Source organism: Fimbriimonadaceae bacterium (assembly GCA_023957775.1).
Lineage (GTDB): Bacteria > Armatimonadota > Fimbriimonadia > Fimbriimonadales > Fimbriimonadaceae > JAMLGR01.
On the sequence record JAMLGR010000003.1, the window covers coordinates 1 to 54,281 of the forward strand.

Annotated in this window: 60 protein-coding genes and 1 tRNA gene (1 of these 61 running past the window's edge); 37 read left to right on the forward strand and 24 right to left on the reverse strand. The window is 65.5% G+C overall.

Annotation, left to right across the window (positions count from 1 at the left end; genetic code table 11):
* A partial coding sequence (locus tag M9921_02980) for a hypothetical protein (protein ID MCO5295798.1) occupies nucleotides 1-922 on the forward strand: 922 nt, incomplete at its 5' end.
* Between the two features lie 80 nt (nucleotides 923-1,002).
* Here M9921_02980 and M9921_02985 read toward each other — a convergent pair.
* Complete coding sequence (locus M9921_02985; protein ID MCO5295799.1) at nucleotides 1,003-1,371, reverse strand: PilZ domain-containing protein; 369 nt, start codon at nucleotides 1,369-1,371, stop codon at nucleotides 1,003-1,005.
* Nucleotides 1,372-1,529: 158 nt separating this feature from the next.
* Nucleotides 1,530-3,008 (reverse strand): stalk domain-containing protein, encoded by a 1,479-nt coding sequence (locus tag M9921_02990; protein MCO5295800.1) that lies wholly within the window; start codon nucleotides 3,006-3,008, stop codon nucleotides 1,530-1,532.
* A gap of 180 nt (nucleotides 3,009-3,188) precedes the next feature.
* Here M9921_02990 and M9921_02995 point away from each other — a divergent pair, with 180 nt between their 5' ends.
* Nucleotides 3,189-4,481 carry a PhoPQ-activated pathogenicity-related family protein gene (locus tag M9921_02995; protein ID MCO5295801.1) on the forward strand — a complete coding sequence of 431 codons (1,293 nt, stop codon included), beginning with the start codon at nucleotides 3,189-3,191 and terminating at the stop codon, nucleotides 4,479-4,481.
* A 398-nt stretch (nucleotides 4,482-4,879) separates the two neighbouring features.
* Here M9921_02995 and queF read toward each other — a convergent pair whose 3' ends face one another.
* Both queF and lpdA read right to left on the reverse strand, forming a co-directional pair.
* Nucleotides 4,880-5,224 carry a preQ(1) synthase gene (queF, locus tag M9921_03000; protein ID MCO5295802.1) on the reverse strand — a complete coding sequence of 115 codons (345 nt, stop codon included), beginning with the start codon at nucleotides 5,222-5,224 and terminating at the stop codon, nucleotides 4,880-4,882.
* 3 nt (nucleotides 5,225-5,227) lie between these two features.
* A complete protein-coding gene (gene lpdA / locus M9921_03005; protein ID MCO5295803.1) occupies nucleotides 5,228-6,769 on the reverse strand; it encodes a dihydrolipoyl dehydrogenase in 1,542 nt (513 codons plus the stop codon).
* A 65-nt stretch (nucleotides 6,770-6,834) separates the two neighbouring features.
* On the opposite strand from lpdA, the gene M9921_03010 reads away from it, so the two are divergent.
* Entirely contained in the window at nucleotides 6,835-7,335 is a 501-nt protein-coding gene (locus tag M9921_03010; GenBank protein MCO5295804.1) for an HIT domain-containing protein, read from the forward strand.
* Nucleotides 7,335-7,976, forward strand: coding sequence for a uracil-DNA glycosylase (locus M9921_03015; protein MCO5295805.1), 642 nt, complete (start codon nucleotides 7,335-7,337; stop codon nucleotides 7,974-7,976). The genes M9921_03010 and M9921_03015 overlap by 1 nt, the downstream gene beginning before the upstream one ends.
* A 186-nt stretch (nucleotides 7,977-8,162) precedes the next feature.
* Here the strand turns inward: M9921_03015 and ndk are convergent, their stop codons facing one another.
* Nucleotides 8,163-8,573, reverse strand: coding sequence for a nucleoside-diphosphate kinase (ndk, locus tag M9921_03020; GenBank protein ID MCO5295806.1), 411 nt, complete (start codon nucleotides 8,571-8,573; stop codon nucleotides 8,163-8,165).
* Nucleotides 8,574-8,651: 78 nt separating this feature from the next.
* Nucleotides 8,652-9,608, reverse strand: a complete 957-nt coding sequence (locus M9921_03025; GenBank protein ID MCO5295807.1) for a sigma-70 family RNA polymerase sigma factor — start codon at nucleotides 9,606-9,608, stop codon at nucleotides 8,652-8,654.
* Nucleotides 9,609-9,866: 258 nt separating this feature from the next.
* Here M9921_03025 and M9921_03030 point away from each other — a divergent pair, with 258 nt between their 5' ends.
* Nucleotides 9,867-10,865, forward strand: a complete 999-nt coding sequence (locus M9921_03030) for a stage II sporulation protein M (protein ID MCO5295808.1) — start codon at nucleotides 9,867-9,869, stop codon at nucleotides 10,863-10,865.
* On the opposite strand, the gene M9921_03035 is transcribed toward M9921_03030, so the two are convergent.
* Nucleotides 10,837-12,225, reverse strand: a complete 1,389-nt coding sequence (locus M9921_03035; protein ID MCO5295809.1) for a CPBP family intramembrane metalloprotease — start codon at nucleotides 12,223-12,225, stop codon at nucleotides 10,837-10,839. The two genes, M9921_03030 and M9921_03035, sit on opposite strands and share 29 nt — an antisense overlap.
* Nucleotides 12,226-12,605: 380 nt before the next feature.
* A tRNA-His gene (locus M9921_03040) sits at nucleotides 12,606-12,681 on the reverse strand.
* A gap of 212 nt (nucleotides 12,682-12,893) precedes the next feature.
* Here M9921_03040 and folK point away from each other — a divergent pair.
* The 5 genes from folK to M9921_03065 all read left to right on the forward strand — a co-directional run bounded on the left by folK (nucleotide 12,894) and on the right by M9921_03065 (nucleotide 18,304).
* A complete protein-coding gene (folK, locus tag M9921_03045; GenBank protein ID MCO5295810.1) occupies nucleotides 12,894-13,406 on the forward strand; it encodes a 2-amino-4-hydroxy-6-hydroxymethyldihydropteridine diphosphokinase in 513 nt (170 codons plus the stop codon).
* Nucleotides 13,387-14,637, forward strand: coding sequence for a type II secretion system F family protein (locus tag M9921_03050; GenBank protein ID MCO5295811.1), 1,251 nt, complete (start codon nucleotides 13,387-13,389; stop codon nucleotides 14,635-14,637). The genes folK and M9921_03050 overlap by 20 nt, the downstream gene beginning before the upstream one ends.
* Before the next feature lie 69 nt (nucleotides 14,638-14,706).
* On the forward strand, nucleotides 14,707-16,005 hold the full coding sequence (locus M9921_03055) for a type II secretion system F family protein (GenBank protein MCO5295812.1): 1,299 nt from the start codon (nucleotides 14,707-14,709) through the stop codon (nucleotides 16,003-16,005).
* A gap of 150 nt (nucleotides 16,006-16,155) precedes the next feature.
* Nucleotides 16,156-17,235: a J domain-containing protein gene (locus tag M9921_03060; protein MCO5295813.1), complete on the forward strand. Its 1,080-nt coding sequence runs from the start codon at nucleotides 16,156-16,158 to the stop codon at nucleotides 17,233-17,235.
* Between the two features lie 145 nt (nucleotides 17,236-17,380).
* Nucleotides 17,381-18,304: a lactate/malate dehydrogenase family protein gene (locus tag M9921_03065; protein ID MCO5295814.1), complete on the forward strand. Its 924-nt coding sequence runs from the start codon at nucleotides 17,381-17,383 to the stop codon at nucleotides 18,302-18,304.
* 185 nt (nucleotides 18,305-18,489) lie between these two features.
* Here M9921_03065 and M9921_03070 read toward each other — a convergent pair whose 3' ends face one another.
* The 4 genes from M9921_03070 to M9921_03085 all read right to left on the reverse strand — a co-directional run bounded on the left by M9921_03070 (nucleotide 18,490) and on the right by M9921_03085 (nucleotide 21,318).
* Complete coding sequence (locus M9921_03070; GenBank protein ID MCO5295815.1) at nucleotides 18,490-18,702, reverse strand: hypothetical protein; 213 nt, start codon at nucleotides 18,700-18,702, stop codon at nucleotides 18,490-18,492.
* An 87-nt stretch (nucleotides 18,703-18,789) separates the two neighbouring features.
* Complete coding sequence (locus M9921_03075; GenBank protein MCO5295816.1) at nucleotides 18,790-19,776, reverse strand: ketoacyl-ACP synthase III; 987 nt, start codon at nucleotides 19,774-19,776, stop codon at nucleotides 18,790-18,792.
* A complete protein-coding gene (plsX, locus tag M9921_03080) occupies nucleotides 19,769-20,776 on the reverse strand; it encodes a phosphate acyltransferase PlsX (protein ID MCO5295817.1) in 1,008 nt (335 codons plus the stop codon). Before plsX ends, M9921_03075 begins: the two co-directional genes overlap by 8 nt.
* Nucleotides 20,773-21,318 carry a DUF177 domain-containing protein gene (locus M9921_03085; GenBank protein ID MCO5295818.1) on the reverse strand — a complete coding sequence of 182 codons (546 nt, stop codon included), beginning with the start codon at nucleotides 21,316-21,318 and terminating at the stop codon, nucleotides 20,773-20,775. Before M9921_03085 ends, plsX begins: the two co-directional genes overlap by 4 nt.
* Before the next feature lie 201 nt (nucleotides 21,319-21,519).
* Between M9921_03085 and M9921_03090 the strand changes: the two genes are divergently transcribed.
* Genes M9921_03090 through M9921_03105 form a run of 4 tightly spaced genes read left to right on the forward strand, consistent with a single transcriptional unit; the run spans nucleotide 21,520 to nucleotide 25,201 of the window.
* A complete protein-coding gene (locus tag M9921_03090) occupies nucleotides 21,520-22,806 on the forward strand; it encodes a hypothetical protein (protein ID MCO5295819.1) in 1,287 nt (428 codons plus the stop codon).
* The gene (locus tag M9921_03095; protein MCO5295820.1) at nucleotides 22,807-24,273 is read left to right on the forward strand and encodes a proteasome accessory factor PafA2 family protein; all 1,467 of its coding nucleotides are present in this window, start codon (nucleotides 22,807-22,809) and stop codon (nucleotides 24,271-24,273) included.
* Complete coding sequence (locus M9921_03100; GenBank protein ID MCO5295821.1) at nucleotides 24,270-24,455, forward strand: ubiquitin-like protein UBact; 186 nt, start codon at nucleotides 24,270-24,272, stop codon at nucleotides 24,453-24,455. Before M9921_03095 ends, M9921_03100 begins: the two co-directional genes overlap by 4 nt.
* Nucleotides 24,452-25,201 carry a hypothetical protein gene (locus M9921_03105; protein ID MCO5295822.1) on the forward strand — a complete coding sequence of 250 codons (750 nt, stop codon included), beginning with the start codon at nucleotides 24,452-24,454 and terminating at the stop codon, nucleotides 25,199-25,201. Before M9921_03100 ends, M9921_03105 begins: the two co-directional genes overlap by 4 nt.
* A gap of 55 nt (nucleotides 25,202-25,256) precedes the next feature.
* Here M9921_03105 and M9921_03110 read toward each other — a convergent pair whose 3' ends face one another.
* A complete protein-coding gene (locus M9921_03110; GenBank protein ID MCO5295823.1) occupies nucleotides 25,257-25,778 on the reverse strand; it encodes a hypothetical protein in 522 nt (173 codons plus the stop codon).
* A gap of 353 nt (nucleotides 25,779-26,131) precedes the next feature.
* On the opposite strand from M9921_03110, the gene M9921_03115 reads away from it, so the two are divergent.
* The 3 genes from M9921_03115 to M9921_03125 all read left to right on the forward strand — a co-directional run bounded on the left by M9921_03115 (nucleotide 26,132) and on the right by M9921_03125 (nucleotide 28,642).
* Nucleotides 26,132-27,172, forward strand: a complete 1,041-nt coding sequence (locus tag M9921_03115; protein MCO5295824.1) for a copper amine oxidase N-terminal domain-containing protein — start codon at nucleotides 26,132-26,134, stop codon at nucleotides 27,170-27,172.
* A gap of 121 nt (nucleotides 27,173-27,293) precedes the next feature.
* Nucleotides 27,294-27,785: a thioredoxin family protein gene (locus M9921_03120; GenBank protein ID MCO5295825.1), complete on the forward strand. Its 492-nt coding sequence runs from the start codon at nucleotides 27,294-27,296 to the stop codon at nucleotides 27,783-27,785.
* Nucleotides 27,786-27,829: 44 nt separating this feature from the next.
* Nucleotides 27,830-28,642 carry a putative zinc-binding metallopeptidase gene (locus M9921_03125; protein ID MCO5295826.1) on the forward strand — a complete coding sequence of 271 codons (813 nt, stop codon included), beginning with the start codon at nucleotides 27,830-27,832 and terminating at the stop codon, nucleotides 28,640-28,642.
* A gap of 4 nt (nucleotides 28,643-28,646) precedes the next feature.
* Here M9921_03125 and M9921_03130 read toward each other — a convergent pair whose 3' ends face one another.
* The 3 genes from M9921_03130 to M9921_03140 form a co-directional block, all read right to left on the reverse strand.
* The gene (locus M9921_03130) at nucleotides 28,647-30,242 is read right to left on the reverse strand and encodes an AAA family ATPase (GenBank protein MCO5295827.1); all 1,596 of its coding nucleotides are present in this window, start codon (nucleotides 30,240-30,242) and stop codon (nucleotides 28,647-28,649) included.
* Nucleotides 30,243-30,306: 64 nt separating this feature from the next.
* Entirely contained in the window at nucleotides 30,307-31,431 is a 1,125-nt protein-coding gene (locus tag M9921_03135; GenBank protein MCO5295828.1) for a trypsin-like peptidase domain-containing protein, read from the reverse strand.
* 108 nt (nucleotides 31,432-31,539) lie between these two features.
* The gene (locus tag M9921_03140; GenBank protein MCO5295829.1) at nucleotides 31,540-32,154 is read right to left on the reverse strand and encodes a PEP-CTERM sorting domain-containing protein; all 615 of its coding nucleotides are present in this window, start codon (nucleotides 32,152-32,154) and stop codon (nucleotides 31,540-31,542) included.
* A gap of 181 nt (nucleotides 32,155-32,335) precedes the next feature.
* On the opposite strand from M9921_03140, the gene rlmN reads away from it, so the two are divergent.
* From rlmN to argJ, 11 genes are all read left to right on the forward strand, one after another.
* Nucleotides 32,336-33,460 carry a 23S rRNA (adenine(2503)-C(2))-methyltransferase RlmN gene (rlmN, locus tag M9921_03145; protein MCO5295830.1) on the forward strand — a complete coding sequence of 375 codons (1,125 nt, stop codon included), beginning with the start codon at nucleotides 32,336-32,338 and terminating at the stop codon, nucleotides 33,458-33,460.
* A 353-nt stretch (nucleotides 33,461-33,813) separates the two neighbouring features.
* Complete coding sequence (locus M9921_03150; GenBank protein ID MCO5295831.1) at nucleotides 33,814-33,981, forward strand: hypothetical protein; 168 nt, start codon at nucleotides 33,814-33,816, stop codon at nucleotides 33,979-33,981.
* The gene (locus M9921_03155) at nucleotides 33,978-34,781 is read left to right on the forward strand and encodes a hypothetical protein (protein ID MCO5295832.1); all 804 of its coding nucleotides are present in this window, start codon (nucleotides 33,978-33,980) and stop codon (nucleotides 34,779-34,781) included. The genes M9921_03150 and M9921_03155 overlap by 4 nt, the downstream gene beginning before the upstream one ends.
* On the forward strand, nucleotides 34,778-35,521 hold the full coding sequence (gene lptB / locus M9921_03160; GenBank protein MCO5295833.1) for an LPS export ABC transporter ATP-binding protein: 744 nt from the start codon (nucleotides 34,778-34,780) through the stop codon (nucleotides 35,519-35,521). The genes M9921_03155 and lptB overlap by 4 nt, the downstream gene beginning before the upstream one ends.
* Complete coding sequence (locus M9921_03165; GenBank protein MCO5295834.1) at nucleotides 35,518-36,627, forward strand: LptF/LptG family permease; 1,110 nt, start codon at nucleotides 35,518-35,520, stop codon at nucleotides 36,625-36,627. Before lptB ends, M9921_03165 begins: the two co-directional genes overlap by 4 nt.
* Nucleotides 36,628-36,676: 49 nt before the next feature.
* Nucleotides 36,677-38,137: a DUF3084 domain-containing protein gene (locus tag M9921_03170; protein ID MCO5295835.1), complete on the forward strand. Its 1,461-nt coding sequence runs from the start codon at nucleotides 36,677-36,679 to the stop codon at nucleotides 38,135-38,137.
* 42 nt (nucleotides 38,138-38,179) lie between these two features.
* Nucleotides 38,180-38,593, forward strand: coding sequence for a hypothetical protein (locus M9921_03175; protein ID MCO5295836.1), 414 nt, complete (start codon nucleotides 38,180-38,182; stop codon nucleotides 38,591-38,593).
* A gap of 18 nt (nucleotides 38,594-38,611) precedes the next feature.
* Entirely contained in the window at nucleotides 38,612-39,094 is a 483-nt protein-coding gene (locus M9921_03180; GenBank protein ID MCO5295837.1) for a PH domain-containing protein, read from the forward strand.
* Between the two features lie 5 nt (nucleotides 39,095-39,099).
* Nucleotides 39,100-40,518, forward strand: coding sequence for a PH domain-containing protein (locus M9921_03185; protein ID MCO5295838.1), 1,419 nt, complete (start codon nucleotides 39,100-39,102; stop codon nucleotides 40,516-40,518).
* A gap of 32 nt (nucleotides 40,519-40,550) precedes the next feature.
* Entirely contained in the window at nucleotides 40,551-41,552 is a 1,002-nt protein-coding gene (gene argC / locus M9921_03190; GenBank protein ID MCO5295839.1) for an N-acetyl-gamma-glutamyl-phosphate reductase, read from the forward strand.
* On the forward strand, nucleotides 41,549-42,691 hold the full coding sequence (argJ, locus tag M9921_03195; GenBank protein MCO5295840.1) for a bifunctional glutamate N-acetyltransferase/amino-acid acetyltransferase ArgJ: 1,143 nt from the start codon (nucleotides 41,549-41,551) through the stop codon (nucleotides 42,689-42,691). The genes argC and argJ overlap by 4 nt, the downstream gene beginning before the upstream one ends.
* A 1-nt stretch (nucleotide 42,692) precedes the next feature.
* On the opposite strand, the gene M9921_03200 is transcribed toward argJ, so the two are convergent.
* Genes M9921_03200 through M9921_03235 form a run of 8 tightly spaced genes read right to left on the reverse strand, consistent with a single transcriptional unit; the run spans nucleotide 42,693 to nucleotide 47,858 of the window.
* Entirely contained in the window at nucleotides 42,693-43,310 is a 618-nt protein-coding gene (locus M9921_03200; GenBank protein ID MCO5295841.1) for an SRPBCC domain-containing protein, read from the reverse strand.
* A 4-nt stretch (nucleotides 43,311-43,314) separates the two neighbouring features.
* A complete protein-coding gene (locus M9921_03205; protein ID MCO5295842.1) occupies nucleotides 43,315-43,836 on the reverse strand; it encodes a DUF1579 domain-containing protein in 522 nt (173 codons plus the stop codon).
* Nucleotides 43,837-43,864: 28 nt separating this feature from the next.
* A complete protein-coding gene (locus M9921_03210; GenBank protein ID MCO5295843.1) occupies nucleotides 43,865-44,293 on the reverse strand; it encodes a DinB family protein in 429 nt (142 codons plus the stop codon).
* A 9-nt stretch (nucleotides 44,294-44,302) separates the two neighbouring features.
* Nucleotides 44,303-45,172: a bifunctional 5,10-methylenetetrahydrofolate dehydrogenase/5,10-methenyltetrahydrofolate cyclohydrolase gene (locus tag M9921_03215; protein MCO5295844.1), complete on the reverse strand. Its 870-nt coding sequence runs from the start codon at nucleotides 45,170-45,172 to the stop codon at nucleotides 44,303-44,305.
* Nucleotides 45,169-45,741 carry a transcription antitermination factor NusB gene (gene nusB, locus M9921_03220; GenBank protein ID MCO5295845.1) on the reverse strand — a complete coding sequence of 191 codons (573 nt, stop codon included), beginning with the start codon at nucleotides 45,739-45,741 and terminating at the stop codon, nucleotides 45,169-45,171. The genes M9921_03215 and nusB overlap by 4 nt, the downstream gene beginning before the upstream one ends.
* Entirely contained in the window at nucleotides 45,731-47,092 is a 1,362-nt protein-coding gene (locus M9921_03225; protein MCO5295846.1) for an acetyl-CoA carboxylase biotin carboxylase subunit, read from the reverse strand. Before M9921_03225 ends, nusB begins: the two co-directional genes overlap by 11 nt.
* Nucleotides 47,092-47,454, reverse strand: a complete 363-nt coding sequence (locus tag M9921_03230) for a type II secretion system GspH family protein (protein ID MCO5295847.1) — start codon at nucleotides 47,452-47,454, stop codon at nucleotides 47,092-47,094. Before M9921_03230 ends, M9921_03225 begins: the two co-directional genes overlap by 1 nt.
* The gene (locus M9921_03235; protein MCO5295848.1) at nucleotides 47,451-47,858 is read right to left on the reverse strand and encodes a hypothetical protein; all 408 of its coding nucleotides are present in this window, start codon (nucleotides 47,856-47,858) and stop codon (nucleotides 47,451-47,453) included. Before M9921_03235 ends, M9921_03230 begins: the two co-directional genes overlap by 4 nt.
* 312 nt (nucleotides 47,859-48,170) lie before the next feature.
* Here M9921_03235 and M9921_03240 point away from each other — a divergent pair, with 312 nt between their 5' ends.
* The 9 genes in view from M9921_03240 to queC are tightly spaced (at most 58 nt apart) and all read left to right on the forward strand, a layout consistent with a single transcriptional unit that may run on beyond the window.
* Complete coding sequence (locus tag M9921_03240; protein ID MCO5295849.1) at nucleotides 48,171-48,725, forward strand: hypothetical protein; 555 nt, start codon at nucleotides 48,171-48,173, stop codon at nucleotides 48,723-48,725.
* Entirely contained in the window at nucleotides 48,722-49,234 is a 513-nt protein-coding gene (locus M9921_03245; protein ID MCO5295850.1) for a chemotaxis protein CheD, read from the forward strand. Before M9921_03240 ends, M9921_03245 begins: the two co-directional genes overlap by 4 nt.
* On the forward strand, nucleotides 49,231-50,103 hold the full coding sequence (locus M9921_03250; protein MCO5295851.1) for an HDOD domain-containing protein: 873 nt from the start codon (nucleotides 49,231-49,233) through the stop codon (nucleotides 50,101-50,103). The genes M9921_03245 and M9921_03250 overlap by 4 nt, the downstream gene beginning before the upstream one ends.
* On the forward strand, nucleotides 50,103-51,134 hold the full coding sequence (locus tag M9921_03255; GenBank protein MCO5295852.1) for a chemotaxis response regulator protein-glutamate methylesterase: 1,032 nt from the start codon (nucleotides 50,103-50,105) through the stop codon (nucleotides 51,132-51,134). Before M9921_03250 ends, M9921_03255 begins: the two co-directional genes overlap by 1 nt.
* The gene (locus tag M9921_03260) at nucleotides 51,124-51,936 is read left to right on the forward strand and encodes a protein-glutamate O-methyltransferase CheR (GenBank protein MCO5295853.1); all 813 of its coding nucleotides are present in this window, start codon (nucleotides 51,124-51,126) and stop codon (nucleotides 51,934-51,936) included. Before M9921_03255 ends, M9921_03260 begins: the two co-directional genes overlap by 11 nt.
* Complete coding sequence (locus M9921_03265; GenBank protein MCO5295854.1) at nucleotides 51,918-52,280, forward strand: response regulator; 363 nt, start codon at nucleotides 51,918-51,920, stop codon at nucleotides 52,278-52,280. Before M9921_03260 ends, M9921_03265 begins: the two co-directional genes overlap by 19 nt.
* A 5-nt stretch (nucleotides 52,281-52,285) precedes the next feature.
* Nucleotides 52,286-52,762 (forward strand): chemotaxis protein CheX, encoded by a 477-nt coding sequence (locus M9921_03270; GenBank protein ID MCO5295855.1) that lies wholly within the window; start codon nucleotides 52,286-52,288, stop codon nucleotides 52,760-52,762.
* Between the two features lie 58 nt (nucleotides 52,763-52,820).
* The gene (locus tag M9921_03275; GenBank protein MCO5295856.1) at nucleotides 52,821-53,684 is read left to right on the forward strand and encodes a M48 family metallopeptidase; all 864 of its coding nucleotides are present in this window, start codon (nucleotides 52,821-52,823) and stop codon (nucleotides 53,682-53,684) included.
* A 6-nt stretch (nucleotides 53,685-53,690) separates the two neighbouring features.
* Nucleotides 53,691-54,281: the 5' portion of a 7-cyano-7-deazaguanine synthase QueC gene (gene queC / locus M9921_03280; protein MCO5295857.1), read on the forward strand. It continues 87 nt past the right edge of the window; 591 of the gene's 678 nt are visible here — the first part of the coding sequence; its start codon is at nucleotides 53,691-53,693; its stop codon lies off the right edge, out of view.

Below are 54,281 nucleotides of genomic sequence, written 5' to 3' on the forward strand. Positions count from 1 at the left end.
ACGCAAGTGGGAAGGGCCTGCCACGCTGTTTCCCGAGTATGCCGACGTCAGGCAGGCGGCGAAATTCGCGGCGCTGCGTGGTACGGTGGCCGCCTGCGAGGGGCGCGCTGCGGACGCGATCGCCGATGCGGATCGCCTCTTCGCGATGGCTGGACACCTCCGCGAGGAGCCGACCAACTTGGGAGCCTTGGTGGCGGAGTCGATCGAGAGGATCGCTCTGCAGCACGTCGGCGAGTGGTCCTTCATCCGCCGGGACGAACCCGCCTACGCTCAGGCATTGGACCGTTTGGTGCGAGCGTTGCCTCCTCCCGATCTGAAACGGGAGCACCGCGGGGACCTGTACGGAGTCCTGTCGTTGATCGAGCTCTGCTCCACGCCGAAAGGGCGTGCCGATCTGGGGCTCAAGGAAGAGGACCTCCCGAGCGGCCCTGAGCAGATCTTCACACGCCTCCTCAGCCCCAGCAAGTCGAGGATCAAAATCGTTCAGTCGTTCCGAAGATCGTGGGCGGTCCTCGACCAGCCATCGAAGGAGAGGGACCCAATCCTCGAGGACGCCCGCCAGGAATTCTTCCAGGCGTTGGTCGCCTTTCCGACGGCGGCGAGGATCTACCATGCGCTCGTTGCGGACACCGAGTTCACGATCGGCCGTGAGGAGGGGTGGCAGGCGCGCCGGCAGCAGTACCTGGCCCTGGCCCTTGCGCTGCGGAGCCCCGTGATTCCACCCTCGATCGACACAAGGAGGTGGCCAAGTCCGTTCGACGGCAAGCCGATGGCCTACCGCTTCGACGGGAAGCAGATTCAGATCGAAGTGAGTGGCCTTGAGGGGTCGACCGGGGTGCCTTCGATCCTCAAAGTGCCGCCTGATTGGGGTTTGGATCCCGCCGGGGAGCAAGCGGGATCACCCGCCCCGGCCGGCCGATAGCGGGGGCGGGGTGCCACGCGCGCTGGACGGACGTGTCCGGAAGGAGTGAAAGCGCGGATGAATCCGCGCAGTCCCATGGGCTAGCCCGCTAGGATTTCGCCTTGACGCTGGAACACGCCGTGGACGTACTCGGCGATCAGCACGCGCTGTTCGTGGCTGTCGGGGGCGAACTTGAATCCGCTCGTGTAGAGGTCGGAGTCCTTCACGGGTCGGCAGTACCGCACCTGGCCGCGCAAGGAGAGCGGTGTGCCGCCGTCCTGTCCGATCTCGAGCATGCAGATCTCGCTCACGGGCAACTGGTCCTTCGAACGAAGCTGGACGCCGCCGAGCCCGATGTCCACCAACATGGCGCGGTACGGTTCCTCGCGACCCTCTTGGTAGAGCAGGGCGCACTCCATGAATTCAAAGCGCGCGTAGTGTCTCAGGTCCGAATGTGCGTTGTCGTTCAAAGATCCACCCTCGTCGTCGGTGCCGCACGTGCGGCATCTCTTCTAAGATGATCGGAAGGTCGCCCGGGAATCTTAAACGACGGTCCCCAAAAACGGCATCCGCGCAAAAAAAGGCGCCCTTTCGAGAAAAGGCGCCCTTGGTGGTTCGAACCGGCGATCTACTTCTTGGGAGCGGAAGTGATCAGCACGTGTCCGGTCTTGGCGTCGAATTCGATCTCGACGTCCAGGCTGTCGCGAAGGAAGCTCAGGGGAACGATCGTGCGGCCCCGCTCGAGGAACGGCGCGATCTCCATGCTGACCGGCAGGTTGTTGATGTGCGCGACCGTGTCGCCGATGTGGACGACGATCGTGCGGCCGTTCGCTTCGGCGGTCATCACCTTGGCGATGTTCTCCCAGGCGACCTTGCCGTCCGCGGCCTCGAGGAGGTGGCGGATCGGAGCGAGGGGGATGCCGTTCTCGACGCGCGGCTGCACGTCGAACTCGACGTACTTCGAGTCCATCAGAATTGCGTAGGTGCCGATGTTGGGCACCCGATCACCCTTGGCGAGTCGAAGGAGGCCGACCCCGGCCTTGGCCGTCGTGGCGACCGACGTGCTCGGGGAACTCACATCGATCTTGGTCGCGACTTTGGATGTCACGACCGGCGGGGCCGTCCGGGCCACCTTCTCGGGGACCGTCGGCACGACCTTGGGCGCAACTTTCTCGACCGGTTTCGCTGGAGGAGCGGCCACGCGCTGGCCCGTTGGGGTGAGGCTCTTCGCCCCGGTCGCGATGGCGTTTTCGACCTGGATGGGTTTGGTGCCCGCGGCCGCTGCCGGCTTGACTTCGACGGGGTTCGCGCTCGTGAGGGGCTCGGTGGTCGGCACCTTGGGCGATCCTGGATTGCCGAGCACGGCCTTGCCCGGTTCGACGGTGGGTTTGATCGTCCCCGGATTGCCGGCGACGGGGAGGACCTTGTTTTCGGAGGTCGTGCCTTCGACCTTCTCCTCGGTCTTGCGGACCGTGCGGCCGCCGGGATTGTTCACGAAGACGCGGATCTTCTTGGTCTTGAGCGTATTGCTGGAATCGTCCACGACCCAAGCCTCGAGCTCGTGCCAGCCGTTGGCGTCCCGCTGGGTGTCCCACAAATAGCTGTAAGGCGGCACGTTCGTCATCGACTTGAACTGGTTGTCGATGAAGAAGCTCACGTACATGTTGCGGATGGACCGACCGAATCCGACCTTGATCTCGACGGGGCCTTGGACCGTGGAGCCCATCTTCGGCGCGGAGACGAAGACCGGCGACTGCGATCCGTCGTCGGCGCTGATCGTCGTCCGCTCGGTGCCCACGACCTTGCCGGCCTTGTCGAACAGCCGCACCTCGACTTGGTTGTCGCCCAGGTTCAGGGCGCTCAGGTCGAGCGTGAAGTTCGTTTCGCCGCTGCTGCTTCCAGAGTTCAGCGTCCTCGTGCCGTAGCTCACGCCATTGACGCGGAGCTCGGCAAGGGCCGCCGATGCCCCCGTGTACCGAATGGTCAACGTCGGGCTGTTGAGCGCCCGGTCGATCAGAATCGTCGCGTCGTAAATGAACGCGTTGGCCACCATGCACGCAGCAAACGCGCCTGCGACAGCAAGCAGCTTAGTCCAGCAATGTTTCATCGTCACTCCAATCCACGCCCATCCGTCGATGGGACCCTCCGTCTTGCCTATTCTCACACTTTGGCGTGTGAAAGTCAACCTCGCCCGTCGCCGCTCCCTGAAGGACGGATGGGAGGCGGGTAACGAGTGCTGGACGCGACGGAGCCCGGTTGAAGTTCGGGGGATGGTTCGACAGGTATCGTGGCCGCAAGAACGATGTTCACAGGCCTCTTGATCGCTTTCGCCCTGACGCAGGTGCCGACCGAATTGCAGAACTACCTCGCGCTTCCCGCCCCCGAGTTTCGATGGACGGTCGTGCGCCGCGACGGCGACCGGACGGATCTCTCCGTGCTGTCGCATGCGTGGCATGGCCACACGATGCGCCACGGCGTGAGCGTCCTCCGTCCTTCGAAGGACGACCACCCGGGCGTGGCGATGCTGATCGTGACCGGGGGAGACGTCAACGAGAAGGACGTTGCGGAGGCGCGGACCCTCGCCCGGGAATCGGGCATGGTCGTCGCCACGGTGTTCGATATTCCCAACCAGCCCCTGTTTGGCGAACGCGAGGACGGCCTCATCGCGACGACGTTCGTCAAGTTCCTGGAGACGGGCGATGCCACGTGGCCGCTGCTGTTCCCGATGGTCAAGGGCACCCTCCACGCGATGGATGCAGTGGAGCAGTGGAGCGAAACCGGCCGGCCGGCGCTTCGCAAGTTCGTTGTGACCGGGGCGAGCAAACGCGGTTGGACGAGCTGGCTGGTCGGCGCCAGCGGCGATCCGCGCGTGATCGGGATCGCGCCGGAGGTGTACGACAACCTCGACATCCTGCCTCAGATGAAGCACCAGGTCGAGGCGTTCGGCGGCTATTCGGAGCGGATCGGCGACTACACGAGCAAGGATCTGATCGCAACGCTGGAAACCGAGGCGGGTCAGAAGCTGGCCCGCATGGTGGATCCGTTGAGTTACGTCTCGAAGATCTCGATTCCCGTCCTTCTGGTGACGGGCACGAACGACCCCTATTGGCCGGCCGATGCGATGAGCCTCTACTGGAACAAGTTGCCGATGCCGAAGTGGGCGCGCATCTTGCCCAACAACGGCCACACGTTCCAAGACAAAGATTTGGAGCACGCCGCGCTCGCCGCGTTCGCCCGCTCCTGCGCAGGCGAGTTCGCGATGCCCTCCGTGGCCTGGGACCTGAAGATCGACGGCGAGGCTGCGGTGGCCTCGTTCGACGTGGACGGCCAGGGGATGGTGGCGTGCCGGATCTGGACGGCGGGCAGCGCGTCGCAGGACTTCCGCGCTTCGGTCTGGAAGGAGGCCGCAAAGGTCCAAGTCGACCCTCCGTCGACCGAGTCGGGCAAGAGCCGCCCCGCGATCCGCTTCGTGCTGCCCGCCGAGCCCTGGAAGGCGATCCTCGCCGAGGTTTCCTACCGGCGGGCCGGGCGGACGTTCAGCGTGTGCCTGCCGGTCCGGGTGGTCGGGCCGGGGGCTTAGTCCTTGGTCCTTCGTCCTTCGTCCTTAGGCCTTGGGCCTTGGGCCTTGGGCCTTGGGTGTTGGGCCTTGGGTGTTGGGCCTTGGTGTCGTTCCGCTTCCCGGTCATCCCGAGCGAAGTCGAGGGATCTGGAGGTCGGATCCGAGCGTGATCGGAGTGGTTGCTGCGATCCCGGGAGCCCTGCACAACCGGTTCCCTCGACAAGCTCGGGATGACGGGAGGGCCCGGGATGTCGGGAGGGCCCGGGATGTCGGGAGGGCCCGGGATGACGGGAGGGCCCGGGATGACGGGAGGGCCCGGGATGACGGGAGGGCCGGGATGACCGAGGAGGATCTCCGCGCCTCCGCGCCTCCGCGCCTCTGCGTGAGACCTTTTGGGGACCGTCTCCGCGCCTCCGCGCCTAGCGCGCGGGGGGTGCGCCGGTCTCGGCGACCACGGTGGACCCGATCCCGCCCCGCACGTTGAACTCCCCTGTGACCCGCATCCACCTGGGCGAGCACGCGGCGCCCAGCTCGTCGAGGATGCGGTTGACCACGGCTTCGTAGAAGATCCCCTCGTTCCGGAACCCGTAGTAGTACAGCTTGAGGGCCTTGAGTTCGAGGCACAGGGCGTCGGGGACGTACTCAAGGGTGATCGTGGCGAAATCCGGCTGGCCCGTTTTGGGGCAGACGCTGGTGAACTCGGGGCAGACGTGCGTGATGCGGTAGTCCCGCTGCGGCGCCGGGTTGGGGAAGGTCTCGACCATGGGCTACATCTTGTGGATCGCGTGGCCCGCCGCGTCCTCGTACGCCTCGAGCATCGCTTCGCCGAGGGTGGGGTGCGCGTGGATCGTGTCGGTCATCGCCTCGACCGTCGCCTCGAGCTTGATCGCGGCGGCGGCGGCGGCCACGAGGTCGGTCACGTGCGGGCCGATCATGTGCACCCCGAGCACCTCGCCGTACTTCTTCTCGGCGACGACCTTGATGAACCCATCCTTTTCGTCGATCGCCATGGCCTTGCCGAAGATCTGGAATCGGGATTTCCCGATGACCACATCGTAGCCCTGAGCCTCCGCCTCGCTCTGCGTGAGACCGACGGAGGCGACTTCGGGAATCGTGTAGACGCAGTTCGGGACGACCTTGTAGTCCATCTTCCGCTCCTCGCCGCGGACCGCGTTGGTCACCGCGACGATGCCCTCCATCGAGGCGACGTGGGCGAGCTGGATCCTTCCGGTGACGTCGCCGATCGCGTAGACGTTCGGGCAGTGCGTGCGCAGCGAGTCGTCCGCGACCTCCACCCCGCGCCGGTGGAGCTTGACGCCGATCTTCTCAAGGTTCATGCCGTCGGTGTTGGCCTTGCGTCCCACCCCGAGCAGCACGACTTCGACCTCGACGATCTCGGTCTTGGTGCCTTGCTTGACGTGGCACTTCCAGCCGCCCTTGGCCTTCTCGCACTTCTCAAGAGTCGCTCCGGTCTGGATTTTGATCCCCTGTCGTCCCAGAAGCTTGGCAAGCTCGGTTCCCAGGTCGGCGTCCATCGTGGGGATGAGGCTGGGCATCATCTCGACGACCGTCGTCTCGGTTCCCAGACCGTTGAAGACGTAGGCGAACTCGGTTCCGACCGCACCGCCTCCCAGGATCAGCATGCTCTTGGGCACGAAGGGGGCGGTGACCGCCTCGTCGGACGTCCAGACGTTCTCCTTCACGCCGCCTTTCAAGCCCGGGATGTCGAGGTGGATGACCGACGAGCCCATGGCGAGAATGAAGTTCTTCGCCCGGATCTTCTCCTTCTTGCCGTCCTTGGTCACCTCGACCGTGTGCGGATCCACGAACGAGGCGAAGCCCTCGACGTGGCGCACCCCGTTCTTCTTGAAGAGCAGACCGATGCCTCCGCGCTGCGCCTGGACGATCTTGTCCTTGCGCGCCATCATCTTCTTGAAATCCATGCCGGCCTCGCCGCCAACGTCGATCCCCAGGTTGCCTGCGTGCTTGACGTGCTGGAGGCGTTCGACCGAGGCGATCATCGCCTTCGACGGGATGCAGCCCCAGTTCAGGCACGTGCCGCCCAGATACTCCTTTTCGACGCAAACGACCTTCGCCCCCATCTGGGCGGCTCGGATCGCGGCGACGTAGCCGCCCGGGCCGGCTCCGATCACGATCAGGTCAGCATCGAAGTTGTCGCTAGGCATGGTCTGGGGTTGCTCCTTGGATCCGGGAATCTCGGAAATCTGCTCGATGATCGACCCGAAAGCGTTCGGAGCCGTGGAGGCGGCTCCGGGGCCGTTGACCGTGGGGCTGCCCTCGTTCGTCATCGTCGCTTGGCGCGGGACTCCGCGCGGAACCAGTGTACCTTCGGCGCCCGTGCTATAAAGGGTCCATGGCGGAGCGACTGTGGGCGCCTTGGCGCCTGACCTATATCGAGAAGGCGACCCCGAGCGGCGAGTGCATTTTCGTCGATCTTCCGACGCTGGATGCCGATCGGGAGAACCTCATCCTCCACCGCGGTCGGCACGCCTTCGTGATGCTCAACGCCTTTCCCTACACGAACGGCCACCTGATGGTCGCGCCGTTCAAGCACACGTCTTCGATGGGCGAGCTCGACGACGCCGAGCTGCTGGAAATCAACCAGCTCGTCGCCAAGTGCCTGCGGTGGATCGAAGAGGCGTACGCTCCGGACGGATTCAACATCGGCGTCAACCTCGGCTCGGCGGCGGGCGCGGGCATTCCCACCCACATCCACTGGCACATCGTGCCGCGTTGGACCGGGGACACCAACTTCATGTCGGTCGTGGGCGAGGTCCGCGTCTTGCCGCAGAGCTTGGAAGAGAGCTACGACCGGCTTCGCGCGATCGTCGAGCGCGAGGAAGCGGGGGCGTGATGCCCGGCGCGACGCTGGACGAGGTTCGCGCGGGGTGCCTCGCGTGCCGCGCGTGCGATCTCGCCGAAAGACGCCGCACCGTGGTCTTTGGCGAGGGAGACCCCGCCTCCCCGTTGGTCTTGGTGGGCGAGGGGCCTGGAGACACCGAGGACGCGACGGGGCGGCCGTTCGTGGGGCGTGCGGGACAGCTTCTCGACAGGGCTCTGGCCGATGCGGGCCTGGCGCGCGAAACCGTGTACATCACCAACACCGTGAAGTGCCGCGCGTGCGACTGGTCGACCGGTCGGCCGGTCAACCGTCCGCCGACGGAGGGGGAGACGGCGAACTGCCGTCGCTGGCTGGTGCCTCAGCTCGCGTCGATCGCCCCCGAGATGATCCTGTGCATCGGGGCTCCAAGCGCCAAGAACCTGATTCGAAAGGAGTTCAAGATCACCCGCGAGCGGGGGAAGTACTTCCCCTGCGAGTTCGCCCGAGCGGCGATGGCCACGCTGCACCCCGCCTACATCCTGCGCAATGCCGGAGCGTCCTCGGACGGGGGCTACAGCCTGCTCGTGCAGGACATCGCCCGGGCATGGGAGGCCGCGAATCGGCTCCGGGAGAAGGCAACGGCAAGAGCCGCAGAGCAACTGCGGCTTCTGTGACGTCCGTGGGCCAAGCGGCACGCCCATCGAGCGGGTGTGGCACCCTTGGACCCTTGCTCTTCGCCGGTCACCCTTGACAGCACGCCCGTCGCGCGGGCGTGGCACCTCGCTCCGGCCGCCCTCTCGGGCCAGCGGATCCGCAAGCCCGTCGAGCGGGCGTGGCAGTGCTCTTTCGACCGCCCTGGATCAGACGACCCCTTCGGGAAACCAGAGAGCAAGCTCGCGGGCGGCGGCCTCCGGGTCGCTGCTGGAGTGGGTGAGATTGTCGTCGATCGAAAGGGCGAGGTCCCCTCGGATCGTTCCGGGTGTGGCCTCGATCGGGTTCGTGGCTCCCATCATCGCCCGGATCGCCTTGACGGCGTTGGTGCCGCGCACGGCCATGGCCACGACCGGTCCGCTCGTGAGGTAGTCGCACACGTCCTTGAAAAACGGGCGCTCGCGGTGCTCGGCGTAGTGCTGCTCCACCACGGGGCGCTCGGCGCGGATCAGCTTGAGGCCGACGAGGGTCAGGTCGCGCGCTTCGATGCGCCGGGTGATTTCACCGATGAGGTTGCGGGAAACCCCGCCGGGCTTGATCAGAACGAGAGTCGTTTCCATGCGTGTTCGTAGGTTCTCCAGAGGGTGGGAATAGCACTCAGGATACCCCCGGGGAACCACCGAACGACGACTCGGCCGCTACTGGCTGAGCATCTCGCGCAACCGACGCCGCTGCGCGAGGGCGCGCAACTTCTTGATGGCCTGGACCTCGATCTGTCGGATGCGTTCGCGCGACAGTTTCATCTCCTTGGCGAGCTCCTCCTGGACCAGGGGCTCGGAGTTTCCGTCCAGTCGAAACCGGAGCCGCATCACGCGCTGCTCGCGTTCGTTCAGCTCGAGAAGAATCCGCTGCAGTTCGAGCATCACCTCTTTGGTGAGCACCATCGATTCGGGGTCGCCGCCATTCTCGTCCTTCAAGAGGCCGCCAAGGGTCATCCCGCCGCTGTCGCCGACCGTCATGTCCAGGCTGAGCAGCTCCTGCGAGGATTGGATGAGCGACATCAATTTCTTGGAGCTGATGCCCATCGCCCGCGCGAGCTGTTCGGACGACGGCTCGTGGCCGAGGTCTCCCGCAAGCCGGATGCGCTCCTTCTCGATCTTCCGCAAGGATTGCGAGACGTGGGCGGGCAGGCGAATGGCTTTCGACTTGTTGTCGATGGCGCGCCCGATCGCCTGGCGGATCCAGTGCGTGGCGTAAGTGGAAAAACGGAATCCCTTCTCCGGATCGAACCGCTCGGCGGCCTGCATCAACCCGATCGCGCCTTCTTGAATGAGGTCTTCGAGGGCGATGGCTCGGTTGCGGTAGGCCTTGGCGATATTGATCACCAGCCGCATGTTGGACTCGATCAGCCGCTTGCGGGCGGAGGCCCCTCGCTCGGCGACGCGCGCAAGGACCTCTGGGGTGACCTGCGCGGGGCAACCGAATTCGCGCAGGTCGGGATGTTTGAGCAGGCGCAACAACTCGTCGTGGCGTCCTTTGGCGACCATCTCGCCTGCCTGGACCAGACGCGTGAAGCTGCCCTCCTCCTCGGGGGTGAGGAGCGGGGCTTGGGTCAAGCGGCCCAAGTAGCTTGGAATCCCGTCTTCGTAGTCCATCAATCAGTCCGTCGCACGCTTTCGAGGACCTCGCGAAACCCAACGGTGCCGAGGACCCATGCGCAAGATAACGGAGCAAGCATCATGCCAAATCCCAACCGACTTCCCGGTGGTTTCTCCCACTTCTAGCTGACGCTCAAAGGAAAGCGATTGTTTCCCACCCGGGCCGGCGAGCCGACAGTTCAATCAAATGTACGGGCAGTTTACCTGCCTATATCCCGGTGCCGGAGCCCGTTCTCCTGGGTATCGTCGGCATGGATGAACGAGGCGCAGTTCTTGGCGAGCCGCGAGGCGGGTTGGTCCATGCTCCAGCGGCTTTGCGACCGCGCGGACGTGAGTCCGGCCAACCTCACGACCGGGGAGCTCCGGGAGCTTGTCCGGCTGTACCGGCAGGTTTCGCGCGATCTCGCGCTCGCTCGGACCCACTCGGTGAACGTCGACCTGATCGCCCATTTGAACAGCCTTTGCGCACGGGCGTACAGTCAGCTCTACCGCACCCCGCGCAAGCCGTTCGGGGCCGCGCTTGGCGCGGCGCTGGCCTCCGCTGCGCAAACCGTTCGCCGGCGCGCGTGGTTCGTCGCGGCAAGCGCCACGATCTTCGTTGCCGGGGTTCTATTTGCAGCGTGGGCGCTCCGCTCGGTACCCGAGGCGCGCGTCCACCTGATCCCGCCGATGATGGAGCCGGTCTTCGCCCAGTGGAAGAGCGGGCAGTTCGAGGAGCGATCGGCCTCGGAGGCCATTGCGATGTCCGGCTTCTACAGCTCCAACAACCCCTTCGTCGCCATTCTCTCGGGTGCGATCGCGGCGGCGACGTTTGGCGTCGGGACCGCGGAGCGGCTGTTCTCGAACGGCTTGATCCTGGGCTCGTTGGCGAGCGAAATGGCGGGCGTCGGGAAACTCGGCCACCTGCTGGTCTCCATCGCCCCGCACGGCGTGACGGAGATCAGCGGACTCGTCCTTTCGGGCGCCGGGGGGCTTGCGCTCGGCTGGGCGCTGATCGCCCCAGGGAGGCGCAGCCGCGGCGATGCGCTTCGCGAAGCGGGCCACGACGCGATCGTGCTGTTGGCAACCTCCGTGGTTCTGATGTTCATCGCGGCGCCGATTGAAGGGTTCTTCAGTTTCAACCCGTCGGTGCCCGGGTGGGCCAAGGTCGCGCTCGCGCTGGCCAGCGCGGCGGGATGGGCGGTCTTCTGGACGGGCTATGGCCGAGAGATCGAGGAGGCGCCGCTCAGCCAGAGACCGCCAGGGCGAGCATGAGCGTCAGTCCGTTGTGCACCGCGTGCATGACGATGGCGGGGACGAGCGACTTGGTCTGATAGGTCAGCAGGGCGGCCATCGCGCCGACGCCTGCGAGCGCGGGCCACGCGGGAATTCCGGTCGGGTGAATCGAGGCGAAGACCAGGCTGGTCAGGAGGATTCCCGAGGGGACGTGCTTGAACGCCGCGCTGATCGCGGGCAGCAGCGTGCCTCGAAAGACGCTCTCCTCCACGATCGGGGCGACCACGGAAGCCGCGAACAAGGTCGCCAGGATCGTCGCGAGGGAAGGGTTGTTCATCAGCTCGACCGAGGTCGGGTGCTCGGGCGGAGGAAGAAACCGGAACATCGTCACGCCGAGGATTCCGAGGATCAGCACGACGGGAAGGTTGGCCAAGGCGCCGGCCACGCCCCACATCACGTTCTTCCCCAATTCGGTCCCTCGAACGCCAATCCGCCTGAACGTGATTCGGCTCCCGTCGACGGGAACGAGGGTGAGGAGGACGACCATCACAAGCAGGGCCAGCGCGTAGGTGACGCCGGCGGCCCATTTCGGAAGCCCCGTGGCCTCGCCTCCCAGCAGGTACGAGAGGGCGACCATGCCCAACAGCACCTGCGCCGCGCGCATGGCGTGACGATCCGAGTCGCGCGGCGTGAGCTGCCCGACGGGATGGCCGAGCGGCTTGAGGCGCCCGTTCGCACGTGCCACGAAGTAGGCGGGCCAAAGAAGGAGCCCGAAGAGCATGCCGAATGCCCCTACGGCTCCGGCTGTGAGGAGAAGGGCGGCCTTCCCGGCGGAGAGGAGTTCGCCGCGGGGGTCCTTGACCCCGGCCCGTTCGCGCGCATGGGCGCGGGCGAGTTTGAGGAGGAAATTCGACCCGGACAGCGCTTTCTCGACCGCCGCGAGTTGCTCGGAATCGAGTTTTTTGGAGCCGTAGATCGTGGCAAAGGCTTTGTTTTCGGGCGTGGGGACCGCCTTGATGGCTTGGAGGTCCCCGGGGACGATCTCCTTGCCGGTTTCGGTTCGCATCGCGACGTAGAGCTTGGCGGCCTCGGCGTTCTTGGTCCGCAGCGGGGCGAGGTCCGAGATGGCGTTCTCGAGCGCCTCGTCTCCCGGGTTCTTCTCGAGCTGCTTGTTCGGAACGGCGAGCACCTCGCCGACTTTGCGAAGCGCCTCGCGCTGGCGCACGCCCATTTCGAGGACGGTCTCGTACGGTTTGAGATCGTGGTCGTCGGGGGTCGATCGGCTGAGGTACTGCTCCAGTTGAGCAAGAACGAGGAAGGAGACGACGGCGATCAGCAGCGCCCACCCGAGCCGGTTGCGCTTTTCAGGTTCGGGGAGATCGAAGGTGGGAAGAGTCACGGGTCCGGAGAGCGGTCGTCGGGTTGGTGGAGATGGCTCGCTGCGGCTTCGCGAACACGGCCTACGGACGACTCGGGTTCGCGCAACGAGTCCCAGTTTGTCATAACGCGAGGGCCGACGGCGCGCGGGGCGACGTCGCCCGGCGATGAAAACGGAACCCTTTGTGCGCGGATCGGCTTCTAGGAGATGTGGATTGGCCGTGGATCGTGGGTTTTCTCGTCGCGTACTTGGGCTGGCAGTTTTGGCTGGGACCCAAGCTGGGCGTGCCCACCTGAATGTCCAGCGCCCCGACGTGATCGTCGGGTTCCAGCTCGAAGTCTTCGAGCGATGAACACTCCCCCAAGGCCTAAGGCCCAAGGCCCAAGGCCCAAGGACCAACTTGGGGCGGATGATGGGGATCGAACCCACGACCTCCTCAGCCACAGTGAGGCGTTCTAGCCACTGAACTACACCCGCCGCGAGGCTCTGATTGTGGCGTTTGCCGGGCGGGGAAGTCAAGTTGCGGGGAACCGGGAGACGGGAATCGGGAGACGGGAATCGGGAACCGGGAGACGGGAATCGGGAATCGGGAATCGGGAGACGGGAATCGGGAATCGGGAATCGGGAATCGGGAGTCGGGAGTCGGGAATCGGGAGGCGGGAGCGCGCGCAACCGGGTAAACCGCTGCCGTGGTTCGCGTGTGCATCGCACTGGGATCGAACGTTGGGGATCGTGCGTTGCACCTGCAGCGTGCCGTGGCGGCGTTGGCCTTGGAGCTTCGCCTGTTGCGCGGCAGCCCGGTTTACGAGACCGCTCCGATGTACGTCGAGGACCAGCCCGTCTTCTTCAATGCCGCTTTGCTCGCCGAGACCGCACTGGGTCCTCTGGCGCTCCTCCGTCTTCTGAAGCGGACCGAGGCCGAAGTGGGGCGGACCCCTCGGGAGCGGAACGGGCCGCGGGAGATCGACCTCGACCTCATCGCCTACGGCGCGCTCGCGTACCGGTTCGTCGACCGTGGTCGAACCGTGCTGGAGATCCCGCATCCCCGCCTCGCTGAGCGGCTCTTCGTGTTGCAGCCGATGCTGGATCTCGACCCCGCGTGGCATCTCCCGGGCCTCGGATCGGTGCGATCCGCCATCGACGCCGCCGAAACCGACCCGCAATCCGTCCGAAAGCTGGACCATGTCGTTCTTTCGCTATAGCGCGCGCGATGCGCAGGGCAAGATCCTCGAAGGCACGATCGAGGCTCCCGACGTACGCGAGGCGTCGAGGCTGCTGGTCGATCGCGGTTACCGCGTGGACCACATCCAGCCCTCGGGTGCGGCCACGCGCGTGCCGGTCGATGCGGTGCCGGACGGACCGACGATCCGCACGAAGCGCGCGACGGACAAGGACCGGTTTCTCCTGTTTTCGCAACTGGCGTCGCTGCTGCGCAGCGGCGTCAATCCGCACCAGGCCTGCGAGACGCTCGCCCGCAGGACCCGCCACTCGGGGATGCAGCGCGCGTGCCAGGACGTGGCGACGTCGGCGCGCGAAGGGGCTCCGATCAGCTCGGTGCTGGAACGCTATCCCTACCTGTTCCCGCCCCACGTCGTCGGGATCGTGCGGGCGGGCGAGGCCGCGGGCTTTCTTCCGGAGGCGTGCGAGCGGATTGCGGACCAGGCCGAGTCCAGCCACAAGTTCGGCCGGGCGATGTGGATGGCCACGGCCGTGTTCCTCCACGCGCTCCTGATCATCCCCGGCGCGTGGCTTGCCACGCGCGGGGTCTCCACCGCGTGGGACAAGATCGACGCCTCGGGCGGCGCCGGGGGCGCGGCCGGCGGTCTGCGCCTGATGCTCGACTCGATGATCGAGCGCCTTCGTTGGCCGGTGGGTCCGATCACGCTCGGTGTGTACGTGCTCCTCTGGTTGGGGTGGCTGGTCTGGAAGTCGATGCCGCTGCGCCCGCTCCGCCATCGGATGGGGCTGCAGTGGGTGGCCTACGGGCCCCGCGCCCGGCAAGAAGGGCTCGCCATCTTCGCGTGGGCCCTGTCCCGGATTTCGAACGCTGGGATCGCGCCCCAGGCGGCGTGGCGGATGGCGGTCGACTGCGTCCCGAATCTCGAGCTTCAGGAGAGGATTCGCGACGCCGGCAGCCGGCTGCGGGAGAACCAGCCGATGTCCGAGGCGTTCTTCGAGAGTCGGCTCTTCCCCGAGGAGTACGCGCCCATGATGGCGACGGGGGAGCAGACGGGCGATATCCCCGGAACGTTGTCCCGCCTGGCCGAGGCGGGGCGCAGCGAGTTTGAGTCCGCGACGGGGAAGGCCAAGTGGCGGACGGGGTGTTGGAGCTCCCTCGGCTGCTTCGTCGCTTCGGCCGTGGTCTTCGCGCTCTTCATCTACATGTGGCTTTACGAGATTCCCAACAAGGTCTTGCCGGGATTCTCCGACTAGTGTTGAGCACCAACGGCGGGGTTTCGACGTCTTTGTTACCAGGCGCCGGATCGGCGCCTGGACCTTGCCATGCCGATCTTTGAATACCAGGCCCGCGACGAGCGGGGGCAGGACGTGCGGGGGACGCTGCACAGCAGCTCGCTCTCGGCCGCTGCGGAGGATTTGGCCAAGCGGGGGTTCGAGGTCGAGCACGTGGGAATCGCCCAGGGGCTCGACGATCCCGTGCCGCGCGAGTTCGCGGGCCGTTCGGAGGCGGCGAGTCCGCCCGAAACTCCCGCCCGGGAGCGGTCGCCCTCGGTTCAGCCCGAGATCGACCGCACCACCCAGCAGCGCTCCTACATGCAGACGCACGTGGTGGGGCAACTCGTGGGCCGGGTCCCGCTCGCGCAGCAGCTCTTCTTCTTCCGCCAGTTGGGCACCATGCTCAACGCCGGCGTGAGCATCATCCAGTCGCTGGACACGCTGGCCGGACAGGCGCGCGACCCCCGGCTCGCGCGCATCGTGCGGGAGCTCGCCCACCACGCGCGCGAGGGTCGGCCGCTCAGCGTGGGCATGCAGCGCTACCCCGAAGTGTTTTCGCCCCTCATGCTCAGCTTGATCCGCGCGGGCGAGGAGGGCGGCATGCTCGAGGGCTCGGTCAAGCAGATCGCGGAGTATCTCGAGCGCGAGATCGAACTGCGCAACCTCATGCGCCGCGTCACGATCTACCCGAAACTGGTCGTCGGCGCATCGATCGTCATCGTGCTGGCCACGAACTCGATCATCGCTTCGCTGGGCAAGAGCGGGGGATTGAGTTCGCCGCTCACGCAACCGGCTACCTGGTTCGTGCTCGGTCCGCTGCTCGTCGCGATCTACCTTTTCGTGCGTTTGGGGTTGCCCAACCCGCGGATCAAATACAACTACGATCAGGTGGTCCTTTCGATACCCGGACTGGGCAACACGGTCAAGCAGCTCTGCATGGCGAAGTTCGGACGGGCGTTCGGTGCGCTCTACTCCGGCGGGGTGCCCGTGCCCAAGGCCACCCAACTGGCCGCCGACGCCTGTGGCAACGAGTACCTGCGCGCGAGGATCTACCCCGCTGCCAAGCGTCTCGAAGAGGGTTCGGGGATCACCGAGACGTTCCGAGCCACCGGCGCGTTTTCACCCATCGTGTTGGACATGACGCACACGGGGGAGACCACCGGCAACCTCGATGCGATGCTGCAGAAGATGGCCGAGTTCTACGAGGACGAGGCGCAGACGCGCTCGGTGCAGTTCGCCTACGCGTTCGGCATCCTGGCATTATTGCTGGTTGCCGCCTATGTGGGTTACGTGGTGGTCACGTTTTATGTAGGCTATTTCAGCGGGATCACCAAGGCCGCCGGATGAGAGCGTCGGTCCTCGTGGCACCGCGAGCATTCAATTCCACCAGGTTGTCGGAGAAACCCGGTATTTATAACGGCGAACCCATTTCCGACCGAGGATAAGGGTGTCGCATACTGAAATGGGAGGCCCGTTGGCAAGTACCAACGGCGGATCATGGCGAAACGATCGCACTACGACGTGCTTGGGGTGTCGCGCAACTTCTCGTCGACGGAGTTGCGCTCCGCTTATCGTCGCCAGGTCTTACAGTATCACCCCGACCGGTCGAAGGCGCCCGACGCCGTAGAGCGGTTCATCGCGGTCACCGCGGCCTACGAAGTGCTGAGCGATCCGGCTCGCCGCGCCAGCTACGATCGGTTGATCGCGGTCGAGGGAGGGCAGGCGGCGGTTCGGGTGGGGCCGCAGCAGCGAGAGCGCCAACCTGCCGGCCAGCGGGCGCGCGGGGGCGCGAAGGTGCGCGAGAAGCCCGACTTCGACCATCTCACGCGGCTTTTCGCCACTGGCAGGTACGCGGACGCCGAGCGTCTGGCTCGGGGCCTCATCAAGGCGCACCCCAAGAATCCGGTGCCGTATGCGGTTTTGGGCGACGTGCTTCGCGGGCGCAACGACCTCGAGGGCGCGGCTCGCATGTACGCCTACGCGTACCAGATGGAGCCGCGGAACGCGGTCTACGCCCGTCGCCACGAGGAGCTCATGGACAAACTGGCGCGGCGCGGTTCTCCCGTGGGGTTCGGCCACCACCCGGTGGGATCGTTGCTGATCGCCCTCGTGATCACCGTGCTGTTGGCCACGTACCTCGCCGTGAGCAAGGAGCCCGCGCTGCTGCCCATGTTCAGTTGGGTTTCCACGTGGACCCTCGGACTCGTGATGTCCTTGTTCATCGCCGGTTTGGTGTGCGGCGCGGCGCTTTCGCACGCAGAACTCCTCGACCGATTCCAGGCGGCGATCTCGGCCTCTGCCGGCCGGCCGTCGCCGACCGTGGCCCTCGCGTTCGTGGCGGCGGTGAATTTCTGGGCGGCCGGCGCGATGTACGTGGCGATCGGCCAATCTCAGAACGCCTACCAGTACTCGACGTCCCGCCTCGTGGGTGGCACGGCGATGGCCACGGTCCTACTTGCGCTTGCCGCGGCCATGGGAGAACACGTCGATCCTCTCCAAACGTTGCTTTGGGGCGGGAACCTCGTGTATCTCGGCGCGGTTTCGGGCTGGATGGTGGCGGACTCGTTGCGCGGCTAGAAGGGTGCCGCCTGCCCGTCTTTCCGTGAGCACGAAAGGGCCTACATTTCGGCGCTCCCTTGTCTGGGTTTGCGCCCGGTGCCAAGTGCCATAATGAGGGCCGACCCCCGGCACGCTTGGCCGGGGCTTAAGGAGTTTCCATCGAATGAAGGTAAGCATTATCGGCGGCGGCGGCCGCGTGGGTTCGGACGCTGCGTTTGCGATGCAGCTGGGCGGGATCGTGCGCGAGATCGCGCTGATCGACATGAACCAGGACATGGCCGCGGGCGAGGCGCTCGACCTGCGCCACGGCGCCGCTCTCACCGCAAGCCAGACATTTACCAGCGGAGGGTACGAGGTCGCCGACGGCAGCGACTGCGTCGTGATCACGGCGGGCCTTCGCCGCAAGCCCGACGAGAGCCGGCTCGAACTGATCAATCGCAACGTGGGACTGTTCAAGCAGATCCTCGATTCCCTCAAGGGCGCGAAGCTCGCCTCGGGCGCCACGATCTTGGTCGTGTCGAATCCCGTGGACATCCTCACCCAGCTCGCCGTCCAGAGCGGCATCGTCCCGTCCAGCCAGGTGCTGGGGCTGGGGACCGTGCTGGACACGTGCCGGTTCCGCTCGCTGCTCGCCGACCACTTCCACGTCGGCGCTCGCGACGTGCACGCGCTGATCCTTGGCGAACATGGGGATTCGATGGTGCCCATCTGGTCGTCGGCGACCGTCAACGGCGTGTCGATCCAGAGCCTTCCGGGCTACACGGAGGAGGAGGTGAAGGGCGTGTTCGAGTTCACGAAGAAGTCCGGAGCCGAAGTGATCCGCCTCAAGGGCGGCGCGGGCCGCGCCGTGGGCGTCTCGATTGCCGAGGTGGTCCACGCGATGGCGCTGGACTCGGGCGCGATCCTGCCCGTGAGTTCGCACCAAGAGGGCAAACTCGGCATCTCCGGCGTGTGTCTCTCCCTGCCCACGCAGGTGGTCCGCAACGGGGTGGGAAGCGTCCTGGAGCCTGTGGTCAGCGACGAGGAGCGGGAGGGTCTGCACAAGTCCGCCCAGAGCCTCAAAGACGTGTTGGCGCAACTGGGGTGAGAGTCTGGGAGTGCGCGCAGTGAAGGCTCCGGGTGCCACGCCCGCTGGACGGGCGTGAGTTCAAGGTTGTAGCTGAAAGCCCCCGCACACCCGCCAAGCGGGCGTGGCACCCAGGGTTTTGCGACTGTCTCTTCATCGGCGCTTTGAGGTGCCTGAGGTTCAAAGCGCGGATGAAGTCCCCTGGGTTAGCCGGCGAGGCTTTCCGCATCGGGTGCCAGCGCCACGGTGAGCTCCCTGCCCAACAGGGGGCCGTCGAATTCGCTGAGGTGGGCGTGGCCGATCGAGGGCGTCTGGACCAACCGCGTGAGGTAGCTGGCCAGCTCGCTCGCCTCGTCGCGCGTCAACGTGATCTCCACGTCGCTCAGCGTGCTTCCTGATTCGTAGTCCCAGATCTTCATCGGCCCACTCCTTTGCGCCGGAGCTCATAAGGCTTGAACGCCCTGGAGAGCGCCAAGGTCACCCGGGTGGGTCGAAAGTCTGGGCGGCTACCAGCGGATGAGGTTGGCGCCCCACGTCAGTCCCGCGCCGAAGCCCACCGTCATCACGACGTCGCCCCGTTTGAGACGGCCGGATTGCTCGGCCTCGTAGAGCGCCAGGGGGATCGATCCGCCGCTCGTGTTTCCGTAGCGGTCCACGTTGACGAAGACCTTCTCATCGGGCAGCTCGAGCCTCTTGGCAGCCGATTCGATGATTCGGAGGTTGGCCTGGTGGGGCACGAACAGGTCGATCTCGGAGACGCTCATCTTCGCCTCGTCCAGCACGCGCGTGCACGCGTCGCCCATCGCGCCGACCGCGAACCGGTACACCTCGGCGCCCGCCATGTAGATGTACTGACGGACGTCCTTCGTGCTCGCGTGGGCCGTCGGGTGCTTGGATCCGCCGACCTGGAGATCGATGTGCCCGGCGCCGGCGCCGTCGGCATAGAGCACGGTCTTGATCAGCCCGCGGTCTGTGTTCTCCTCGGCGCGGAGAACCACGGCCCCGCTTCCGTCTCCAAAGAGGACGCACGTGGCCCGGTCCGACCAATCGACGAACTTCGAGAGGGCATCGACCCCGATGACGAGAGCCGTGTCCGCGTGCCCGGCTTCGAGCATTGAGGCCCCCACCGAGAGCGAGTAGATGAACCCTGCGCACGCGGCTCCCAAGTCGAACGCTCCGGCCCGCTTCGCCCCCAGCCGCTCCTGGATCAGACAGGCGGTCGACGGGAACAGCATGTCGCCCGTGACCGTCCCGCAAATCACGATGTCGATCTCCATCGGGTCGATGCCCGACTTGGCCACGGCCTCGCTCGCCGCGCCGTAGCCGAGGTCGCTCGTCGTTTGGTCGGGAGTGCAGACCCGTCGCTCGCGGATGCCCGTCCGCTGGCGAATCCACTCGTCGTTCGTATCGACGACCTTCGCGAGGTCGTCGTTCGTGATGATCTGATCGGGAACCTTGTGTCCGATCGCCTGGACCACCGCCCGTCTAGCCACCTGCTTGCTCCTGTCCCATCGCGTCTTGCTGGACCTTAGCACGGATGGACTCGACAAGGTCCGTGTCGATTGCCTTTTGCGCCAGCAGAAGCGCGTTGGCGATCGCCTTCGCGTTGCTGCGTCCGTGGCCGATGATGCAAAGCCCGTTAAGCCCGAGGAGGGGCGAGCCGCCGTACTCGGCGTAGTCCATCTGCTTCTTGAGGGGAAGGAGGACCTTGCGCAGCGGCAGGTAGGCGAGCCGGATCATCTTGTTCGTGGGGACCTGGTCTTTGATCACCTGCAGAATGAGCTCGGCGACGCCCTCGCTGGTCTTCAACACGATGTTCCCGACGAACGCATCGCACACGACGACGTCGCACGGTTTGCTGTACATGTCCTTGCCCTCGATGTTCCCGGCAAACCAGGGATAGCGGGCCAGAAGTTGGTGGGCCTGTTTGGCGAACGCGTTGCCCTTCCCGGGTTCCTCACCGATGTTCAGGAGATGTACTTTGGGGCGGGACCGGCCCATGATCTTTTCGGCGTAGGCGCGCCCCATCTCGGCGAACTCGACCAAGTGCTCGGGGTCCACGTCCGGACTGGCGCCCGCATCGAGAAGCAGAAACTGGCCGTGCCGGTTGGGGATCGTGCTGGCGATGGCCGGCCGGTGGATGCCGGGAAGCTGCCGCCAGCTCAGAAGCGAAGCGGCGGTGGCCGCTCCCGTGTTGCCGGCGGAAACGAACGCTTGGCCACGCCCGATCTTCACGAGTTCGACGCCCACGGCCATCGACGAGTCCTTCTTGCTGCGAAGGGCCTCGAGCGGCTTGTCGTGCATCTCGATGACTTGGGAGGCGGGGTGGATCTCGATGTTGGTGGGACAGGGCGTGGGAAGCTCTGCCTGGATGCGGGCGGGATCTCCGACGAGCACGATCGAGTGGTGGATCTTTGGCGCCGCCTGAACCGCGCCCGAGACGATTTCACGGGGCGCGTGGTCGCCTCCCATGGCGTCGAGGATGATGCTCACGGGCCGGCGTCCTCGTCGGGCTCGAGCAGCTCCGAGAGCTTGGCGAACGCTCCCGTAGCGGGGGCCGAACGATCCCTCGCCTTGGCTTCTCGGGCTTGTTCGGCCGGACACGGCTCCTCCCACCCGTGGGGGCAGAGCGGCTGGAGCGGCAGGCTCAACAGCACCCCCTGGCGAAGCAGGGCCTCCACCATCAGGGTGTTGCCCTCGAACATGGCCTCGGGCTCGTCGGACGTCACCCGCGCAAAATCCTGCGAGCTGTAGCTGCTGGGCACGCCTTCGACGGGAAACTGCTCGTCCATCTCGAAGGCGACGTCCTTCTCCAACGGCTCGCCGCAACGGGCGCACTCGACCACGGCGCGGGTTCGAAATGTTCCCTTGATCAGGAGGAGGTTGCCCGTGCTGACCGCATCGAGGGTGCCTTCGAGCGGAGAAACAAGGTCGAGTTCGCCTTCTTCCTGAAGTTCCGTGGAAATATCGACCTCAAGCCTTCTTCCAGGGTGTTGAAGCACATCGTTGAGATCGAGGAGGTCGTCCCGCTTCATGTGGTGGATGCTGATTCTACCCGTGGCCGGGTCCGCCGGCTCCACGTCCCGTTCCGTAAGATTTCGGGGAAGGGCAAACTATCCGCGACTCTGCGCCGTCGTTACAACGGCAGGGACAATACTTGCTATACTAACGCGCGGCAACGTCCGTGTGCCGATACGTGGCGAGGTGATTCTGATTTGAGGAAGTGGGCTTTACTATTGGCGTCCGTTGCGGTGGCGGTGACCGGCTGCGGAGGCAACGGTCACGATGCTGGCGGAGCTGGCGGCGGCGGCGGCGGGCCGTTGGTTTCGCGGGTCAACGACGCCAAGATGAGCAGCCCCGGCGTCATCTACACGACGTACCTTTCCGGCCAGGGCCGGGCACCCGGTTCGCAGAGCGCGCAGTTGAAGCGCCTGACGTACACGCCCCTCGATTTCGACAATCCGGTGGAGACGGTTCTCAATCCCGCGGTGTTGGTCCAGCTCGACGGCTACACGCACAACACGATCACGCTCGCCAACGCGCAGACGCTTCCCGGCAACGACTCCCGGCTCTACGACACGTTCACGCTGAGCATCCAGAAGATTCTTCAGGACACCGGCGATCCCTCCAACCCGTACGTCGAGTTCGGGAATCCCAACGATCCCAACGCCCCGATCCTGGAGGAGCCGTTCCCGCTGCATCTGCGCTCGTTCAACGGGCGACAATCGATCGTCCAGATCTTCCTCGACGACGCGATGGTGCACCACGACGGCGTGAGCCTGTCCTTCGACCAGGCGCTTTTCGAACTGGCCAACATCGACCCGACCGACGGCGTCATCAAGGGCTTCCTTTCCGACTACCTCCGGTTCGATCTCACGTCGATGCCGGCCGGCCAGCGACCGAACCTCATTTCGCCGGAAGGCATGGGCGCGACCGCGGACGCGGTGTACTTCAGCGGGGATTCGATCGCGATGAGCGCCGACGTGGGCGGAGACCGGGTGTTCGAGGTGCTCACCCCCCTCGGACATATTGCCGGACAGTGGCGGTTGCCGACCCCGTTGACTCCCGACTTTGGCACCTACACGCTGCTCGAGGTCGATCCTCGGATCCTCCCGGTTCCCAACGCGCAGCGCATCGTGTCCCTCCAGGGGATCTGGCGCAACTACTCGGACATGATTCTGGATCTCGGCACCGTCGAGATGTTCGCGCTCCCCAACAGCGACGACAGCGACGACCAGGATGCGGTGATGATCCAGCGTGACGGTTCCGGAGCCATCTCGGCCATGTACTTCGGATTCGTGAACTACGGCACGGGCCAGTTCAGCATGTTCCCCATCGACCAGGTAGACGATGGAGCGGCCGGCAACGAACTCACCGGCACCGTTTCGGGATTCCTCGATGCGGGCGGTGGCTCGGTTGCGGGCGCCAATCCAACCAAGATCCGCTCCGGCACGTTCACGTTCTCGGGCGGAGCGCCCGCCGGGTTCCCGGCTTCGGGCCGCTTCCTCGTGTTTCGCAAGTAGATGACCCCGATCCTCGCCGGCATCGAGACGGAGTACGGACTCCTGATCGAAGGCCGAACCCCCGAGGATCAGGTGGACGACGCGGCGGCACTCGTTCGGAGTTATCCGGACGAGTGCCTCGCTGTTTGGGACGCCTCCGACGAGTCGCCCAGAACCGATCTGCGAGGATTTCAAGTCGAACGGCTCGCCCACGATCCCGTGGACGCCCGGTTCGATGAGGGCCGGCCGCCCGAGCCCATCGCCGTCGTGCGCGCCGACCGCATCCTGCCCAATGGCGCGCGCTTTTACAACGACCACGGACATCCGGAGTACGCGACCCCCGAGTGCTGGAGCGACCACGAGCTCGCCCTGCACGATCGGGCGGGGGAGCGGGCCGTGCTCGCGGCGGCCCACGCCTATGCCGGGGAAACCGGGAAGGTCGTCAGGGTCTACAAGAACAACACGGACTACCACGGAGCGTCCTACGGCACGCACGAGAGCTACCTCGTGCCCCGCATGCCGTTCGAGCCGCTCTTTGCCGCGCTCACGCCCATGCTGGTCGCGCGCACGCTGCTGTGCGGCGCGGGAAAGGTGGGCTCGGAATCGGGCGCCCCGGTGGAGTTCCAGCTCAGCCAGCGGGCCGACTTCTTCACCGAAGCCGCGAGCGTCGACACGCTCTACCGCCGCCCCGTGTTCAACACGCGCGACGAGCCCCATGCCGACGCGAAGGTGTGGATGCGCGTGCACGTGATCTCCGGGGATGCGAACATGTCGATCCCGGCCACCGAGTGCAAGATCGGGTTGGCCAAGCTCGCGTTGGCGCTTCTGATCGAAGGGGCGTGCCCCACATGGAAGTTGGCGGACTCGGCCGGGGCGATGCGCAGCGTGAGCCGAGGGCTGGGATCGGGATTCGAGATTCAGCTCGATGGCGGCGGAACCTCCAACGCCGAGGAGGTGCTTCTCTCCTACCTCGATGCGGGGGACCGCGTGTTCGGCGACGAGGGTCGCGCGGCACGCGCGAGCTGGCGCCGACTGCTGGCGGACCGCGAAGGGTGCCCGGAGCGGTTCGCGGCACACGTGGACTGGGCGGCGAAGAAGCGCATGCTCGACGAATACCGCGCCTCCGAGGGCGTTGCGTGGACCGACCCGTGGGTTCGGGCGTTCGATCTGGAGTACCACAACGTGGATCCCGAGGCCAGCCTGTTCTACGGCCTCCAGGCGATAGGCAGGGTGTCGCCCGATCCGGAACCCGAAACTCTGGCCCGGTGTCTTCGCCATCCCCCCTCGGACTCGCGTGCCGCGGCGCGGGGCGCCGCGATCCACCGCTTCCGCGACGACGTGGTCACCGCGTCTTGGCGCACCTTGACCCTCCGCGTGGGAGGAGGCGTGCAAACCGTCGAACTCCACCCGGATATGCGCCCTTCGCAAGCTTTCGAGGCCGCTTCCGACGTAGAATCGTTTATGACCCTGCTTCGAGGTGGACGATGACCCGTGGCGACGACCGATTGAGAAAACCCGCTCAGCCGGGGCCGACAAGGAAAGGCTCCGACCAACCCGGACCCGCCAAGCCGGACGTGCAGCGGCCGGATGGCGGCAACGAGCTGTTGCGGCGGATGCGAAAGGTCGATCCCGATCAGGCGCGCAAGTACCGCCAAAGGTCGGGTCAGTGAAGATCGAGGGACCCAAAGGGTTTGCCGAGATGGTCGGCTTCCCGGGGCCGCTGGCGGCTCAGGGCGGCGGGGACGAGACGCACGGCACGACCGTTCTGGCGTTGCGGTACGACCAGGGAGTGCTCATGCTTGCGGACCGCCGGGCGACCGTCGGCAACCTCATCATGTTCGACCATGCCGAGAAGGTCTTTCCCCTCGACGACGACACCCTCATCGCGATCAGCGGCGCCTTTGCGCGATCCGTGGAAGTCTGCCGCTACTTGCGGCACTCGTTCAAATACTATCGGCGCATGACCCTGACCGACATGTCCCTGGAAGGGAAGATGATGGAGATCACGAAGGCCCTTGCGGCGAACATGCCGATGGCGATGCAGGGCATCGGCGTGTTCCTTCCCATCGTCGCGGCCTACGATCGCGGCCGGGACCAGTTCGGAATCTACTTCTTCGACGGGGCGGGCGCGCGGTTTGAGAACGGCCACTACGCGTGCGCGGGTTCCGGCAGCGAACGGATCCGGGGTGTGTTCGAGTATCTCGGTCGGAAGAAGGAATCGTGGGACAAGCGCTCACTCGACGACGTGCTCGAAGACGGCCTCCAAATGCTCGACATCGCGGCCGATCTCGACTCGGCCACAGGAGGCATGAGCAAGATCCCTCCCATTGCGTGCGTGCAAGAGCGGGAAGGCAATCGACCGGTTCCGCAGGCCCAACTCGAGAAGGCCGTGCGCAAGGTGCTCAAAGGCGACTAGCCCCAGGAACCAACGAGAAGGCCCCGACGGTCATCCATCGGGGCCTTTGGGAGACCTAGAAGCGGTATCCGAGATACACGCCGACGTTGCTGGGATTCCTCGTGCCGGCCTCGCCGGACAAGACCAGCGCCGCTTCGACGAAGGTGGACGCGTTCAGCATTCGGCCCGCGCCGATCCGCCCGCCGAACACGCTGTCCGAAGGCCCGCCGTCAAAGAAGATGACGCCGAGCCCCACAAAGGTGTAGTTCTGGCCGTCCTCCATGGCGAACTTCTGATTGAGCATGAGCGGGAACACGTTGTACGGCTGACCGTCGAGGCTGCGTCCCATCCAGTCGAAGGACGCGTAGGTCTCGCCGTCCTTCAGGAGGGACTTGCTGAACCGGTAGTCCAGGCCGATCGCGCCCCAGACGTCGCTCAGATCACGAAGATCCGAGTCGAACGGCACGAGGATGCCACCGCGAACATTGAACTGGTAGGGCGTCGCATCCATGGTGTGGGTGCCGCCGAATTGGGCGAACGCGCCCGTGCTGAGCGCCATGCATGCCGCGCCGGCGGCCACAGTCAGAAATCGCTTCATAGTTTCCAAACCTCCGTTTCGGGACTCGAGCCTCGATGCGCTCAATCCCTGAGCAATCTGTATTGTACTGTTTCGAAGGTGCAAGGTCAATGAAACCACCGGTGCGGCAGGCAGCCGACGAGGGAATCCAAGCGGAGAGGGATGGCTGGTGCGGATGGGCCAACCTTCGAATCACGGCCCCCGGCATCGAATATCGCAGGGTCAACGGCCGGACTTCTACGGATTTCGAACGTGGATCTCAAGATTCCAACGCCTCTCTTATGGCCTCCCCCGTATCTTGAAGCCAATGAGGAGCCCGAAGCGCCGCACGCGGAAGTTGTTGCGGCCTGGGGGCCAAGAACTGGAGGTAGATGATGAGGAAACTGAAATTCATGTCCGCGGTCGCGATGTTCGCCTTTGCGGGCAGCGTTGGAGCGCAGATGATCCGAACGACCATCGATGGCAAGGCCGTCTCGTTTCACGATGTTCAGCCGATGATGATGAACGGTCGGGTGATGGTGCCTTGGCGCGGCGTTCTGGAGAACTTGGGCGCGACCGTCAACTGGAATCCGGCGGCGAGAAGCGTCACGGCCGAAGTTCCCGGCACGACCGTGCGAATGTTCCTGGGCAGCAACGAAGCGTGGGTGAACGGGGAGGCGGTGGCTCTCGACACGCCCGCAACCATCTACCGCGGCCGCACGATGGTGCCGCTGCGCTTCATCAGCGAATCCCTCGGCAACGACGTGACTTGGGTCGCGCAAACCCGAACCGTCGAGATCAACACGGGCGCGTTGGATTCGGCCTACTACAACGAGATCGACCATGGAACCGGCTCCCACGAGGTGAACCCGAACGGCCGACTGGTCAGCCTGGATGCCCGTACGGTCATCCCGTTCAAGCTGGACACGCGCTTGGACTCCGACACGGCCTATCGCGGCAAGACGTTCACGGCGACCTTGGACGCGGCCGGCGGGGACTATCTCGGACTCCCGGACAACACGCGGATCGAGGGTCACGTTGATTCGGTCAAGAAACGCGACGGGGCGACCCCAGGCGTCCTTGGCCTCACGTTCGACACGATCCGACTTCCCAACGGAAACACCTACGCCGTCTACGGTTCGCTGACTTCGCTCGACGAGGACAGCGTGGAACATCGGGACGACGGCCGCATGGTCGCCAAGATGACGAGCAAGGACAACCTGAAATACGTGGGTTACGGAGCCGGCGGAGGCGCGCTCATCGCGATCCTCACGAAGGGCAACGTGCTGTCCAATTCGCTGATCGGAGGCGCTCTTGGATACCTTTACAACGAACTGGTGAAAGCCCCGGACAAGGCGCACGACGTGCACCTGAAGGCAGGCACCGAGTTTGGCGTGCGCCTTGATCGCGACCTGGTCGTTCGAGCAGGCGCCTAGAGCATCGTAAAGGGAGTTTTCGGCACGGATGCCGAATTGCCGGGCCGCCTTCGATCGAGGGCGGCCCTTCGTTACGGGTGCGGGCGTTGCGTTTTCGCGTCGGTTGGCCTATGATGGGGCGATGAAAGGTCTCGCTCTCGCACTCTCGCTCCTGGCGGTCGCCCTCGCGGGCAGCGTGGCCGCGCAACAGAACGCCGGCGCCGCCGCCAAGGGGCTTCCGAAGGTTTTCGACCCAGCGAGAGATCCGGCAACGGACTTGCGCGTCGCGCTTGCCGAAGCGAAACGAACCGGGCGGCGTGTCCTCGTCGACGTGGGTGGCGAGTGGTGCGGGTGGTGCCACCTGATGGACAAGTTCCTCGAGGAGCACACCGACTTGAAAGGGCTCCGAGACAAAGGGTTCGTCTGGCTCAAGGTTAACTTCAGCCAAGAGAACAAGAACGAGAAGTTCCTTTCGGCGTATCCCGCGATCAAGGGCTACCCGCATCTCTTCGTTCTCGATTCCGAAGGCAAACTGCTGCACTCGCAGGACACCGGAGAGCTGGAGGAAGGGAAGGGATACAACCTGGCGAAGTACACGGCGTTCCTCAAAGCGTGGAGCCCGAAGAAGAACTGAACACCTGCGGGTTGTGGGGCCCGAGACATGGAATACAGTGGTCGATGGCGGACACGACACGCGGACGACCGACCTTGCTTCCCATGCTGGCCCTCCTGCTTGTGGCCGGCGCCCGCGACAGCGGGGTCCAGCAACCCGGGCGCGCACACTTCCAGACCGTTCGCGGAGCTCTTAGTCGCGAGTACGGGCTGGAACTCATCTCCAAGCCCGAACTTCCCGTCTCGGTGAATGCGGGAACCATCGAAGGCAAGGCCGGGAGCGAGGAGAACAACGACACCTACGCCGATCTTCTCTGGACCGAGTGGAGCCTCTACCCGCCCACCCTCATGCGCAACGTGGGGCTGAAGCGCATCGTTCTGGCCGAGGAGTTGGCGTTCGGCGGACAACTTCGCACGGCGGTCCCAGACTTCATGCGGGGGGACCTTTACCTCGACACCGCGCGCGGTAGATACGACGACGCGTACGTGAGGCGCGTCATCCACCACGAGTTCTTCCACATGATCGACACTCGTGACGACGGCGTCTTGTATGGCGACTCGGCGTGGAGCAGGCTGAACCCCAAGGGGTTCCAATACGGCTCGGGTGGAAAGAACGCACAGGGCGATTCCCAAGCCGGAGTCGCGCGCGACGATCTTCCCGGTTTCATCGATACCTACGCGATGACGGGAGTGGAGGAGGACAAAGCCGAGGTCTTCGCGTTCCTCATGGTCGATCCTGCTGGTTTCGATGCCCGGGCCGCGCGCGACCGGGTGCTGCAAGCGAAAGGTCGGGCCATGCGCGCGCTCTTGCTTGCGTTCTGCCCCGAGATGGACGCGGCGTTTTGGCGCCGGGTCGCGCTCGCGCGTCAGGCGAAGTGAGCCGCTAGGCAAGCCGAACCGGCAGCACGCGCAGGCGCCGGTTCGGGTCTTCGCCCACGCTTTCGCTGGCGACGCGCCTCGCCTCGGTTACCTGGTGCTGCATCTTACGGATCGTCGCAGGCTGAGGACTGAGCTCGTAGGGCTTGCCACTCTGCATGACGATGTCGATCGCAGCAAGCACCTCGTCCATCGCCTGGGCCTCGCTGTCCTTCTGCTCGCCCGCCCCGCGAAGGATCTCGTCCAAGGCCGCGGCGATCTGCGAGAAGGTGTTCGACTTCACGACGACCGTGGTGACGGGTTTGCCGGCAAGGTCCCGGATCTTGCGGGGCCGGTTCTGGTAGCTCGAGCGGATGGCCATCACGGCATCGGCCTGGGTCACGTCCGTGCAGACGTAGGCCGGGGCGCGCTTTTCACGGATCGCCCGTTCGAGACGCGTTCTGGCAATCCCGTACGGGAAGATCTTGACGAGCTGGGGCGGCCGCTCTCCCGCCTCGGCGTCGCCTCGGTCGATCCGATCGACGGGCTCGGCCTCGGTCTCCGGTTTGCGGGCCAGGCTCGGGAACCTGCTGTTGAACGCCGCATCCGTCAGCTCTTTCGTCTCCTCCTTCTGAACGACTTCGACCTTGCCCTGGTCGGTCCGCACCCGGATCTCGGGCCGAGCGGCCACGCCTCGCAGAATCATATCCACGGTCTTCTGCACGTTGTGGTGTACGGCGAGCCGGTCGAAGTCCAAGAGCTCGATCACGACGTCGAACGTGGGAGGCGCTTTGCGCTCGAGCACGGTCTTTTGGGTGCCACGCCGCCGGGCCTCGTCGTCCGACAGAGTCACGGCCTGGATCCCTCCGATGAGGTCGGCCAAGGTTGGATTGAGCATCAGGTTCTCGAGCGTTTGGCCGTGGGCGGTGCCGACGAGCTGCACGCCGCGCTCGGCGATCGTGCGTGCCGCCATGGCCTCGGCCTCGGTCCCGATCTCGTCGATCACGATCACCTCGGGCATGTGGTTCTCGACCGCTTCGATCATGACCTGGTGCTGCTCCACGGGCACGCGCACCTGCATGCGGCGCGCGGTGCCGATTCCGGGGTGCGGGACGTCGCCATCGCCTGCGATCTCGTTCGACGTGTCGACGATGATCACGCGTTTCTCGACCTCGTCGGCGAGCACCCGCGCGACCTCCCGCAGCTTGGTGGTCTTGCCGACACCGGGCTTTCCAAGGAGCAGGATCGACTGCCCGGAGCGCACGATGTCGTCGATGATGTCGATCGTTCCCTCCAGGGCGCGTCCGGCGCGGCAAGTGAGCCCGATCACCTTGCCGTGACGGTTTCGGATCGCGCTGATGCGGTGGAGCGTTCGTTCGATGCCCGCGCGGTTGTCGAACCCGAATTCGCCGATCGACTTCATCACGAACTCGATGTCCTTTTCCGAGACGATCAGGTCGAGCATGCGCTCGACGTGGTCGCGGTAGCGGGCCTCGGCGGGCCGGCCGTAATCCAAAACGATCTCGATCAGGCTCTCCAAGCCCGCGCCGCGCTCAAGGCGCTCGCGGACGGCGCTCGGAAGAATCTCGAGAAGCTGCGTCAGTCCGTCGGTGAGAAGAGACATGGTTTTCAAAGGGCTGGGGGCAGGCCCCCCTTTAAGATACGACGAGTTTCGAGTGCCGCGCGCATCAAGAGTCGGTTAAGGTGACCTGGACCGTCCGTTCCTTGCCTTTCGACCAGAACTTCACCTTCACCCTGTCGCCGGGCTGCTTGTCCACGACGGCCTTGATGTAGTCGAAGGGCTCGAGAAGCTTCACTCCGTCCAGTTCGAGCAGGACGTCGAGCTCGCCGATCCCGGCACCCGCGGCGGGACCGTTGGGCATCACCGTCCGCACGATCAACCCCTCGTCCGGGGGCGTCGCACCGATGGTCTGGCGGATCGAATCCCGCACGGAAGCCCTCGCGAGCATCCCGGATCGAGAGAAGATGCGCAGTCCCAGCGTTCCGTATCGCGCGCGTCCATACTTGAGGATGTCGTCCACGATGCGCCGGACCCGGTTGATGGGGATGGCGAAGCCAAGCCCCATGTTGCCCCCCGTAGTTGTCGCAATGATCGAGTTGATCCCGACGACTTGGCCGGCGACGTTGGCCAACGCTCCTCCCGAGTTGCCCTGGTTGATGGCCGCATCCGTCTGGATGCTGTCCACGAGGACCGAACCGTTCTCCGTGGGGAGCGTGCGGTTGACGCTGCTGACCACGCCGACGCTCACCGTGTTGGAAAACCCGAGGGGATTCCCCATCGCCAACACCCACTCGCCGGGCTCCAGCTTGGAGTTGTCCCCGAGCTCGGCGGGCACCAAACCTGGCGCATCGATCTTCAGGACGGCCAGGTCGCTGATGGAGTCCGATCCCACGACCTTGGCATCGAACGTCCGGCCGTCGGCCAGGCGGACTTGAACCGAGTAGGCGTTCTCGACCACGTGGTGGTTGGTCACGATATGCCCCGCCGCGCTTACGATGACCCCGGACCCCGTGCTGGTCTGGGCGATCTCGTACGAGTCCGAGAAGAATCCACGCGACACCTGTTCCAGCTTGTCGACCGACACCACGGAGGGCGCAAGCCGCTTGACGGCGTCCCGAAAGTCGATCGGCTGCCCCGGCGCACCGAAGGTCGCGCTGCGGATAGGCACCGACATGGTCGCAGGGCCGGCGGGTGCATCGGTGCGGGTCAACAGGCGGTCCACGCGAAGTGCGAGCAATGCCGCGGCGAAACAAGCGGCCAGGACGCCCAGAATCGGTATCGCTTTCTTCATCCCTCCCTTATAGAACGTCGCGAACCCCGCCCGTTGTGGCGACACCAAAAAGAAAGAACGGACCCGCGCTGCGGATCCGTTCTTTGTTTCGAACTCGGAGCGTGGCGGTTACGCCTTCTTGGCGCGACGTCGCAAGAGCGCTCCGGCGCCCAGGGCGAGGGCCACCATCGAGGCGGGCTCCGGAACCGGCGCCGCGCCCGTGTAGACGTGGTCCGCAAGGACGTAATCGTCCGCCGCGGAGACCGCGACGATGGACGCCGAGGTCAGGACGTCGTTGCCAACCCAGCCGACGAACGTCTCGTTCGCGCCCACCGTCAGGGTGTTCGATTGGCCATTGCTCAGGTCGAGCGTGACATCGCCGGGAATGAAGTTGCCATCAAAGTCCGTATCCGACAGGTTCATGCCGAACGCCGTGACGGGGGCTCCGGTGAACGTGAAGTCGATCGGATCTTCGGGCGAGTTGGTGGAGAGCCCGCCGGGCAGCGAATAGAGTCCGTTGCTCGCGGCCGCGTCCCAGCCGTAACCGTTGCCCCCGGGGGCCGACCACGTGAGGTCTCCGCCAAGCGGGTTTCCGAAGCTCCAGCCGTCGAAGTTCTCCAGGTAGTACGTGCCGTCGATCGCGGCAAGGAACGAGGCCTCGTCGGTGAACCAGGTCGCGTGCGCGCCGGCGCTCGCGATCGTGAAGACCGCTCCAGCGGCCAGAAGTTTGATGGAATGATTCATAGTTCTCCCTCTTTTCGGTGCCTGCCATCAAAGGCAGGCGAAGTCCAGTCGATCGTTCACTGTACAGTGTGTCGCGCCGTTTGTGGGATGTACCCCCTCGAAAACCGGCAGGATTGCTGCCAGATACAGCGAAAATACCGGGGTTTGCGCGGGGGGCCATGCGCTCTGCGGTTGAACTCCCATGCCCGCACGACTCCGCATCCACGCTCCCGCAGGTACATTGAAGGGGTTGGTCGATCGTCATCCGAGTCTCGTGGGCATGTCCTCGTCGGAGCTTGCGCTGTTTCTCGGCGAACGCTCCGATGCCCGATGGCGCGGCAAGCAGATCGCCGCCTGGGTCTACGGACGCGCCACATCGAGTTTTGGCGACATGACGGACCTCCCCCATGCGTTGCGCGAGACGCTGGCCGAGCGCGCGGTGGTCAACCCCCTGACCGTGGAGCGCCACCTCCGGTCGACGGACGACGTGGACAAACTGCTCGTCCACGGTGGGGATGGCGAGGTCTTTGAGTGCGTCCTGCTCCCCTATCCGGACCGGGTTTCCTGCTGCATCTCCTCGCAAGTGGGCTGTCCGATGGGATGCACGTTTTGCGCCACGGGATTGGGCGGCTTCGACCGGAACTTGTCCGTGGGAGAGATCGTTGGCCAGTACCTGCTCCTCCAAGGGCTCTCCGAGCGCCGCGTTTCGCACGTCGTGTTCATGGGCATGGGCGAACCCCTGCTGAACCTCCAGAACGTGGTCAAAAGCCTGAAGCTTCTGCACGAGGAGGTCGGGCTCAGCTACCGCCATCTCACGGTCTCGACCGTGGGGCTGGTTCCGCAAATCTACGAGCTGGCCGACATGGGACTTCCGATCCACCTGGCGCTTTCCCTGCACTCTCCTCGCGACGAGGTGCGTTCGCGGCTCATGCCCGTCAACCACCGGTGGCCGGTCCGCGAGGTCCTTTCGGCGATGCGCGCCTACCAGCGCGCGACAGGCCGCAAGATCACGATCGAATACCTGTTGATCGACGGCCTCAACGACACGGTCGAACAAGCCGACGAGTTGGCCCAACTGCTCCAAGGGGTGCCCTCGTTCGTCAACGTGATCCCCTTCAACCATGTCGATACGATCCAAGGCTACGCGCGCCCATCCCGCGCCAACGTCAGGGCGTTCAAGGCGGCGCTCGAGAAACGCGGCGTGAGCGTCGCGGAACGGGTCGAGCGGGGCCACGACATCGCAGCGGCCTGCGGGCAGCTTGCGGGAGAGCACACCGGCAGGTTTGCAAGGAGGGCGGCATCCGCGGCTTTGCCCTTGCGCTCGTGAGCGTGGCATTGGTGGCGTGCGGGACCTCTCCGCCGCGCCCGGGGGCCAAAGGGACGCCAAAACCTCCCGTCCCCGAGCGCACGGTCCATTCCGGCCCCGGGGAGGCCACGCGCCGGTCTGAAGAGGTCGGACGCCCGAAGGAGTGGACGCTCTCGTGGGAGTCGGCGGTCTTGGACGTTGGGTCCGATGGCGCAATCGGGGGATCCATGGCAAGGGTGTCAGGCGTCCTGTTCCGTGATGACCAGCCTGCGAGCCATTTTTCCGCCGAGCGCGCGGAGGCGGACCGCGCCACGGGAATACTCAGGCTGGCGGGAGCCGTGCACGTGGTGTCCGAAGGTGAAGGGTCCGAATTGATGTGCGAGACATTGGAGTGGCGAGGCGAAGACCGCTTGATCGTGGCGCGGGGAAACGTCCGGGTCGAGAGCCCGGATTGGAAGATGGGTCCGGAGGGCGAACTCTGGGCCAACGCCGACCTGACACGAGTGGGGACGCCCGAAGAGTTCAAGGGAGGCAAGCCTTGAGGAGATTCAGAACCGGGTTCCTGTGTGCGCTGGTCCCGATCGTCGCCTTCGCGGCACAGGATGTGACGGTCAACTTCCAGGACCGCGCGCGCAACATGACCCTGAAGCGCTTTGACGGGTTCGTGATCACCACTCAGAAGGACGGATCGTTGGCGTTCAGCGGCTCGGGTTCCCCAGCGGTGGGCGAGTGGCGTTCCCAGGGCCTGACGATCGAGGCCCGCGTGTGGAAGGGACGGGCGACCAAGGGAGACGGCAAGGCCTACCTGCTGGAAACGGCAGACGTGCAGGGGGCGGTCGTCGTTCAAGCGGCTGCCGACGGCAAGCCCGTGATCTTGCGAACGCCGCGGGCCACCTTCGACGGGCCGGCGCGGCGGGTGGCGTGTCCGGGCGCGCTCACGATCGAGCAGACGACGGCAAACGGCACGATCACCGCCAAGGGCGCCTCGGGTTACGCGGAACTCTTCGAGTCGCAGCCCGCATCGGCGCCGAGCCTGCTGCGCAAGGCGGGCTTGGGGGGTCCCGTGCACCTTGAGATGCGCACCCGCAAAGTGGTGGACAAAGTCGAGCGCGTTCAGACGCTGACCGCAGACGCGGCGCAACTGGAATACGATGCGCTGGCCCGCACCGTGACCTTGAGCGGGGGAGTCTTCCTGAGCGGGGACGACGACGTGATGACCGCCGACGCCCGCGGCGCCGCGGCCGTCATCACCCTGGACGCGACCGGAAAGCCGATCCGCGTCGAGATGAAGGGCGATCCGGGCGTTTCGCACCTGACCCGCCGCGGGGGAGGGGCGCGTTGAAGATCCGCGCGGCCGGGCTCGTCAAGGCCTACCGCGGACGGCGCGTGGTCGACCACGTCACCTTCGAGATCTCCCAGGGAGAGATCGTGGGTTTGCTGGGCCCGAACGGGGCGGGGAAGACCACGACGTTCTACATGGTCACCGGCCTGGTCCGCCCCAACGAGGGAACCGTGCATCTCGATGACACGGACGTCACGCACTGGCCGATGTTCAAGCGCGCGCGGGCCGGCGTGGGCTACCTTCCGCAAGAGCCCAGCGTGTTCCGGAAGTTGAGCGTCGAAGACAATCTGCGGCTCGTGCTGGAGCTTGCGGGCCGTTCGCGCAAGGAGATCGACGCCAAGGTCGAGGAGCTTGCCGAAGAGCTGCACATCACGCGCATTCTCAGAAGCGCGGGCAACGTGCTGTCCGGAGGGGAGCGGCGGCGCGTCGAGATCGCCCGCGCCCTTGCCACCGAACCCAAGTTCATCCTCCTCGACGAGCCGTTCACGGGCATCGACCCGGTCACGATCGAGGAGATCCAAGAGATCGTGTTTCGGCTCAAAGACCAAGATATCGGCATCCTGATCACCGATCACAACGTCGCTGCGACGTTCGGGATCACCGATCGCAACTACATCCTCATCGACGGGAAGATCATCGCGCAGGGAAGCGGCCGCGAGATCTCCGCCGATCCGAAGGTGCGCAGCCACTATCTCGGGCAGCAGTTCCGTTCGGACAGCCTCCCCGAGGACCGGGCATGAGGCGGATCGACCGCCTGATCCTCGGCGAGTTGATCGGGCCCTGGCTGTTCGGCACGGCCATCTTCACCGTGCTCATCATGGCGGGCACGTACCTGTTCAAGATCACGGATTACATGGCCCAGGGCGTTCCGTTCGGGACCGTCATCGAGTTGACCCTGCTGCTGCTGCCCGGGGTCATGGCCAAGACGTTTTCGATGGCGGCGCTCCTCGCCGCGCTCTTGGCCTTCGGGCGACTCAGCAGCGACAGCGAAATCGTGGCCCTCAAGGCGGCTGGGGCAAGCTTGGGACGCATGATGATGCCGGTGGCGGCGTTTGGCCTCGTGATCTCGCTGGTGACGTTCTGGTTCAACGAGACGCTGGTTCCCGGAGCGGCCATGCGCGCGACCTCGTTGCAGACCGATGTGGCGAAGCAGCTCAAGGGGACGTCGCTGCAACCGATCGGACAACCCGTGTACGAGGGCGGAGTGCTCAAGGCGATGGTCGTAGCTCGAGACTTCAGCCTTCGCGCGAGGACGCTGAGGGGAGCCCAGATCACGACGTACGACGCGCAGGGCGATCCCACGTTCGTGCTGTTTGCAAACGAACTGGAGTATCAAGGGCCAGACAATTGGCGGTTGCGCGGTGGCGGTCGGTTGCTCTCCGCGGACGGGCGGACCTTGGTGTATATCGACGGGGACGCCTGGCCCGAACAGATCGAGAAGCTTTCGCTGACTTTCGAAGACTTGGTGGCTGGGATGATCAAGGACCTCGACTCGCTCAGCATGAAGCAGATGCGGGAGCAGATCAAACGGGCGAGGGAGAACACGCGGATCAGTCCGGGCCAGATCGCCAATCTGGAGTACGGCTACTACAACAAGATCACGCTTCCCCTGGCCGCGTTGATCTTCGGCTTGGTGGGTGCTCCGTTGGGCATCCGGAACCACCGAACGGGGGCCGCCGCCGGTTTCTGGCTGTCCGTGGTGATTATTTTCGGGTACATGTTGTTAACGAACTTCATGGCCATTTACGCCCAAGGAGGGGCGATCCCACCGTACGCGGCCAGTTTCACCCCTTTGCTCTTGGGCTTGATTTTCGCGGCGGTGACGATTCGTATGAAGAATCGGTAAGGGACGAACGTTGGATCTGACCAGTATTGGCTTTGTGGGATTGGTTATCGTGCTGGGAGGCATTATCGCCTTCTACGCGGACCGTCTTGGCCGGTACCTCGGCAAGAAGCGGCTTCGGCTCCTCGGTCTCCGCCCCCGCCATACCGCGGCAGTGTTGACGGTGGGAGCGGGCGTGCTCATTCCCCTGGTGACGGTCGCGATCGTGTTTGCGGCCAGTCAGGACGTTCGGCTGTGGCTGATCGAGGGCCGGCAGGCGATCGAACAGGTCAAGGTGTTGCGCGGCGAAGTCGGCACCCTGAAATCGCAAGGCACCGAGCTGGACCAGCAGATCCAATCCAAGACCACCCAAGTGGCGGAACTGGACGCGAAGTTGCAGCAATCCTTGGCGGACCTCAAGAAGTTTCGCGACGCCGCCGCGGTGTCGGCGGAGCGCGCGCGCCAGGCGGGGCTCAAGGTCGCGGCGCTGACCAGGCAGGCAAAAAACCTCACCGAGTCGCTGACCAAGCAGGCGGCGGCGTTGGCTGCGACGACCAAGGATCTCGGGTCGGCCGAAGCGGACCTGGTCAAAGCGCGCCAAGAGTACAAAGGCTTGAGCGACGCTTTCGCGATCCTCCAGAAGGAGCAGAACGACGCGTACGTCGAGAACCGGCGGCTGGGCATGGAGAACGATCAGCTCATTCGGGACTCGGAGAGGCTCAAGCAGGACATCTCTGGCCTTTCGGCCGACAAGGAGCGGCTCTTGGCCGAGCAGGAACGTCTCAGCAAGGACCTGGGCGACACCAAGGGAGAGCTCGAAAGGGGCAAGCTCGAACTCGACGACCTTCGCGCGCGGCTCTCGACCGCCTCGAACATGCTCGCGCAGAACCTCAATGCGAGCCGCACCATGCCGCTCACGTTCGCCATGGGCGAGGAGTTGGCCCGGCTGTCCGTCCCGAACAACCTCACCGAAGAGGCGGCCCGCGCCGCCTTGACGAGCCTGTTGCGCTCCGCGAGGATCCTCGCGGACCAGCGCGGGGCACGGGGCGACCCCTCGTGCGGCCTGTGGTACCGCGAAACGCCCGACCGCATCGTCACGATCGAGGAGCAGGAGAATGCGATCGTCAAAGGGATCACCGGTCAACGGGACGACCTGGTGCTGATCGCGTCCTCGATGCTCAACGCGTTCCAGGGGGAGTTCGTGGCGCTCGACGTCAAGGCCTACCGCAATCCCATCGTGTACCAAGAGGGACAGGTCGTCGCGGAGGGCCGGATCAACGGGCAGCAGTCGGAGGACCGGGTTCTGCAGCAGATCAACGAGTTCCTGACCGGGACCGTTCGCCCCAAGGCTTTGGAGGCCAAGATGATCCCGGTGCGCGGCGCGAGCAGCCCGCTCGGAGAAGTGTCGCAGGAGGATGTGCTCGCCTTGATGCGCCAGATCCTCCAGGTATCGCGGGAGGTCCGGGTCCAGGCGTTGGCGGCCCAGACGACGCGCGCCGCGGATTCGCTCAAACTCACCTTCCGACTCCGTTGAGCGTCGCCGGGCCTCCCTTGGGTGGGCCATCATCGAGACAACATGGATGTGAAGACCGTTTTGGCCGTGGATCCGGGGAGTTCCAAATGCGGGTTCGCCCTCGTTCGGCGGGAGGCCGAAGGGCATTTGACGTTGCTCTGGCGGGGAGTGTTCGGCAAAGACGAGATCGCCAAACGGATCGACGAGGCGAATGCGGTTCAGCACTTCAACATGGTCATCGTAGGCGCCGGGACTCGCTCGCGAGACGTCGTGAACGCGATCCGGGACGCGATGCCGAGCGTCGGCGTGCTGGTCGTGGACGAGAAGAACACGACGCTGGAGGCACGCGAGCGCTACTGGGAGCACCATCGGCGCCGCGGGTGGAGACGGTTCCTGCCGTCGACGATGCAGGTTCCGCCCGATCCGGTGGACGACTTCGTCGCGCTGATCCTGGCCGAGAGGGTGTTGCTCGCCTGAGCGCTGGAAGAGAATCCAATGAGTGAAACTCCCAGCGGACCCCGGTCGATCCATCCTGCGATTCAAGGCGTCTGGAGGTTCTCCGCGGCGACCACCAGTGTGTTCCTCGTCGCGGGCGCCGCCCTTTTCGAGGGTCTGGTCTTGATGCCGATCCATGGGTGGCCCTTTCGGGTACCCGTCGTGCTCCCGGGCGTCTTTGTGGCGCTCGGCATCCTCTCGCAGTGGATGGTTCGGAGGCAGTGGCAGCGATGGACCTACGAGGTGCGCGAACACGACTTGGTGCTCTCGTGGGGAGTGATCTGGCAAACGCGCCGCGTGGTCGCTCGCGACCGGATTCAGCACCTCGACATCAACTCGGGGCCGCTCGATCGTCGCTTTGGGCTCGTCCAAGTCGTCGTCTACGTCGCTGGGGGGTCCGTTGGCGCCATTCCAGGCTTAACCCCCCAAGAAGCGGAGTTGCTGCGATCCGTTCTCCTGGCCGGACGCGGGGACGACGTGTGACGGGCATGCGGCGGTTGCATGGGGCCACGATGCTGGTGGAGGCGATCGAGTTCCTCCGCCGCTTCCTCTTTACCGTGATCGTCGTGCTGGCCGCGGGATCCAGGCGCGAGGGCATGGGTGAGATCGTGATCGCGGGCGTGGGTGCGCTCACCGTCGCCGTGTCCGTCTTCCGGTACGCGACGACCCGCTACGGATTCGAGGGAGCGGCGTTTGTCGTCACCTCCGGGCTCGTGTGGAAGCAGAACCGAACGATCCCGCTTGCCCGCATCCAAAACGTGAACGTCCAGCGCAACGTGCTTCACAGGATCCTCGGAGTCAGCCAGGTCGACATCCAAACGGCGAGCGGCTCGGCTGCCGAAGCCAGCCTCAAGGTGCTTTCCGAGGCCGACGCCCAAGAGCTGAAGCATGCTCTGCTCGGCCAAACGCCCGGTCCGGCGTTCGAGGTTCGGGAGACTCCGCCCTCGCTCTTTCAGGTCGAACTGCGCGATCTCATGTTGGCGGGTGCGTTTCAAAATCGGTCGTTGTACTTGGTGTTCGCGGTGCTCGGGTTGATGCAGGGGCCCGAGCTGATGGGCTTCGTGCGCCGCGCCTCGGGCCCCGCAACCCACCTTGCCCGCAGCTTGGGAGTCGGCGCCTTGGTGCTCGCCGGCTTTCTGCTGCTTCTCGTCGGGTGGTTCCTCGCCATCGCGGGCACCGTGACGAAGTACTACGGCTTCCACATCGCGCGCCACGAGAAGGGGCTCAAGGTGGGTTTCGGGCTCCTCACCCAGATCGAGCACGTCATTCCGCTGCGCCGAGTGCAGTATGTGAGGGTCGTGCAGCCCTGGCTCTATCGGCTCCTCGGTCTGTGCGAAATGGATGTGGCGACCGCGGGTTCGTTCGGCAAGGAGGAGGGTGGGGGCACGACCAAGCTCGCGCCGGTCGTGCGCGAAGAGAACGCGGGGCGCCTGGGTCGGCACGTGTTCGCCGACCTTCCCTTGGGGGAGGTGGAGTGGTCGGGTGTCAGCCCGCTCACCATTCGACGCGGGTTTCTCGCCATTTTCTGGCCGTGTCTGCTTGGAACGGGGCTGTTGGCTAGGACGCTCGGCCCGTGGATGGGCGCCCTGCTCCCCGTGTTCCTCGCGCTGGGCTGGATCTATGCCAGGAAACGGCATGCCGCACTGGGCTACGCCATCCGGGAACGGTTTCTCTGCGTGCGAGGCGGCGTCCTCAAGCGCTCGATCGTGTTCATCCCTCTCGAGCGCGTCCAGTACGTCGAGGCCGGGTCGAGCCCCTTTCAACGGGCGCTGGGGTTGGCGACGTTGCGCGTGCGTACGGCTTCCTCGTTTGCGACCCCCGACGCCGTCATCCCCGATCTCCCGGCACCCGTCGCGCACCGGCTTCAGGACGAGATCGTGAAAGGGGCGCGCGTCTCAGGGCTCTAGAGCGCTTCGCGAGGGGTACCCTGTGCCCTTCGATGATACGTGTTGCGGTCGTGGGGGCAACGGGTTATGGAGGCGCCGAGGCGGTGCGGCTGTTGGCGGCGCACCCCGGTGCCGAGGTCGTCGCGGTCACCTCCGCCCGGTTGGAGGGCACACCCCTCCGGGATGCGTGCCCCTGGTTGGACACCGACCTGGTTCTCTCCCGCTTCGAAGCCGCCTCGCTGCCGGGCGATGTGGCGTTGCTTTGCCAAGAATCGGGATTTGCCATGGAGCATGCCCACCAGCTCTTGGAGCGGATGCGGGTGATCGACTTCTCGGCGGACTTCCGTTTGCGGGACCGCGCGGATTATCCGCGCTGGTACGGACGGGAGCATTCGTCCCCGGAGGTGGAAGCGGTGTACGGATTGCCTGAGCTCGAGTCTCGGGACGCGATCGCTCGTGCGGCGCTGGTCGCAAACCCGGGCTGCTATCCGACGGCGGCACTGCTGGCCCTTGTTCCGCTCGAGCGGGCGGGATTGATCGACGGAACGCCCGTCGTCGACGCCAAATCCGGCGTGTCCGGCGCAGGGCGTTCGCGCACGGAGACCGACTATCTGCTCGGCGAACTCGAGGGGGGATTCAAGGCGTACGGGGTGACGGGCCACCGCCACACCCCCGAGATCGAGCAGGGCCTGGGCCGTCCCGTGCGCTTCACGCCCCACCTCCTGCCATTCGCACGCGGGATCCACGCGACGTGCCACGTTCCGCTCCGTCAGGGAGCGGACCGTGAGGACGTCCTGACGGCTTGGGCGAAAACCTATGCCGAAGCGCCGTTCGTGCGCATTCGCGAAGAGGGATGGCCTTCGACCAAGGAGGTGCGCGGCACCAATGCGTGCGTTCTGGCCGCCGCGTTCGACGGGAGGACGGGCCACGCGGTCGTTGTCTCGGTCCTCGACAACCTGGTGAAGGGTGCCGCGGGTCAGGCCGTGCAGAATCTCAACGTGATGTTTGGGCTGGACGAGGCGACAGGGTTGACCGTTCACGGAGTGTGGCCATGACGCCCACAGGCTTTCGGTTCGCAGGGGTCCGTTGCGGATTAAAGAACAAGCGGCGCGATTTGGGACTGATCGTCAGCGATCGACCCGCGGCCGTGGCGGGGGTGTTCACGCAGAATCTCGTGCGGGCGGCCTGCATCGATTTCACCCGCGCGGTCGTGGGCACGGGCTCCCTTCGGGCGGTCGTCGTGAACAGCGGCAACGCGAACTGCGCCACGGGCGAGCAAGGGGTGCGCGACACGGCTCGCATGGCCGAATTGGCGGCCGGCGCCCTGGGACTCGGAGACGGAGATGTGGCGGTGGCCCACACCGGGGTGATCGGCCATCTGATCGACATGGCGAAGGTCCAGCGCGGCGTCGAGGACGCGGCCGATGCCTTGAGCGAGGACCCCAAGCCCTTTCTCGAGGCCATCCTTACCACCGACCTGGTCGAGAAGCAAGCCGAGCGCGAGGTGGGCGGCGCGAGGTTCCTCGGTGCGGGCAAGGGAAGCGGGATGATCGCGCCCAACATGGCCACGATGCTGGCGTTCGTGGCGACCGACGCCGTGGCCGCACCGGACGTCCTCGACCGCGCCCTGCGCGCGGCCGTGGACGCGAGTTTCCACTGCCTGACCGTCGACGGAGACACGAGCACGAACGACATGGTGTTGGTGCTTGCCAATGGGGCGAGCGGGGTGGAGCTGGACGAGGAGGCGTTGGTCGAGGCCCTCACGGACCTGTGCGTGGATCTGGCCAAACAGATCGCCCGCGACGGCGAGGGTGCGACGAAGTTGCTGGAGATTCGGGTGACCGGATCCGACGACCCGCGCCGGGCGGCGCTGGCGATCGCGAACTCGCCCCTGGTCAAGACCGCCATGTTCGGCTGCGATCCGAACTGGGGCCGGATCATGGCGGCGGCGGGGCGGTCGGGTGCGCGGTTCGATCCGGCCCAGGCCACGCTCGTGATCGCCTCCCAGGGTGAGGAACACCTCCTGTTCGAGAACGGGACCCCCTCCTCCTTCGACCCGAAGCGCGCCTCGACGGCCCTCAAGAGCGACCACGTGGTGATCGCTTTGGACCTGGGGCCAGGCGAGACCGCGACGATGTACACGTGCGACTTCGGCTACGGTTACGTCCGCATCAACGCGGAGTACCACACTTGATCTAGCCCTCGATCAGCTTCTTGAGGCGGTCGCAGGCCTCGCCCCACGCTTCCCGCACTCCATCGGCTTCGGCTTTGGTCTGAAGCCGCTGGTGGAGGATGTAGACCATCGTTTTCTTGCCGGCCTTGTCGTGAAACTGCACGTCGATCACGCTGGGCGCCGTGAAATCCGGGTGTTCGAACGAGAGGCGCAGGTCCTTGTTTTCGCGCACGCGGGTGAGGGTGGCCTTCTCGCCGTCCGGGCCGGTCAGCGACCCGCCGTCTTTGATCTCCGCGCGGGTGCCTTCACCCATCCAGGCGGCGAGCCCCTCGGGGGAGGTGAACTTGCGGTACGTGTCGGCGAGGGGCGCCCCAATGGTCTTGGTCGCGCAGATGAAGTAGCCCTCGAGGAGCCCGTCCTTCTTCCGCACGTCGCGCGCCGCCTCGTATTCGACGGAGATCGTGTTGCACCACCACGGATCCACGCCGGCCTCGTTCAGATAGACGCTGAGTGCGCGTCGCCCTTTCTTCAGACCGTCCATGGCGTCGAACTCCGCGAACCACTCGTCGAGGGTCTTGCCGGTCTCCTTCTTGGACGTTGCGTTGTCGATAGGGAAGTCTGGCTTCAGGTTGTATTTCACGATCTCACTGCTTCTTGAAGATCGCCTCTCCAGCCTTGACCCAATCGTCCCCCGCTTTGAATTCGAGGACGAACTTGAGCTCTGTGTCGGACAATTTGGTCATCGAGGCACGGCTCACCGTGGCCTCCCCGTTGGGATCGGTTTTCCACGGTTCGCTGGTGAACACCACCGTGTCGCCTTGCGCCACGCCCCATTCGATGCGCGGCGTCGGGGCCAGGTTCGTAAACGTGTAGGAGCTGTACTTGCCTTTCTCGGGGTCCCAACCCATGAAGAACTCCTCGTTCATGGTGAAGCCCTCCATCTCCCACTTGCTGGTGCCTCGGAGGAACGGGCCGCTCCACTCGGCATGGTGGGTCATTTTGCCCTCCATCTCCATGCCTTCCATCGACATCTTCATCGTGCCGGACCAGTTGCCGACCATCCACTCAAACTTCTTGAGTTCGGGTGCGGGACCCATGTCGGGTACCTGGGAGTTGGCGAGAGCGCATACGAGCAGCAGCGTTGCTGCGAGAGTCCATCGAGTCATCGTCGACCTCCTATTGGTGCTGTCGAAACTACCTGGTGCGGGCGACGAGACGCAACGACCGCTTGATCAGATTGATCTGGCCGAGGTGGTAGGCATCGTGGATCGCGATCGCAACCAGGGTTTTGGCGATCTCCGGCTCCGGCCCGGAATTGGCGAGGCCGCACGCCTCGTCAAATCCGGACAGGAACGCCGCACGCAGATCAGGGAACTCCGAGGCCTCGGGAATGCGCCAGTCGCCCTCGAGGAAACGGGGAAGTTTTTCGCGCCGGATCTTCTTGAGCCAGAGGTCCTGCCAGAAGTGCATGTGGGCGAGGTTCGTGAGAAGCGAGTAGGGCATCCCCGGCAACACGCGCGCCGCGTCCTCGGGCTTGATGCGGCTGAGCAGCTTCCCGGGGGCCGGAATGTCCACTCCGGAAGCGAGCTGGCGGAAGAGCTCCGCGGTGGGATTTGGGGCCATGCCGGGAGGTTAGCAGGTCGCCAGGGACATGCCAACGAGTTCCGCCGCCTCGATCGTGTTCGCCAAGAGGCTGGCGACGGTCATAGGCCCAACCCCGCCGGGGACGGGGGTGATCCAGGAGGCGACCTCCGACGCGCTTTCGAAGTGGACATCGCCCACGTCTCCTTGGCGCCCCTCGACCTTGTTGTAGCCCGCATCGATCACCACCGCACCGGGTTTGAGCCATTCGCCGCGGATCATCTCGGCGCGCCCTACGGCCGCGACCAGGACGTCTGCGGTCCGGCACAAGGCGGGAAGGTCCTGGGTGCGCGAGTGGGCGATCGTGACGGTCGCATGTTTCTGCAACAGCATGAGGGCTGCCGGCTTGCCGAGGATCACGCTGCGCCCGACCACCACGGCGTGCCGTCCTTCGAGCGGAATCTTGTAATGGTCGAGGATCCGCATGATGCCCATGGGGGTTGCGCAGCGAAATCCCGGCAGGTCGCACACAAGCCTTCCCGCGGATTGCGAGGTGATGCCGTCCACGTCTTTCTCGGGACCCAGAGCTTCGAGGGCCTTCGGCTCGTCCAGGTGCGGGGGCAGCGGGTGTTGGATCAGCACGCCGTGTACCGCGGGATCGGCGTTCAGGGCGGCGATGTGGGCCATCAAGGCCTCCTGCGTCGTGGAGGCGTCCGCTTCGAACACGCCGGACTCGATGCCTGCCTTCTCGCACCACTTCCGTTTCATGCGTACGTACGCGAGGCTGGCCGGGTCCTGGGCGGCCACGACCGCCTCGAGACGCGGCACCACGCCTCGGGCGCGCAGGGCTTCGGTGCGGACGCGCACCTCCTCGCGAACGATCTTCGATAACTCCAACCCATCGAGAATCTGAGCGCTCACTGGGGCGTCTCCTCCTTCCTCACCGTCCACAACCCGGCCCGCGCCAACTCCTGGGCCTCCTCTGAATCCTCGGTGACGGTCTCCACTTCCGGTTCAGGCTCGGGCGCCGCCGCTCCCACCCGTTCGTCCGGGGGCGCGCTCGCGGGGTCCCACTCGTGCTTGGGGGTCCGTTCCAGAAGGTTCCCGAGCACTCCGTTCACAAATCGGCCGCTCTCCGCCGTGCTGTACTTCTTCGCGAGGTCCACGGCCTCGTTGATCGTCACGGCGGGAGGGATCGGGGGGCAGTGGAACAACTCGTACGCGGCGAGGCGCAGGATGTTGCGATCGACCGTCGCGACGCGCGAAAGGTCCCAATCCCTCAGACTCTGCGCGAGGGCGCCGTCGAGCGCGTTCAGGTGCGCCAGCACGCCCTTGATGGCGGCCCGGGCGAACTCGGCGAGCTCCGGCTCGAGCTCGGCATGCTCCAGGGTGTCCTCGATCGCGGCATCGGTCGGGGTGTGGCCAACTTCGATTTCGTAAAGGGCCCGGAGGATCGCTTCGCGGGCCGGTCGTCGCGAGCTACCCCGCATGGACCTTCTCCGCAAGAAACTTGGGAACGAAGGACGTATTGAGATCTCCCGAGACGAAGTCGGGGTGTTCGACGAGCCGGCGGAGGAACGGGATGTTGGTTTGGATGCCCTCGACCTCGAACTCGTGCAGGGCGCCTTGGAGCTTGGCGACCGCTTCTGGGCGCGAATTGGCCACGACGATCAGTTTGGCGAGCATGGGGTCGTAAAACGGACTCACCGAAAAGCCCGCGTAGCAGTGCGTGTCCATCCGGACGCCGCGCCCGCCCGGAGCGCGCCACATCGTGATCAGGCCGGTGCTGGGCGCAAAGTCGTTGTCGGGGTCCTGGGCGGTGATTCTCGCCTCGATGGCGTGCCCCGACAGCGACACCTCCTCTTGGCGGATTGGGAGCTTCTCGCCCGACGCGACCCGGAGCATCAGTTGCACGAGGTCGATTCCGGTCACCTCCTCCGTGACGGGATGCTCGACCTGCAGCCGGGTGTTCATCTCGAGGAAGTAGAAGTTGAAGTCGGCGTCGACCAAGAACTCGACGGTGCCTGCGTTCTGATAGCCGACGGACCAGGCCACCTTGACGGCGGCCTCTCCCATGCGGCGCCGAAGGTCGGCGGGCATTTCTGCGTAGGGAGCCTCTTCGAGCAGCTTCTGGTGGCGCAGATTCTGGACGGAGCACTCGCGCTCGCCGAGGTGGATCATGTTGCCGTGCGCATCGCCCAGCACCTGGATCTCGACGTGGCGCGGGTTGAGCACGCACTTCTCGACCAGCATCTCGCCGCTCCCGAAGCTCGCTTGCGCTTCCGCTTGGGCGGTCTTCCACAGCGCGGACAGCTCGTCCGGGGAGTTCACGCGGCGGATTCCTCGGCCCCCGCCGCCCGCCACGGCTTTGAGCAGCACGGGATAGCCGATGCTGTCGGCGACCTTAAGCGCTTCGGAATCGCTCGGCACGGCGCCTGCGGACCCGGGCACGACGGGGCAGCCCGACTCGATCGCCGCCTTCTTGGCGCTGGCCTTGTCGCCCATCGCCTCGATGGCGGACACCGGCGGCCCGATGAAGGTGACGCCCAACGACTCGAGCGCCTCCGCGAAGCTCGCCCGCTCGCTGAAGTAGCCGTAGCCCGGGTGGACGGCCTCGGCCCCCGAGATCTGGGTGGCCATCAGCACGTTCCCAAGACTGAGGTAGCTGTCGCCGTTGCTCCCGGCGCCCACGCAAATCGTCTCGTCCGCGATCTTGACGTGCAGGCTCTCGCGATCGGCCTCCGAGTAGATCGCGACGCTGCGCACGCCGAGTTCGCGGCACGCGCGAATGACTCGGCAGGCGATCTCCCCACGGTTGGCGATCAGCACTTTGCGGAACATCAGAATCCTCCGTGGCCGGGGTGCGCGCAGCGAACCTTGCCGGTGGCCGGATCGTAGACGTAGGGCTCCTTTCCGACCGGGCAGCGCTCGAAGGAGCTTCCCAGCTTGAGCTGCGCAAGCGATTCGGGGTTGGGGTCTTCGCCCATGTTGGTGAAGATCGTCATGGACTGTCGGATTTGGGAGAGCTGGTTCTGGCACTCACTGTCCAACGCCTTGGCGCGGACGGCTCCCGGAACGGTTTTTCCCAGGCCGTCCGCCCGAGAAGAACCCGCGCCGGTGCCCCGCAAGAAGAACACGGCCAGCCCCAGGATGATCACCAGCGTGATCATCGTCGAGACGAGGGTGAAGCCGGCGCGTCTCACGGAGCCACCCTGACCTTGGCGATCGTCTGGCCGTATTCGACGGGCGAGTCCGGCTCGACGAGCACTTCCACGACCTCGCCGTCAAACGGACACTCCACGTCGTTGGCGAGCCCCAGGGCGGAGACGACGGCCACGACGCTCCCTTTCGACACCGTTTGACCGACGGTCAGGGCCTCCTTGGCGGAGTTCAGATAGCCCACGAGGGGGGAAACGATGGACTTGAGCTCGTCGCCATCCGAAGGTTCGCGGTGCTCGGCCGAGGCGAGGACCCGCGTCGGGGCCGGGCGTGGCGAGAGGGTGGCGGAGAAGGCGAGGTCGCCTACCTCCAGTTCGAGTTCGGCGATGCCGTTGGCCCGGGCCACTTCCAAGGCGTGCCGGATCAGTTCGAGGTCCTGATTCGCCATCGATCCAGTGTACCAGCGGGGCTCGGATTCGAACCTGGGGAGGCGGACGCAAAAAAAGAGGGAACGGCGCCAAGGGGAGGGGGAGGGGAGGATGGGCCGTTCCCGAGGGAGAGGGTTGATTGCGTTTCTTGCTTCTTATTGCTGCGTCCTAAGAAAATCCGAGGATCTTCGAGGAGTCGCCCATTGCAACGCGATTCGGCCGGGAATCGTTCCCGGTGGGCCATCAGTCCCAGTTTGAATCTGGGAACCAGGGCGCTACCAGTTTTTGGGCTCGCCAAAAAGATTCCACGGTCGGCAACCAATGATTGAACTGTGCGGCTTGGTTTGGGCTTTGCTGGGCGCGGGGATTGCCTGACGCCGGAAGAGTGTCGATCGCTGTTGGGCGATTTGGCGGCCGCCTGCGCGCGCCAGGACCCGCCGCTTGGAGCCTCGGGGCTCGCCTGCCGGGCTCCGTCTCGCGATCTGGCGTTCGGTTTCGAGGCGGAAAGGCCGTGCGCCGCCGTCTGCTTTCCCTTGGTCGGACCGTTGGAAGGCTGGGTGTCCTGGGTGACGCCTTGGTGCCCGATCGATCCGCCGACGCCGCCGAACGAGGGCTTGGTCGAGCAGGCGCGGCTCGTGGTGCGGACCTTCCTCGACGGCGTGTTCCCGAGCCCGAACGAGATCGGCTTGGACCAACCCATCGCGGCCCTGGACTCCGCGGCTTCGATCGAGGGTGCACTCGCAGCGCTCATGAAGACGACGGTGCCGCTGGTCCAACTGGTGGCGACGATCTCGACGGCCGATGGTTTGGACTCGCATCTCCACGTCCAATGCCCCCTCGAGACGTTGCGAGCGCTCCGCGCCGCCTTCTTGGAGGAGTGCGCATGAACGCGGTGACGTCGATCGTGACGATGGCGGAGATCGAGACCTACCGCGGTTCGGCCCGCTTCAGCTGCCTGGGATTGGGAAGCTGCATCGCCCTGTGCATGCTGGATCCGGAAAGCCACGTGTGCGGGATGGCGCACATCTTGTTGCCCACGTCCTTTCATTCGGGCGAGCCGGAAAAAGCTGGGCGCTACGCGGATCTCGCCGTGCCGATGCTCGTGCAGATGCTCGAGCGAATCGGAGGGGCGCGCGACCGCTTGGTGGCCGCCTACGCCGGCGGAGCGCAGGTTTTCAACATCAGCGGAGCGTCCATGTGCCTCGACATCGGCGCCCGCAACGCCGCCGAGGTGGCACGTCAGTTGGACGAACTGGGCATTCGTTGCCTGGGACATGAGGTCGGCGGATCGCTGGGACGAACCGTGACCTTCGATTCGGAAACAGGTGAAGTCAGAGTCCGCACGGTGACGCAGGGCGACCGCGTGCTCTGCCGATTGAGAGGAACGACACGATGAGTACAACCTCGTTGAGCATTGAAGAGATCGTCGACAAGACGACCGATCTCCCATCGATCCCCGCCGCCGCACTCGCGGTGATCCGGGAAGCCGAGTCGGAAACGGGCTCGGCGAACTCGGTGGCGCACCACATCGCGCAGGACCAGGCGTTGGCGGCCCGGGTTCTGCGGCTCTCGAACAGCGCGTTCTACGGGCTTTCGGGCGAGGTGACCGACTTGCAGGAGTCCGTCGTGGTGCTCGGCATGCGCTGTGTCCGCAACCTGGCCATGGTCGCCTCGACCTATCCTTGGATGATCCGTCCGCTGAAGGGTTACTGCCTGGGCCCAAAGGAGATGTGGACGCACTCGTTCGGCGTCGCGATCGCCGCCCAGGAGATCACCAAGATGACGAGGACCGGGGACCCGGACATGGCGTTCACGGCGGGGCTGCTGCACAACCTCGGCAAGGTCGCGCTCAGCATCTGGCTCGAGAACAAGGTGCCGATGCTGATCGCCATCGCGAACCAGGAGGATCTCACGTTCAACGAGGTCGAGCGCAAGGTGCTGGGATACGACCACGCGGAGGTCGGCGAGTTCCTGGGTCAGCGCTGGAACCTGCCGAAACAGATCCGTGCGGCGATCCGCTACCACCACGAACCAAGCGCGGCCACTCCCCACAATCCCATCGTCGACAGCGTCCACGTTGGCGACTTCCTGACCATGAGCATGGGTTTCGGCCTCGGCGGCGATGGACTTCGTTACGACTACGATCCCGAGGCGTGGACGCGGCTCAACCTCGAGCCCGAGAACATGGACCAGATCGCCGATCGCTTTGTGACCTCGTACCAGGAGTACGAGAAGCTGTTCGAGGTCATGAACCAGGCGGCGTGATGCAGCGGGTGCTCATCGTCGACGACTCGCCCGTGATCCGTCGCCTGCTGGGCGACATGATCGGCGGGGAGCCCGATCTCGAAGTCGTGGGCTACGCCCCCGACGGCGAGGAGGCGGTGGCGAAGGTGCGCGAACTGCGCCCCGACGTCGTGACGATGGACGTCGAAATGCCTCGGTGCACCGGCCTCGAGGCGCTGCGCAGGATCATGGCCGAATCGCCGGTGCCGGTCCTGATGGTCAGCAGCCTCACGCGAAGCGGCGCCCGCGAGACGATCGAGGCGCTCCAATGCGGGGCGTTCGATGTCGTTGCGAAGCCCGCACTGGGGCCCGCCGAGTTCCCGCGCGTTCGCGAGGAGCTGATCCAGAAGATCCGCTTGGCGCGATTCGCCCAGGTCAAAGCCCCCGTCGCCGCCCCATCCAGACCTCCTTCGAAGCCGTCGCTCGAGGGAGTGGACGGGTCCCGCATCGTCCTGATCGCCAGTTCGACGGGTGGTCCTCGCGCCCTCACGATGTTGTTCGAACGGCTGCCGTCGGGGTTTCCCGCACCGATTCTGCTTGTTCAGCACATGCCGCCGGGGTTCACCGAGAGCCTGGCGCTCAGGCTTGGCCGGGTGGGGCCGATCCACTGCCGCGAGGCCCGGGACGCCGAACATCCGGCACCGGGGGAAGCGCTCATCGCACCGGGAGGACGCCACCTCGTCGTCGATTCCGGTGGCACGCTGAGGTTGGAGGACGGTCCGACCGTCCATGGGGTGCGCCCGTCGGCCGATCGGCTGTTCCTCTCGGCGGCGACCCACTACGGATCGCGTTGCCTCGCCCTCGTGCTGACGGGAATGGGTCGGGACGGCGCGGAAGGGGCCCAGGCCCTTCGGGCGGCTGGAGCGACCGTGTTCGGCGAAGCGGAGAGCACCTGCACGATTTACGGCATGCCTCGCGCGGCGAAGGCGGTCGGAGGCATCGACGCCGAGTTCCCGATCCACGACATGGCCGACGCGCTCGTCCGCGCGATGCGAGGTGCCCGTGCAGCTTGACGAACGCCACTGGGACCTCTTCTACCGGGATTTGCGGGCGCAGACGGGGCTCGACCTCGCGCTCTACAAGCAGGAGCAGACCCGCCGCCGCCTCGTCAGCCTCGCGAAGTCGATGGGATGCGAGACACTATTGGATTTCGGCAGGGAGTTGGCCCGGGACCCCGAAGGCGTCTCGAAGCTTCTGGATCACCTCGCGATCAACGTGACCTCGATGTTCCGCAATCCGGAGAAGTGGCGCGTCCTCGAGCAGGAGGTGCTGCCGGAACTCCTCCAACGCGCGCCCTCGCTGAGCGTGTGGAGCGCCGGGTGCAGCCACGGATCCGAACCCTACTCGCTCGCCGCGCTTCTCCAGGCAACGCGGCCCGGCCTGCACCGCATCCTCGCGACCGATGTGGACCCCGGAGCCCTGCGGTGCGCCCGGGAAGGGCTCTTTTCACCGGCGGCACTGGAGGCGTTGCCCCGACCGGAGCTCCGAGCCATGTTCGAGCCCGCCGACGGCGTGTTTCGCGCCAACGCCGTCCTGCGGAGGACGGTCGCGGTGGTCGAACACAACCTTCTGTCCGAGCCGCCTCGGACCGGATTCGACCTCATCCTGTGCCGCAACGTCACGATCTACTTCAACGAGGAGGCCAAGGCGATGCTCTATCGTCGGTTCTATTCCGCCCTGCGAGAGGGCGGCTATCTGCTCATCGGAAACACGGAGCGCATCTTCGACAGCCGCGAGATTGGTTTTGAGGCGCCCTACACCTGCTTCTATCGAAAGCCCGGAGGAGGGGCTGGACTATGGCGAAACGCATCTTGATCAGTGACGATGCGCTCTTCATGCGGACCGCGCTGAAGAACATCCTGTCGGAGAATGGCTACGAAATCGTCGGCGAGGCCGAAAACGGGGCGGAGGCCGTGGAGATGTACCGGTCGCTCCACCCCGACGTCGTTTTGATGGACATCACGATGCCGGAGATGGATGGGATCGAGGCCCTCAAGGCGATTCGGTCCGAGTTTCCGGAGGCCGCGATCGTCATGTGCACGGCCATGGGTCAGAAGGCGTTGGTCATCCAAGCCATCGGCGCCGGCGCACGAGACTTCATTGTCAAGCCCTTCGAGGCCAGGCGGGTTCTGGAGGCCGTCCAGCGCGCCGCCGCGTGAAGCGTATGAGGGTCGAGCACGTCCGCCCGTTTGCGGAGGCCTCGGTCGAGGTCTGCAAGAGCCTTCTGGGGATCGATCCCCAGCGGGGCGAGCTTGCGGTGCGTCCCGTCCTCGAGACCGCTCGGCAGATCAACGCCGTCTGTTCGATCGGCGGCGGGCTCGCCGGGTTCGTGATGCTGAGCATGTCGGCCCGCACGGCCAACCAGATCGCCGGGCGTCTGATCGGCAGCCCCGTTGTCACCTTCGACCAGATGGCCGCCAGCGCCGTGGCCGAGTTCGGCAACATGATCGGGGGAAGGAGCCTCACCCTGCTCGCCGATGCCGGAGTCGAGTGCACGCTCTCGCCGCCGACCGTGATCCGGGGCACGCAAGCACCCATCCAGGGAGCCCCGGGGCCTGCGATCCTCATCCCGCTGCTTCTGGGCCCGTTCGGGACCGTCGACGTGGTGGTCAGCCTCGCTTCCATCGCCCAAGCCGCTTAGCGGCCGAAAGACCCTGGTGCCCGCAACCCGCGGGCCGCGCGCGCGTACACTACTCCTGATGGCCAAGCGCAAGATACTGACCGGCATCCCAGCCTCGGCGTTCGTGGCGGACACGGACCGGATCGCCCTGGAAGCGCTCAAGCGCGTCCCGCTGCTGCCCCAGCTCATCCAGAAGTTCTACGAGGTGGGCCTCGATCGCTGGATGTACTGCTACAACATGTCGATGTCCGTCCGGTGCGGACCCAAGCAGTACAAGACGCTCTACGCGATCCTCAAGGAGTCCTCCGCGATCCTGGACATGCCCGAGCCCGAGCTGTACATCACCAACAATCCCTTCCCGAACGCGTTTGCCGGCGGGGTCGAGCGCCCGTACATCACGCTTCGTTCGTCGATGATCGACACGCTGACCGACGAGCAGCTCTACCACCTGATGGGACACGAGCTGGGGCACATCAAGGCGGGCCACATCCTGTACAAGTCGGTGGCCTCGGTGCTGCTGCCGCTTCTGGAGCTCCTGGGTCGTCGAACGTTCGGATTGGGCGACGTGGCGAGCGTCGGCATCATGCTCGCCTTCTACGAGTGGTCGCGCCAGGCCGAGCTCACGGCGGATCGCGCGGGTCTCCTGGTCTCGCAGTCTCTCGACCTCTCGATCGACGCCAACCTGGCGCTCACGGCCGGCCCCAACCGGCTTTCCGGCGAGATGAACCGCGACGCGTTCATGGAGCAGGCCCGCGCGTATCAGGACGCGGGAACCTTGGAATCGATCGGGAAGGTGCTGATCTTCATGTTGATGAGCAGCACGTACACGCACCCGATGCCGGTGCACCGAACGCAGGAGCTCGAGCGCTGGGTGCAAACCGGCGCGTACGACCGAATCCTGGCCGGCGACTACGCCCGTGTCGGCGACGCCAAGGCGGGGTAGCGGCCGATGCCCAAAGCCGTCGTGCTGTTGAGCGGCGGGCTGGACTCCGCCACCGTACTCGCGATCGCGCGTGCGCAAGGGTTCGATCCCTACGCCTTGACCGTCGTCTACGGGCAGCGCCACGAGATCGAGGTCGAGGCGGCCCGCCGCGTGGCGGAGTCGATCGGCGTCGCCGAGCACCGGTTCGTGCGGGTCGAGCTCGACGTCATCGGCGGTTCCGCGCTGACGGACGCCATCGACGTCCCCAAGGACGCGGCCGATGCGGGTGGCATTCCCGTGACGTACGTGCCGGCCCGAAACACGGTGTTCCTCTCCCTGGGGTTGGGGTACGCGGAGGTGGTCGGGGCGACGGACCTCTTCGTCGGCGTCAACGCGGTCGACTACAGCGGATATCCCGATTGCCGCCCGGCGTTCGTGGCGGCGTTCGAAGAGCTGGCGAACGTGGCCACCAAGGCCGGGGTCGAGGGCGCCCGGTTTCGGATCCACGCGCCGCTGATGACCTGGACGAAGCCCGAGATCATCCGGAGAGGAATGGAGTTGGGGGTCGACTACGGATTGACGCACTCGTGCTACGACCCGGACCCCTGGGGCCGGGCG

What these genes read in the sequence shown, in the direction of transcription:
- M9921_02990 (MCO5295800.1), bottom strand. Translation starts at nt 3,008, where the DNA reads ATGAAACATTGCTGGACTAAGCTGCTTGCTGTCGCAGGCGCGTTTGCT.
- queF (MCO5295802.1), bottom strand. Translation starts at nt 5,224, where the DNA reads ATGGTCGAGACCTTCCCCAACCCGGCGCCGCAGCGGGACTACCGCATC.
- lpdA (MCO5295803.1), bottom strand. Translation starts at nt 6,769, where the DNA reads ATGACGAACGAGGGCAGCCCCACGGTCAACGGCCCCGGAGCCGCCTCC.
- M9921_03010 (MCO5295804.1), top strand. Translation starts at nt 6,835, where the DNA reads ATGGCGGAGCGACTGTGGGCGCCTTGGCGCCTGACCTATATCGAGAAG.
- M9921_03015 (MCO5295805.1), top strand. Translation starts at nt 7,335, where the DNA reads ATGCCCGGCGCGACGCTGGACGAGGTTCGCGCGGGGTGCCTCGCGTGC.
- ndk (MCO5295806.1), bottom strand. Translation starts at nt 8,573, where the DNA reads ATGGAAACGACTCTCGTTCTGATCAAGCCCGGCGGGGTTTCCCGCAAC.
- M9921_03025 (MCO5295807.1), bottom strand. Translation starts at nt 9,608, where the DNA reads ATGGACTACGAAGACGGGATTCCAAGCTACTTGGGCCGCTTGACCCAA.
- M9921_03030 (MCO5295808.1), top strand. Translation starts at nt 9,867, where the DNA reads ATGAACGAGGCGCAGTTCTTGGCGAGCCGCGAGGCGGGTTGGTCCATG.
- M9921_03050 (MCO5295811.1), top strand. Translation starts at nt 13,387, where the DNA reads ATGTCGTTCTTTCGCTATAGCGCGCGCGATGCGCAGGGCAAGATCCTC.
- M9921_03055 (MCO5295812.1), top strand. Translation starts at nt 14,707, where the DNA reads ATGCCGATCTTTGAATACCAGGCCCGCGACGAGCGGGGGCAGGACGTG.
- M9921_03060 (MCO5295813.1), top strand. Translation starts at nt 16,156, where the DNA reads ATGGCGAAACGATCGCACTACGACGTGCTTGGGGTGTCGCGCAACTTC.
- M9921_03065 (MCO5295814.1), top strand. Translation starts at nt 17,381, where the DNA reads ATGAAGGTAAGCATTATCGGCGGCGGCGGCCGCGTGGGTTCGGACGCT.
- M9921_03070 (MCO5295815.1), bottom strand. Translation starts at nt 18,702, where the DNA reads ATGAAGATCTGGGACTACGAATCAGGAAGCACGCTGAGCGACGTGGAG.
- M9921_03085 (MCO5295818.1), bottom strand. Translation starts at nt 21,318, where the DNA reads ATGAAGCGGGACGACCTCCTCGATCTCAACGATGTGCTTCAACACCCT.
- M9921_03095 (MCO5295820.1), top strand. Translation starts at nt 22,807, where the DNA reads ATGACCCCGATCCTCGCCGGCATCGAGACGGAGTACGGACTCCTGATC.
- M9921_03100 (MCO5295821.1), top strand. Translation starts at nt 24,270, where the DNA reads ATGACCCGTGGCGACGACCGATTGAGAAAACCCGCTCAGCCGGGGCCG.
- M9921_03110 (MCO5295823.1), bottom strand. Translation starts at nt 25,778, where the DNA reads ATGAAGCGATTTCTGACTGTGGCCGCCGGCGCGGCATGCATGGCGCTC.
- M9921_03115 (MCO5295824.1), top strand. Translation starts at nt 26,132, where the DNA reads ATGAGGAAACTGAAATTCATGTCCGCGGTCGCGATGTTCGCCTTTGCG.
- M9921_03120 (MCO5295825.1), top strand. Translation starts at nt 27,294, where the DNA reads ATGAAAGGTCTCGCTCTCGCACTCTCGCTCCTGGCGGTCGCCCTCGCG.
- M9921_03125 (MCO5295826.1), top strand. Translation starts at nt 27,830, where the DNA reads ATGGCGGACACGACACGCGGACGACCGACCTTGCTTCCCATGCTGGCC.
- M9921_03130 (MCO5295827.1), bottom strand. Translation starts at nt 30,242, where the DNA reads ATGTCTCTTCTCACCGACGGACTGACGCAGCTTCTCGAGATTCTTCCG.
- M9921_03135 (MCO5295828.1), bottom strand. Translation starts at nt 31,431, where the DNA reads ATGAAGAAAGCGATACCGATTCTGGGCGTCCTGGCCGCTTGTTTCGCC.
- M9921_03140 (MCO5295829.1), bottom strand. Translation starts at nt 32,154, where the DNA reads ATGAATCATTCCATCAAACTTCTGGCCGCTGGAGCGGTCTTCACGATC.
- rlmN (MCO5295830.1), top strand. Translation starts at nt 32,336, where the DNA reads ATGCCCGCACGACTCCGCATCCACGCTCCCGCAGGTACATTGAAGGGG.
- M9921_03150 (MCO5295831.1), top strand. Translation starts at nt 33,814, where the DNA reads ATGTGCGAGACATTGGAGTGGCGAGGCGAAGACCGCTTGATCGTGGCG.
- M9921_03165 (MCO5295834.1), top strand. Translation starts at nt 35,518, where the DNA reads ATGAGGCGGATCGACCGCCTGATCCTCGGCGAGTTGATCGGGCCCTGG.
- M9921_03175 (MCO5295836.1), top strand. Translation starts at nt 38,180, where the DNA reads ATGGATGTGAAGACCGTTTTGGCCGTGGATCCGGGGAGTTCCAAATGC.
- M9921_03180 (MCO5295837.1), top strand. Translation starts at nt 38,612, where the DNA reads ATGAGTGAAACTCCCAGCGGACCCCGGTCGATCCATCCTGCGATTCAA.
- M9921_03185 (MCO5295838.1), top strand. Translation starts at nt 39,100, where the DNA reads ATGCGGCGGTTGCATGGGGCCACGATGCTGGTGGAGGCGATCGAGTTC.
- argC (MCO5295839.1), top strand. Translation starts at nt 40,551, where the DNA reads ATGATACGTGTTGCGGTCGTGGGGGCAACGGGTTATGGAGGCGCCGAG.
- argJ (MCO5295840.1), top strand. Translation starts at nt 41,549, where the DNA reads ATGACGCCCACAGGCTTTCGGTTCGCAGGGGTCCGTTGCGGATTAAAG.
- M9921_03205 (MCO5295842.1), bottom strand. Translation starts at nt 43,836, where the DNA reads ATGACTCGATGGACTCTCGCAGCAACGCTGCTGCTCGTATGCGCTCTC.
- M9921_03210 (MCO5295843.1), bottom strand. Translation starts at nt 44,293, where the DNA reads ATGGCCCCAAATCCCACCGCGGAGCTCTTCCGCCAGCTCGCTTCCGGA.
- nusB (MCO5295845.1), bottom strand. Translation starts at nt 45,741, where the DNA reads ATGCGGGGTAGCTCGCGACGACCGGCCCGCGAAGCGATCCTCCGGGCC.
- M9921_03225 (MCO5295846.1), bottom strand. Translation starts at nt 47,092, where the DNA reads ATGTTCCGCAAAGTGCTGATCGCCAACCGTGGGGAGATCGCCTGCCGA.
- M9921_03235 (MCO5295848.1), bottom strand. Translation starts at nt 47,858, where the DNA reads ATGGCGAATCAGGACCTCGAACTGATCCGGCACGCCTTGGAAGTGGCC.
- M9921_03245 (MCO5295850.1), top strand. Translation starts at nt 48,722, where the DNA reads ATGAACGCGGTGACGTCGATCGTGACGATGGCGGAGATCGAGACCTAC.
- M9921_03250 (MCO5295851.1), top strand. Translation starts at nt 49,231, where the DNA reads ATGAGTACAACCTCGTTGAGCATTGAAGAGATCGTCGACAAGACGACC.
- M9921_03255 (MCO5295852.1), top strand. Translation starts at nt 50,103, where the DNA reads ATGCAGCGGGTGCTCATCGTCGACGACTCGCCCGTGATCCGTCGCCTG.
- M9921_03265 (MCO5295854.1), top strand. Translation starts at nt 51,918, where the DNA reads ATGGCGAAACGCATCTTGATCAGTGACGATGCGCTCTTCATGCGGACC.
- M9921_03270 (MCO5295855.1), top strand. Translation starts at nt 52,286, where the DNA reads ATGAGGGTCGAGCACGTCCGCCCGTTTGCGGAGGCCTCGGTCGAGGTC.
- M9921_03275 (MCO5295856.1), top strand. Translation starts at nt 52,821, where the DNA reads ATGGCCAAGCGCAAGATACTGACCGGCATCCCAGCCTCGGCGTTCGTG.